The 57,417-nt window shown below is 71.6% G+C and carries 48 protein-coding genes (1 of these 48 only partly in view); 26 read left to right on the top strand and 22 right to left on the bottom strand.

From position 1 onward, the window contains the following. Both AB0B45_RS33390 and AB0B45_RS33385 read left to right on the top strand, forming a co-directional pair. Positions 1 to 3,058: the 3' portion of an AAA family ATPase gene (locus tag AB0B45_RS33390; RefSeq protein ID WP_358138706.1), read on the top strand. It extends 1,811 nt beyond the left edge of the window; the window shows 3,058 of its 4,869 coding nt (coding positions 1,812-4,869); the start codon falls outside the window, past its left edge; its stop codon occupies positions 3,056 to 3,058. A gap of 446 nt (positions 3,059 to 3,504) precedes the next feature. Then, complete coding sequence (locus AB0B45_RS33385) at positions 3,505 to 3,867, top strand: helix-turn-helix domain-containing protein (protein WP_358138705.1); 363 nt, start codon at positions 3,505 to 3,507, stop codon at positions 3,865 to 3,867. A 1-nt stretch (position 3,868) separates the two neighbouring features. Here the strand turns inward: AB0B45_RS33385 and AB0B45_RS33380 are convergent, their stop codons facing one another. The 4 genes from AB0B45_RS33380 to AB0B45_RS33365 all read right to left on the bottom strand — a co-directional run bounded on the left by AB0B45_RS33380 (position 3,869) and on the right by AB0B45_RS33365 (position 7,411). Next, complete coding sequence (locus AB0B45_RS33380) at positions 3,869 to 4,324, bottom strand: cupin domain-containing protein (protein ID WP_358138703.1); 456 nt, start codon at positions 4,322 to 4,324, stop codon at positions 3,869 to 3,871. 347 nt (positions 4,325 to 4,671) lie between these two features. Next, a complete protein-coding gene (locus AB0B45_RS33375; protein ID WP_358138701.1) occupies positions 4,672 to 5,088 on the bottom strand; it encodes a MarR family transcriptional regulator in 417 nt (138 codons plus the stop codon). An 11-nt stretch (positions 5,089 to 5,099) separates the two neighbouring features. After that, the gene (locus AB0B45_RS33370; protein WP_358138700.1) at positions 5,100 to 6,434 is read right to left on the bottom strand and encodes a DHA2 family efflux MFS transporter permease subunit; all 1,335 of its coding nucleotides are present in this window, start codon (positions 6,432 to 6,434) and stop codon (positions 5,100 to 5,102) included. A gap of 131 nt (positions 6,435 to 6,565) precedes the next feature. Further along, positions 6,566 to 7,411 carry an NAD(P)H-binding protein gene (locus AB0B45_RS33365; RefSeq protein ID WP_358138698.1) on the bottom strand — a complete coding sequence of 282 codons (846 nt, stop codon included), beginning with the start codon at positions 7,409 to 7,411 and terminating at the stop codon, positions 6,566 to 6,568. A 120-nt stretch (positions 7,412 to 7,531) separates the two neighbouring features. Here AB0B45_RS33365 and AB0B45_RS33360 point away from each other — a divergent pair, with 120 nt between their 5' ends. After that, positions 7,532 to 8,032, top strand: coding sequence for a MarR family winged helix-turn-helix transcriptional regulator (locus tag AB0B45_RS33360; RefSeq protein WP_358138696.1), 501 nt, complete (start codon positions 7,532 to 7,534; stop codon positions 8,030 to 8,032). 138 nt (positions 8,033 to 8,170) lie between these two features. Here the strand turns inward: AB0B45_RS33360 and AB0B45_RS33355 are convergent, their stop codons facing one another. Then, the gene (locus tag AB0B45_RS33355) at positions 8,171 to 8,404 is read right to left on the bottom strand and encodes a hypothetical protein (RefSeq protein ID WP_358138695.1); all 234 of its coding nucleotides are present in this window, start codon (positions 8,402 to 8,404) and stop codon (positions 8,171 to 8,173) included. A gap of 294 nt (positions 8,405 to 8,698) precedes the next feature. Beyond that, a complete protein-coding gene (locus tag AB0B45_RS33350; protein ID WP_358138693.1) occupies positions 8,699 to 9,565 on the bottom strand; it encodes a LysR family transcriptional regulator in 867 nt (288 codons plus the stop codon). 38 nt (positions 9,566 to 9,603) lie between these two features. Between AB0B45_RS33350 and AB0B45_RS33345 the strand changes: the two genes are divergently transcribed. From AB0B45_RS33345 to AB0B45_RS33335, 3 genes are read left to right on the top strand one after another with little or no spacing between them, the layout of a single operon-like run. Then, positions 9,604 to 9,738, top strand: a complete 135-nt coding sequence (locus AB0B45_RS33345; RefSeq protein WP_358138691.1) for a hypothetical protein — start codon at positions 9,604 to 9,606, stop codon at positions 9,736 to 9,738. Positions 9,739 to 9,756: 18 nt separating this feature from the next. Next, positions 9,757 to 10,128 (top strand): VOC family protein, encoded by a 372-nt coding sequence (locus AB0B45_RS33340; protein ID WP_358138689.1) that lies wholly within the window; start codon positions 9,757 to 9,759, stop codon positions 10,126 to 10,128. Beyond that, positions 10,125 to 11,420 carry an MFS transporter gene (locus tag AB0B45_RS33335; RefSeq protein WP_358138687.1) on the top strand — a complete coding sequence of 432 codons (1,296 nt, stop codon included), beginning with the start codon at positions 10,125 to 10,127 and terminating at the stop codon, positions 11,418 to 11,420. Before AB0B45_RS33340 ends, AB0B45_RS33335 begins: the two co-directional genes overlap by 4 nt. Here AB0B45_RS33335 and AB0B45_RS33330 read toward each other — a convergent pair. Beyond that, a complete protein-coding gene (locus tag AB0B45_RS33330) occupies positions 11,397 to 12,611 on the bottom strand; it encodes a hypothetical protein (RefSeq protein WP_358138685.1) in 1,215 nt (404 codons plus the stop codon). The genes AB0B45_RS33335 and AB0B45_RS33330 overlap by 24 nt on opposite strands. 53 nt (positions 12,612 to 12,664) lie before the next feature. Between AB0B45_RS33330 and AB0B45_RS33325 the strand changes: the two genes are divergently transcribed. Continuing rightward, a complete protein-coding gene (locus AB0B45_RS33325) occupies positions 12,665 to 13,861 on the top strand; it encodes a citrate/2-methylcitrate synthase (RefSeq protein WP_358138683.1) in 1,197 nt (398 codons plus the stop codon). Positions 13,862 to 14,023: 162 nt separating this feature from the next. On the opposite strand, the gene AB0B45_RS33320 is transcribed toward AB0B45_RS33325, so the two are convergent. From AB0B45_RS33320 to AB0B45_RS33305, 4 genes are all read right to left on the bottom strand, one after another. Then, the gene (locus AB0B45_RS33320) at positions 14,024 to 15,319 is read right to left on the bottom strand and encodes a threonine/serine exporter family protein (protein ID WP_358138681.1); all 1,296 of its coding nucleotides are present in this window, start codon (positions 15,317 to 15,319) and stop codon (positions 14,024 to 14,026) included. Between the two features lie 82 nt (positions 15,320 to 15,401). After that, on the bottom strand, positions 15,402 to 18,497 hold the full coding sequence (locus AB0B45_RS33315) for a chromosome partitioning protein ParA (protein WP_358138679.1): 3,096 nt from the start codon (positions 18,495 to 18,497) through the stop codon (positions 15,402 to 15,404). Next, positions 18,498 to 19,787 (bottom strand): hypothetical protein, encoded by a 1,290-nt coding sequence (locus AB0B45_RS33310; RefSeq protein WP_358138677.1) that lies wholly within the window; start codon positions 19,785 to 19,787, stop codon positions 18,498 to 18,500. Continuing rightward, on the bottom strand, positions 19,784 to 20,983 hold the full coding sequence (locus AB0B45_RS33305) for a hypothetical protein (protein WP_358138675.1): 1,200 nt from the start codon (positions 20,981 to 20,983) through the stop codon (positions 19,784 to 19,786). Before AB0B45_RS33305 ends, AB0B45_RS33310 begins: the two co-directional genes overlap by 4 nt. Positions 20,984 to 21,075: 92 nt before the next feature. Here AB0B45_RS33305 and AB0B45_RS33300 point away from each other — a divergent pair, with 92 nt between their 5' ends. Beyond that, positions 21,076 to 21,519: a transglutaminase-like domain-containing protein gene (locus AB0B45_RS33300; protein ID WP_358138673.1), complete on the top strand. Its 444-nt coding sequence runs from the start codon at positions 21,076 to 21,078 to the stop codon at positions 21,517 to 21,519. 541 nt (positions 21,520 to 22,060) lie between these two features. After that, positions 22,061 to 23,086, top strand: coding sequence for a winged helix DNA-binding domain-containing protein (locus AB0B45_RS33295; protein WP_358138671.1), 1,026 nt, complete (start codon positions 22,061 to 22,063; stop codon positions 23,084 to 23,086). Here AB0B45_RS33295 and AB0B45_RS33290 read toward each other — a convergent pair. Together AB0B45_RS33290 and AB0B45_RS33285 are read right to left on the bottom strand one after the other, a co-directional pair. After that, the gene (locus AB0B45_RS33290) at positions 23,064 to 23,882 is read right to left on the bottom strand and encodes a serine/threonine-protein kinase (protein WP_358138669.1); all 819 of its coding nucleotides are present in this window, start codon (positions 23,880 to 23,882) and stop codon (positions 23,064 to 23,066) included. The two genes, AB0B45_RS33295 and AB0B45_RS33290, sit on opposite strands and share 23 nt — an antisense overlap. A 70-nt stretch (positions 23,883 to 23,952) precedes the next feature. Further along, positions 23,953 to 24,669, bottom strand: a complete 717-nt coding sequence (locus AB0B45_RS33285; RefSeq protein WP_358138667.1) for a M50 family metallopeptidase — start codon at positions 24,667 to 24,669, stop codon at positions 23,953 to 23,955. An 80-nt stretch (positions 24,670 to 24,749) separates the two neighbouring features. Here AB0B45_RS33285 and AB0B45_RS33280 point away from each other — a divergent pair, with 80 nt between their 5' ends. The 3 genes from AB0B45_RS33280 to AB0B45_RS33270 are packed head-to-tail and all read left to right on the top strand — an operon-like array spanning position 24,750 to position 26,943. Beyond that, a complete protein-coding gene (locus AB0B45_RS33280; RefSeq protein ID WP_358138665.1) occupies positions 24,750 to 25,628 on the top strand; it encodes an amidohydrolase family protein in 879 nt (292 codons plus the stop codon). A gap of 47 nt (positions 25,629 to 25,675) precedes the next feature. Continuing rightward, positions 25,676 to 25,837, top strand: a complete 162-nt coding sequence (locus AB0B45_RS33275) for a hypothetical protein (protein WP_358138663.1) — start codon at positions 25,676 to 25,678, stop codon at positions 25,835 to 25,837. A gap of 11 nt (positions 25,838 to 25,848) precedes the next feature. Beyond that, the gene (locus AB0B45_RS33270) at positions 25,849 to 26,943 is read left to right on the top strand and encodes a magnesium and cobalt transport protein CorA (RefSeq protein WP_358138661.1); all 1,095 of its coding nucleotides are present in this window, start codon (positions 25,849 to 25,851) and stop codon (positions 26,941 to 26,943) included. A gap of 15 nt (positions 26,944 to 26,958) precedes the next feature. Here AB0B45_RS33270 and AB0B45_RS33265 read toward each other — a convergent pair whose 3' ends face one another. Continuing rightward, positions 26,959 to 29,181 carry a thiamine pyrophosphate-dependent enzyme gene (locus AB0B45_RS33265; RefSeq protein WP_358138659.1) on the bottom strand — a complete coding sequence of 741 codons (2,223 nt, stop codon included), beginning with the start codon at positions 29,179 to 29,181 and terminating at the stop codon, positions 26,959 to 26,961. Positions 29,182 to 29,476: 295 nt separating this feature from the next. Between AB0B45_RS33265 and AB0B45_RS33260 the strand changes: the two genes are divergently transcribed. After that, entirely contained in the window at positions 29,477 to 30,736 is a 1,260-nt protein-coding gene (locus AB0B45_RS33260; protein WP_358138657.1) for a hypothetical protein, read from the top strand. 83 nt (positions 30,737 to 30,819) lie between these two features. Here the strand turns inward: AB0B45_RS33260 and AB0B45_RS33255 are convergent, their stop codons facing one another. The 4 genes from AB0B45_RS33255 to AB0B45_RS33240 all read right to left on the bottom strand — a co-directional run bounded on the left by AB0B45_RS33255 (position 30,820) and on the right by AB0B45_RS33240 (position 33,793). Next, entirely contained in the window at positions 30,820 to 31,677 is an 858-nt protein-coding gene (locus tag AB0B45_RS33255; protein WP_358138655.1) for an ABC transporter permease, read from the bottom strand. Then, positions 31,674 to 32,639: an ATP-binding cassette domain-containing protein gene (locus AB0B45_RS33250; protein WP_358138654.1), complete on the bottom strand. Its 966-nt coding sequence runs from the start codon at positions 32,637 to 32,639 to the stop codon at positions 31,674 to 31,676. Before AB0B45_RS33250 ends, AB0B45_RS33255 begins: the two co-directional genes overlap by 4 nt. Further along, positions 32,636 to 33,097 (bottom strand): PadR family transcriptional regulator, encoded by a 462-nt coding sequence (locus tag AB0B45_RS33245; protein WP_358138652.1) that lies wholly within the window; start codon positions 33,095 to 33,097, stop codon positions 32,636 to 32,638. The genes AB0B45_RS33250 and AB0B45_RS33245 overlap by 4 nt, the downstream gene beginning before the upstream one ends. 126 nt (positions 33,098 to 33,223) lie before the next feature. Then, positions 33,224 to 33,793, bottom strand: a complete 570-nt coding sequence (locus AB0B45_RS33240; protein WP_358138650.1) for a TetR/AcrR family transcriptional regulator — start codon at positions 33,791 to 33,793, stop codon at positions 33,224 to 33,226. A 47-nt stretch (positions 33,794 to 33,840) separates the two neighbouring features. Between AB0B45_RS33240 and AB0B45_RS33235 the strand changes: the two genes are divergently transcribed. The 6 genes from AB0B45_RS33235 to AB0B45_RS33210 all read left to right on the top strand — a co-directional run bounded on the left by AB0B45_RS33235 (position 33,841) and on the right by AB0B45_RS33210 (position 43,052). Further along, positions 33,841 to 35,361, top strand: a complete 1,521-nt coding sequence (locus AB0B45_RS33235) for a carboxyl transferase domain-containing protein (protein WP_358138648.1) — start codon at positions 33,841 to 33,843, stop codon at positions 35,359 to 35,361. A gap of 2 nt (positions 35,362 to 35,363) precedes the next feature. After that, the gene (locus tag AB0B45_RS33230; RefSeq protein WP_358138647.1) at positions 35,364 to 37,286 is read left to right on the top strand and encodes a biotin carboxylase N-terminal domain-containing protein; all 1,923 of its coding nucleotides are present in this window, start codon (positions 35,364 to 35,366) and stop codon (positions 37,284 to 37,286) included. A gap of 5 nt (positions 37,287 to 37,291) precedes the next feature. Beyond that, entirely contained in the window at positions 37,292 to 38,197 is a 906-nt protein-coding gene (locus AB0B45_RS33225; protein ID WP_358138645.1) for a hydroxymethylglutaryl-CoA lyase, read from the top strand. Positions 38,198 to 38,202: 5 nt separating this feature from the next. Continuing rightward, on the top strand, positions 38,203 to 39,339 hold the full coding sequence (locus AB0B45_RS33220) for an acyl-CoA dehydrogenase family protein (protein ID WP_358138643.1): 1,137 nt from the start codon (positions 38,203 to 38,205) through the stop codon (positions 39,337 to 39,339). Positions 39,340 to 39,419: 80 nt separating this feature from the next. After that, on the top strand, positions 39,420 to 39,854 hold the full coding sequence (locus AB0B45_RS33215; RefSeq protein WP_358138641.1) for a GNAT family N-acetyltransferase: 435 nt from the start codon (positions 39,420 to 39,422) through the stop codon (positions 39,852 to 39,854). A 33-nt stretch (positions 39,855 to 39,887) separates the two neighbouring features. Further along, entirely contained in the window at positions 39,888 to 43,052 is a 3,165-nt protein-coding gene (locus AB0B45_RS33210) for an AAA family ATPase (RefSeq protein ID WP_358138639.1), read from the top strand. Between the two features lie 67 nt (positions 43,053 to 43,119). Here the strand turns inward: AB0B45_RS33210 and AB0B45_RS33205 are convergent, their stop codons facing one another. From AB0B45_RS33205 to AB0B45_RS33190, 4 genes are all read right to left on the bottom strand, one after another. Further along, positions 43,120 to 45,360 (bottom strand): hypothetical protein, encoded by a 2,241-nt coding sequence (locus tag AB0B45_RS33205; RefSeq protein WP_358138637.1) that lies wholly within the window; start codon positions 45,358 to 45,360, stop codon positions 43,120 to 43,122. A 69-nt stretch (positions 45,361 to 45,429) separates the two neighbouring features. After that, positions 45,430 to 46,356, bottom strand: a complete 927-nt coding sequence (locus AB0B45_RS33200) for a sugar kinase (RefSeq protein ID WP_358138635.1) — start codon at positions 46,354 to 46,356, stop codon at positions 45,430 to 45,432. Further along, positions 46,353 to 47,279: a pseudouridine-5'-phosphate glycosidase gene (locus AB0B45_RS33195; protein WP_358138633.1), complete on the bottom strand. Its 927-nt coding sequence runs from the start codon at positions 47,277 to 47,279 to the stop codon at positions 46,353 to 46,355. The genes AB0B45_RS33200 and AB0B45_RS33195 overlap by 4 nt, the downstream gene beginning before the upstream one ends. A 93-nt stretch (positions 47,280 to 47,372) precedes the next feature. Continuing rightward, a complete protein-coding gene (locus tag AB0B45_RS33190; RefSeq protein ID WP_358138631.1) occupies positions 47,373 to 48,404 on the bottom strand; it encodes a putative sulfate exporter family transporter in 1,032 nt (343 codons plus the stop codon). 70 nt (positions 48,405 to 48,474) lie between these two features. Here AB0B45_RS33190 and AB0B45_RS33185 point away from each other — a divergent pair, with 70 nt between their 5' ends. From AB0B45_RS33185 to AB0B45_RS33155, 7 genes are all read left to right on the top strand, one after another. Continuing rightward, entirely contained in the window at positions 48,475 to 49,365 is an 891-nt protein-coding gene (locus tag AB0B45_RS33185; protein WP_358138629.1) for a LysR substrate-binding domain-containing protein, read from the top strand. Positions 49,366 to 49,405: 40 nt separating this feature from the next. After that, complete coding sequence (locus AB0B45_RS33180) at positions 49,406 to 50,899, top strand: NAD(P)/FAD-dependent oxidoreductase (RefSeq protein WP_358138627.1); 1,494 nt, start codon at positions 49,406 to 49,408, stop codon at positions 50,897 to 50,899. 33 nt (positions 50,900 to 50,932) lie between these two features. Further along, positions 50,933 to 51,628, top strand: coding sequence for a response regulator transcription factor (locus AB0B45_RS33175; protein WP_358138625.1), 696 nt, complete (start codon positions 50,933 to 50,935; stop codon positions 51,626 to 51,628). Then, positions 51,625 to 52,992 carry a HAMP domain-containing sensor histidine kinase gene (locus tag AB0B45_RS33170; RefSeq protein WP_358138623.1) on the top strand — a complete coding sequence of 456 codons (1,368 nt, stop codon included), beginning with the start codon at positions 51,625 to 51,627 and terminating at the stop codon, positions 52,990 to 52,992. The genes AB0B45_RS33175 and AB0B45_RS33170 overlap by 4 nt, the downstream gene beginning before the upstream one ends. Before the next feature lie 45 nt (positions 52,993 to 53,037). After that, complete coding sequence (locus AB0B45_RS33165) at positions 53,038 to 54,210, top strand: bifunctional glycosyltransferase family 2/GtrA family protein (protein WP_358138621.1); 1,173 nt, start codon at positions 53,038 to 53,040, stop codon at positions 54,208 to 54,210. Then, positions 54,207 to 56,210 (top strand): glycosyltransferase family 39 protein, encoded by a 2,004-nt coding sequence (locus AB0B45_RS33160; RefSeq protein ID WP_358138619.1) that lies wholly within the window; start codon positions 54,207 to 54,209, stop codon positions 56,208 to 56,210. Before AB0B45_RS33165 ends, AB0B45_RS33160 begins: the two co-directional genes overlap by 4 nt. 73 nt (positions 56,211 to 56,283) lie before the next feature. Then, a complete protein-coding gene (locus AB0B45_RS33155) occupies positions 56,284 to 56,925 on the top strand; it encodes a TetR/AcrR family transcriptional regulator (protein WP_358138617.1) in 642 nt (213 codons plus the stop codon). The last annotated feature ends 492 nt before the right edge of the window (positions 56,926 to 57,417 follow it).

Raw genomic sequence — 57,417 nt, 5'->3', positions numbered from 1 at the left:
CGGGGTCGTTTCGTCGGATGCCCGTCCGCGCGAGTCCGACGTCGTCCCGGCGGATCACCCGGCACCCCTGGAAGGTCTCGGCCCCGACGCGCAAGCGGCTGAGTCGGATCACGCCGGCGACGTCTCCCACTCGTTCGCCGATGCGGCGCACGCCATCGAAGCCCTGCGGTCACTGATCGGCGCCGAGGGGGCGGCGGAAGCACCACGGTTCGGGAAGACGGCGGGACCGTCGCGGTTCGGGGAGGCGGCGTGGGCCCCGCGGGTCGAGGAGACGGTGGGGATACCTCAATTCGAGGAGGCGTCGGGACCGCCGCGGGTCGAGGAGACGGTGGGGGCACCGCAATTCGGGGAAACAGGGGGAGCGGGGCGGGTCCACCGTGGGGCGGGTGCTTGGCGGGTCGTGCGGGAGCGGGCGCGGCTGGTCGAGCGCGTCATGGGTGACCAGCTCGCCGCCCTCGAAGGGTTGCGCGCAGATGAGTCCCGGCTGACCGAGCTCGACGAGCGGCTCGCCGTACTGACCGCCGAGCTGGACACGCTCGCCGAACGTGAGGGTGCGGGCCGGGCGGCCATGGACGAACTGCCCACCGCGCTTCACGATGTGACGGCACGGCTGGCGGAGGCGCGCGCCGCCGAAGGGCGCCTGCCGTCCGCGATCGCCGCCCGTGACGCGGCGGCGTCCTGGCTCGCGGTGGCCAGCCGGCGGCACGAGCTGGAGGGCGAGGTGGAGGCCGCGCGCGCCGCCCACGGTGTGGCCGTCGAGCAGGCGCAGGACTTGCGGGACCGGCTGCAGGAGGTGCGTCAGGCCCGCATCGAGGGGATGGCGGCGGAGCTGGCGGCCGAGCTGTCCGAGGGGGAGCCGTGTGCGGTGTGCGGGTCGGCCGAACACCCCTCGCCCGCCGAGCCCGCCGAGATCGCCTACGCCGCCGATGACGAGATCGAGGCGCAGGCCGCCTACGACGCGGCACTCGCCGAACGGCAGGCGGCCGACGGTCTGCTGTCCTCGCTGACCTCGCGGCTGGACGAGCTCGCAGACGCGCCCGCACCCGACGAGGCGGCGGCCGAGCTGGCCGCCGCTGAGGACGAGGTGGCGGCGCTGACGGAGCTGGCCAAGGAGGAACCCGCGTGCGAGCGGGCCGCGCTGGCGCTGGAGTCGCAGCTGGAACAGGCCCGCGACCAGCTCCACGAGACGGAACGGCGGCTGGCTGAGGCTCGGACGGCGATCGCGGCGTCGGCGGGCGAGCGGGAGCGCATCCACGCCCGCCTGGAAGAGGCGCGCGGTGTCGACGCCAGCCTCGGCGCGCGCAGGCGGCGGCTCGGGGGCGAGCTCCTGCTGTTGGCGGAGCTGGCCAGGGCCGCCGAACGGGTGGGCGAGATCACCGCGAGGCTCGACGACGCCCTCGACACCCTCACCCGCCTCCTGACCCCGGCCCCCGCCCCCTCTGCCGTGGCCCACGATCTCGCCACCGCGGCCTCCGCCCCCTTCGGAGCCGGGCACCCCTGGGCCGATGGCTCGGGGTTTGACGGTCCTGCGGCGAAGGGCGCGGCCAGTCCGGGGTCGGAGGCATCCGGCGGCGCGGAGGGGGCGGCCAGTCCGGGGTCGGAGGCGTCCGGTGGTGTGGGGGGCGTCGGCGCGGAGGGTGCGGGCAGTCCGGGGTCGGAGGGGCCCGGTGATGTAGGGGACGACGGCGCGGAGGGCGGCGGGCTCCGACTCGACGGTTCCGGGCTCTGGCTTGAGGACATGCAGGGCACGGCGCGCGATGCCGAGCCGCGGAAGAGGGCCGCCGAGGCCACCAGGGCGTGGGCGTCCGCCGAGCTCGACGCCGCCGACCACGAGGCGGCCCGGTTGCGGGCGGCCGCCGCAGCGCACCCCCGGCTCGCGGCCCGGGCGGCCGAGCTGGCCGACGAACACGTCAGGACCACCGGGGCCTTCCGCGAGCTCGGCCTGCGGCTGGCCGCTTGCCGTACCAGGGCCGAAGAGCTCCGAGCCGAAGCCGCCCGCCTGGCGGCCCGCATCGACGACGCCAGGGGCGCGGACCCGACGCTCACCGCCAGGCTCGACCGGCTGCGAGAGGAAGCGCAGCTGCTTCGCGAGGCCCACGAGGCGACGCAGGCCGCCGAGTCCGCCGTGGCCGAGCACCGCAGGGCCGTCGAGGCGGCGGAGCAGGCGGCCCTGGCGGCCGGGTTCGTGGACGGGGCTGACGTGCTGCCCGCCGTACGGACTCAGGAGGAAAGGGAGGAGAAGGCCGAGCGGCTGCGCGAGCTGGACGCCGCGCACGCCGCGGTGACGCGCACGCTGGCCGACCCCGAGCTGGTCGCCGCCGCGGCCGAGCCCGCGCCCGACCTGGCGGCGATGGAGTTCGCGAGGCAGGAGGCGGAGCGGGCGCACACCGCGCTCGCCTCGGCCCGTGACAGGGCGGAGCGGCGAGTGCGCAGGCTCGCCGAGCTGCACGACGAGCTGGCGGCGTGCCTGGGCCACTGGCAGCCCGCCGCCGACAGGCACCGGCTGGCCGAACGGCTGGCGGCGCTGGCCAGCGGCACCTCGGGCGACAACCAGTGGAGCATGAGCCTGTCGTCGTACGTGCTGGGGGAGCGGCTCAGGCAGGTCGTCGACGCCGCCAACGAGCGCCTCGACCACATGTCGGGCGGTCGCTACCAGCTCCAGCACGACCTGCGGAAAACGGCGGGCGCGCGCGGAAGAGCGGGCGGCGGGCTCGGGCTGCGGGTGCTCGACGCGTGGACGGGCGTCGACCGCGACCCCGCGACGCTCTCGGGAGGCGAGAGCTTCATCACCTCGCTGGCGCTGGCGCTGGGCCTGGCCGACGTGGTGAGCGCGGAGGCGGGCGGCGCGGAGATCGGGATGCTGTTCGTGGACGAGGGGTTCGGCACCCTCGACGAGGACACTCTCGACGGTGTCCTCGACATCCTCGACGGGCTGCGCGACGGGGGGAGGGCGGTCGGCATCGTCAGTCACGTCGGCGAGCTGCGGACCAGGATCCCGGCCCAGCTCAAGGTCACCAAGGCGCGGGCGGGATCGACGCTGGCGGTCACGGCTCCGTGACCTGGCAGGGCCGGTTCGTCGCGGTCGGACATGGAGCGCGGACGCAGCACCGGACCCCAGCACCGGACCGTCATCGCCCTGACGCAGGCGCTCGCAGTAGGGGAAGCCGACCGTGAGCAGCTCGTCGACCCAGCCCGAGAGGGGCGCCTGCGAGATCACTGGAGGCGTCCGACCGGTCTGTGTGAGCTGCCGCGATCGGTTGTCGGGAATCGGCTGGTCGGCCGGCCTTCCTGGCCGGCCGGCCACGGCGGCTTCGTCGACGGCTCCGCTGGCAGGCCGTCTACGACCTGCTCGTCGCCGACGGCTTCCGCGTGTCGGTCGTGCAGAACCCGACCCCAGCACCTGCGGCGTGCCTGGTCGCCGTCGATCGACAACCTAGGCCGACGCGGTTAGGTTACCTCAGGTAAGAAGGTTTCGATCAGGAACCATCTGGGTGGGAGATCACCATGGACGCTCTCGGCCACACCCCTGCGGCATGCCGGGCTCGCGAGATTCTCGACCGTGTGGGCGGCAAGTGGTCGCTGTCCGTGATCTCCCACCTCGGCGCGGACACCAAGCGGTTCACCGAGCTCAACCGCGGCATCGAGGGCATCAGCCATCGCATGCTGACCGTCACCCTCCGCGATCTGGAGCGCGACGGCATCGTCTCCAGGACGGTGTATCCGGTCATGCCGCCCCGCGTCGAGTACACGCTCACCCCGGTGGGCCACACCCTGTTCGACCTCGTCAGCGGCCTGGTCACCTGGGCGGAGGGCCACCTCGACGACATCGACGCCGCCCGCGCCGCCTACGACGCCCGCGCCGAGTGAGTCAGCCCTCCACGAAGGCACGGAAGTCGATGATGGACGGCGGCGGCACCGGCTCCTCCTCGGTGCCGGGCGCCGGGCTCCGCTCCAGCAGCCGAGTGCCGACCACGGATCCCGCGAACACCGCGTGCAGCCGTACCTTCCTGCCCGACCTGTTGCGGAACCCGTGGGAGACACCCGGTGGCACCAGGATCACCGCCCCTGGCCCCACCGGCTGCCACTGTCCGTCGTAGAACGCCTCGGCCTCACCCTCGTCGATGATGAGAACCTCCTCGTTGGTGTGCACGTGCACCGGGATGATCTCGTCTGGCGCGAGATGCTCGAAGTTCAGGACCAGGTTCTTGACGTGGCGGCCGTCGGGGCGAGCGGGGTCCAGCACCAGGGAGTGGAGCGAGTTCGGCTTGTAGTTGTGCGGATCTTCGGGAAAGGGCCTGTAGTCCACGCGAGTGATGATGCTCATGGCAGCAGTCTGAGCGTGGATGCTTTCCGCAGGTAGATCGCACTTTTTCGTAACCTTCTCACACCGGTGTAACCGCCACGGTGCTCCAGTCGTCCCGCCCGTGCCCCGAGCCACCGCCGCGGAGAACACCGACAGAACGCTGTCCAGGATCGGCCTCGCCACCGGGGTGCCCTCCTGACCGCTCGGCGGGCCTACGTGCCGCCGCCCTCGTTGAGGAGCCGAGCGGTGGTCTTGTCGGCCGGATGGCGGCGCTGCGGGCGGCAGCCACTGGGATGCCGATCTCGTTGAGGAGCGCGGACAGGTGGTCCGTGCGGCAGGGCTGGACCGGCGGATGCAGGGCAACCGGGTCAACGAAGCGCCGTATTGGGTTCGAGGTTGTGGGTCATGCGCTCCAGCACATCGACGGCCGCGCGGTACTCGTCGATGGAGATGCCGGACATCGACAGTTCGCGGAACGCGTCGACGCGTTCCGCGACTAAGGCCAGGCGCTGATGGCCCTCGGGGGTGAGGGTGAGCCGGCCCGATGCGGGACGGGTCGCCCAGCCGTCGGCGAGCACCGTCTCGATGGCGGCGGACAGGGTGGGGGTGTCGGCGTTGGCGCCGAGGATCGACAGGACGTCTGCGTCTGAGATCTGAGGGGTGTCTTGGAGGACGTTGAGGACCTGCCAGGCGATCCGGGTGAGGTTGAACTCGCGCAGTGTGCCGTTCATGTGGCGGGTGATTGCCTGGTCGGTGCGGTTGAGCCAGTAGCCGATGGGCTTCATGGTGGTGCTCCTCAGTGATGTCGGGGCTGGGCTTTGCGTGGCATGAGCTGGGTGAGGCCGCAGCAGAGGAAGACGCCGGCGGCGACGGCGGCCAGGCTGAGGGCGGTTCCGCCTGCGGTGTGGAAGTAGAGGGTGGTGATGGCCGCGGCGCCGAGGCTGTTGGCCAGTTGCTGGACGGCCGACAGCGAGCCGCTGGCACTGCCGGATTCCTTCGGGTCGATGTCGCCGAGGGTGACCTGGTAGATGGAGCCGAAGCAGGTGCCCAGGCCCAGGCCGGTGACGAACACCGGCAGGACGAGTGACCAGGCGGCCATGTCGGATCCCTGGGTCTGTACCAGGGTGAAGAGGGTAAGCACGCCGGTCAGGGTGAGGACCAGGCCGATGCGGATCAGCGTCCGGCCAAGGCGGGCGATGAGCCGGTGGGCGGCGAGAGAGGCGACGATGATCCCCGCGGCGATCGGCGCGAGACCGAGGGAGGCCTGTGTCGGCGTGCGGTGCAGCACGTCCTGCAGGAACAGGGACAGGACGAACAGCAGCCCGGAGACCGCGGCGTTGAAGACCAGGCCGAGGATCAGGCCGGAGGTGAAGCCGCGGTTGTGGAGGAGTGTCGGCTCGATGAGTGGGCTGGCCGCGGCGCGCTGGCGCAGGCAGAACAGGACGAAGAGGACTGCGCCTGCCGTCAGGCAGAGGATCGGGCGGAGCGTCCAGCCGTGGCTGGAGCCGTCGATCAAGCCGTACAGGAGACCGAGCATGGTGGCGGCGAGCAGGCCCGAGCCGAGACCGTCGACAGTGACCGTACGGTCGCCGGTGTCGCGGGGCAGGATGCGGGCGGCCAGACCGAGCGCGACGCCGCCGAGAACGATGTTGATCAGGAACATGGAGCGCCAGCCGAGGCCGAACAGATCGGCGTCGATGAGGAATCCGGCCAGGATCGGGCCGCCGATGGCGGACAGGCCGAGGGCCGGGGCGAAGACGCCGAAGGCCTTGCCGATCTCGTCGCGGGGGAACACCGCGCCGAGAATGCCGAACCCCTGTGGGATCAGCAGGGCACCGAAGGCGCCCTGGATCAGCCGGAAGACGATAGCGGATGCGGGGCCGGAGGCCAGACCGCAGGCGACGGAGGCGAGGGTGAAGCCGGTGATGCCGATCAGGAACAGGCGGCGGCGTCCGAACTTGTCGCCGAGTCGGCCGCCGACTACGAGCAGGACGCCCATGGCCAGGGCGTAACTGGCGCCGAGCCACTGGACGAGGGCGTTGCCGCCGTGCAGGTCGGCGGCGATGGTCGGGGCGGCGATGTTGGTGATCGTCGCGTCGAGGAGGTCGAGGATCGCGGCGAACAGGACCACGGCGAGGACGGCCCAACGTCCGCGGTCAGGTTGGTGGCCGGTGGGTAGTGGCGGCGCTGGGGCCAGGGTGTTCGACAAGGGGATGCCTCAAGGGGGAGGGAGGGGCCTTCGTGAACGAACGCCCCTCCAGGTCAGTTCTGGGTGAAAGCGGCGGCGTTTTCGCCGGCCCACTGCTGGAAGGTGCGGGCGGGCCTGCCTCCGAGAAGGGTCTGGGTGGTGTCGGCGATGACGGCGGGCTCGGCGGACGCGGCGGCCCAGAGCGCGAGCAGTGAGCCGACCATCGGGGCCGGCATGTACTGGCCCATCTGCTCCTCGGCCTCGGCGTGGGTGATCTTCACGACCGGGATGTCACGGTCGAGGACGTCGGCGAGGACGGCGAGTTGCTCACGGAAGGTGAGCAACTGCGCGCCGGTGAGGGTGACCGCCCGGCCGGTGAGGGAGTCGCCGGTCAGGGCCTCGACGGCGATGTCGGCGACGTCGGCGGGGTGGATGGGCGCGATCTGCGCGTCCGGATAGGCGAGCTGGATCGGCATGTTCTGGCCGATGAAGTAGGCCCAGCCGAGGGCGTTGCTGGCGAAGGCGTCCGGCCGCAGGAACGTGCAGGTGAGGTCGGAGTCGGCGAGGGCGCGCTCGACCTTGAGGCTGTGGCTCGCGAGCGGGTCGTTCTCGGCGTCGGGGCCCAGGACCGAGGAGGAGGATAGCAGGACGACGTGCTCGACGCCCGCGACCTCAGCGGCCTTGATGAAGTCGTGGATGCCGCCGGGCTCGGGGTAGAGGAAAACCTGGCGGATGCCGCGGAGCGCGTCTTGGAAGGTCTCGGGCCGGTCGAGAACGAGCTCGACGACCTCGACACCGGCCGGGACGGTCAGCTCGGCGGGCTTGGCGCTGGCGGCGCGGACGGAGAGGCCGGCGGAATGGAGGCGGTTGATGACCGCCTGACCGACCTTGCCGCGGGCGCCGGTGATGAGGGTGGTCATGGTTACTCCTGTTGGTTGCTTGGAGGGGCTTGTTGCTGCTGATCTACATATGCATGCTTACATGCACATGTTTTCTTGTCAACACATGTCTTCTGGGTTTCATGGATATACGATGGGCGCATGACGATGAACGAGCCACGAACCGCCGACGAGCTGCTGGACGCCGTGGGCCCGGCGTTCTCCAAGCTGCGCCGCACCTCTCTGCTGGAGGTCGAGAACCCGATCTCGGCCAAGGAGCTGAGCCGCACCCTGGTCCTCAACCTCGTCCTCGAGGGCACTCAGGACCCCGACAAGGAGATCACCGTCGGAGCGGTGGCCGAACTCCTGGGGACGGATCCCTCGGTCGCCAGCCGCATGGTTACCGACAACATCAAGGCCGGCTACCTGATCCGCGCCGCCTCCCAGCAGGACGGCCGACGCACCGTCCTCCACCTCAGCCCCGAAGGCGCCGAGCTCATGGCCCGCTTCCGCCGCCACCAGCGCTCGGCCTTCGAATACATCACCGCAGACTGGTCAGAACACGAGCGGCTGGAGTTCGCTCGCCTGATGCTCAAGTACGTCGACTCCTTGGCCGACCTCCGCAGCCGAGGCCTGGCCACCGAGTCGCCCAGAAGCACCTAGCCGATCGCGGAACGTCCTCCATGATTCCAGGTCGTCCTTGCCCAGGGAATGTGAGAGCGAGGCAGGCGGGCAGACCCCATCTCAGCCAGATGACCAAGGCTCGGAGAACCGAGGGGATCTCCCTCTCACTTGACCGTCCTACCGGATCCAGGCGGGTGCGATCCGCTCGGCCTGCTCGGTCGGAGGGGCGTAGGCCCGGCTACCCGCCGGAGCGGTGACGATGGCGGTGAATCCGGCCTGCGGGTTGGAGCGCACCTGCAAGGCGGCAGTGTCGGCCGGGATGACGAGGGTGTCGGAGGTCAGGGTGTGGCTCTCCACGCGCCACAGGGCGGCCTGGCAGGCACCCAGGGTCGGCGAGGCGAAGGTGGTCATGACGCCATTGGGTGTCTCGGTACGGCGGGCCTCTGAGCTACGGATGACAGCCACGGGTGGTGCCTTTCGGGCGAATATCGATGGCATTTCGAACAGGCCCAAGCCTGGCCGGGGCGGGCGCCCGGAACAACGCCAGATCCCGCAACAGCCGATAACCTGGCGCTTATCGGATGAAAGGAGTCGCGCATCCGACTTCTGTCGGGGGCTCCCCTGCTCATCCGAGGCTGAGCACCACCGATCGCCGTCGGTTACAGGCACCTCCGTGCCCTGCGCCGCGCCGTACCTGACAGGGAATCAGCCCGCCGCCTCGACGAAGGCGCGCATCCGCGCGGTGACGCCCTTGGCGCGCCAGATCAGACCCCATTCCAGGGGCTCGGCGTCGTCGAACGGGACGTACACGATGTCGGGACGCGCGTAGTAGAGCCGGGCCTGTTCCCCCACGGGGAAGACGCCCTGACCCGCGCTGACGAGAGCCAGGACCTCCTGGAAGGTATCGGCCGATGGGCCGGGCTCGATGGGCCGACCGGAGGGAGTTCGCCGAGGCGTTCGATCCTCGCGCCAGGAGTCGGGGATGGAGCCCCCCGCCTGGATCATCTTGTCCAGCGCCAGGTCTTCCAGGGACACCGAGGTACGGCGGGCGAAGGGATGCCCGGCCGGTACGGCCAGCAGCCGTGGCTCGGTCATCAGCACCGGCCCCATGACGAGGTCCGGGTCGATGAGGGGAAAACCGGTGACCAGGAGGTCGACCTCGCCGATGCGTAGCCACTCGATGGCCGCGTTGATCTGGGCCTCGCGGATCTGCACCTCGCAGTCCGGATAGCGCTCGTTGAACCGGGCCGCGGCCTGGACCAGCAACTGGCCCGCGGCGACGCCGACGAAGCCGATGCGCAGCGTGCCGCTGACGCCGCGACTGCTGTCGATCGCCTTTCTCAGCCCGGCCTGGATCTGCTCGTAGGCGGGCCGGAGATCCTCCAGCAACCTCTCCCCGATCGGCGTCAGCCGTACGGCGCGGCTGGAGCGTTCGAACAGCGCGCCGCCGATCAGGCGCTCTTGCTTCCTGATCGCCTGACTGACCCGCGCCTGGGACACGCGCAGCTGCTCGGCGGTCCGCCCGAAGTGCAACTCCCCAGCCAAGGTCAGAAAAATCTCGATGTCCCGCATCTCCATACATCCCCCTATAACCACAGGATTATGGATTGTTGCAGGATCAGTTATCGATCTCCACGGCAGGGCGACAAGGCCGGTTGCGGGGCTGGGCCGAGGTCGCCGCGCTCATCGAGGAGATGGCGGCTGTCGCGGCGTTGCCGGTGGAGGAGCGGCTGCCGCGGGCGTAGGCCTGACAGGATGGGCCCATGGTGAGCATTGGACAGGTGGTGCTCGGCGTCACGGAAATGCCGAGGGCCGTGCGGTTCTGGACGCAGGCGTTGCACTACATCCCCAGGGCCGGCGCGGTGACGGACAGGTGGACGATCCTCGATCCGGTGAACGGCCTGGGCGTCCCTGTGGCGCTGGGGCTCAGCTCCTCGCCGGTGCAGCAGGTGCCGCGCATCCATCTGGACCTGTTCGCCGAGACCACGCAGGAGCAGCGGGAGGAGGTCGAGCGGTTGGTGGCGCTGGGCGCCGAGCTGGTGCAGTGGGAGCTGTATCCGGACAACGCGGATTTCGTGGTGCTGGCCGACCCCGAGGGGAACAGGTTCTGCGTGATCGACCTGAGCCACGAGTGAGCACGACGCGACCGACCAGGACCCGCATCGCCGCCGCCAGCCTCGTCGGCACCGCGATCGAGTTCTACGACTTCTACATCTACGGCACCGCCGCCGCCCTGGTGCTCAACACCGCCTTCTTCCCCAAGCTGGACGAACTGGCCGGCACCCTGGCCGCCTTCGCGACGTTCGCCGTGGCGTTCGTGGCGCGCCCGCTCGGCTCGGCGATCTTCGGGCACTGGGGCGACCGCATCGGACGCAAGTCCATGCTGGTGGTGTCGCTGCTGCTCATGGGCGCGTCGACCGTGGCGATCGGTCTGTTGCCCGGGTACCTGACCATCGGTGTGGCCGCGCCCGTGCTGCTGGTGCTGCTGCGCTTCACCCAGGGCATCGGCCTGGGCGGCGAATGGGGCGGGGCCGCGCTGCTGGCCACCGAGCACGCGCCGCCGGGCAAGCGCGGCCTGTACGCGATGTACCCGCAGCTCGGGCCGTCCGTCGGGTTCGTCGCCGCCAACGGGTTCTTCCTCGTGCTCGGCGGCGTGCTCACCGACGCGCAGTTCCTCGCGTGGGGCTGGCGGCTGCCGTTCCTGGCCAGCCTGGTGCTCGTGGTGATCGGCCTGTACGTCCGGCTGAAGATCTCCGAGACGCCGGTCTTCCAGGCGGCGATGGAGGAGCGGAGGATCGCCAGGGTGCCGTTGGCGGGCCTGATGCGCCACCAGTGGCGCAGGGTGCTGCTCGGCGCGGGCGCGATGGTCATCACCTACACCCTCTTCTACACCGCCACCACCTACTGCCTGGCGTACGGCACCGCCACGCTCAAGATCCCGCGGACCACGATGCTGTCCCTCACCATGATCGGCGTGGTGTTCATGGCCGTCGGCACGGCCGTCTCCTCGCTGGTCTCCGACCGGGTGGGCCGCCGCCGCACGCTCATCGTCGGCACCGCCGTCGCGATCGGGTGGGGCCTGGTGATGTTCCCGCTGATGCAGACCGCCGCCGTCCCGCTGGTCGGGCTCGCGCTCGCGGGGGCGCTGGCGCTGATGGGCCTGATCTTCGGCCCGATGGGCGCCTACCTGCCCGAACTGTTCCGCACCGAGTACCGCTACAGCGGGGCCTCGCTCGCCTACAGCCTGGGCGGCGTCCTCGGTGGCGCTCTCCCGCCGCTGATCGCCACCCAGATGCAGGCCAGTGGGCTGCCCGTCTTCTACGTCGGCGTGTACGTCTCCGCCATGGCCGTACTGAGCCTGCTGTGCCTGCTCGCCCTGCCGGACACCCCGAAGACCGGCGCGCTAGAGACGGCCTGGGAACAGTAGGGACAGCTCGCGGGGATAGGCCGCGATCAGCCGGAGTTCGTCGTCGGTCAGCGGCCTGCCCGTCATCGCGTTGCAGAGCTGCACCAGCTCGAACGTCAGCTCCTCCTCCTTCACCTCGGCTCCCAGCCCGTCCATGACGTGCCGGAAACCGGCCTTCCCGCCGTACTCGCCGGTCAGCACCACCCTTCCCCGGCGCGCGTGCCAGTCCTCCGGGAAGGGGCCGAGCGTGCTCTCGTCGTACAACTCGTAGTTGCCGTGGTCCTTCAGCGCGCCGTCGGCGTGGATGCCCGACTCGTGCGCGAAAGCGTTCGCGCCCACCCCCACCTGGTTGTACGGCAGCGCCTGCCCGAAGGCGTAGCTCGCCCACAGCGCGAACCTGCGCGCCCACGACAGGTCGAGCGCGTCGCCGATCTCCGCGTCCAGCCCGAAGCCGTGCCTGAACGCCAGGATCGTCGAGAGCAGGTCGGCGTTGCCCGAGCGCTCGCCGATGCCGTTGACGCAGGTGTTGATCCACGCGTCCTGTCCCGCCTCCAGGTCGCCGAGCGCGCCGGACACGGAGTTGGCCACCGCCATGCCCAGGTCGTTGTGGCAGTGCGTCTCGATCGGCATGCCGGTGGCGGCGGCCAGCTTGGCGAAGCGCTCGCGGATCCTGTCGGGGGTGTCGCCGCCGATCGTGTCGCAGTAGCGCACCCTGTCCGCGCCCGCCTCCTTGGCCGCCAGCGCGAACTCCAGCAGGAACCCGTCGTCGGTGCGCGAACCGTCCTCGGCGTTGACCCCGACCGTCTCGGCCCCTCCCGCCTTCGCCACGGCCACGGCCGCGCTCACCTCCCTGATGATCGCGGCCCGGTCGAGCCTGCCCCTGAACTTGTTCTGGATCATGTAGTCGGAGGTCGAGATGGACAGGTTGTAGTGCCTGAGGCCCAGCGGCAGCGCCTTCTCCACGTCGCCCGCCACGCCCCGGCACCAGCCCGAGAGCCGCAGGCCGCCGAACGCGCCCGCCTCGGCCAGCGCGACCTGGGCCTTCACGTACGGGACCTCGTGGAAGAGGAAGGGGAACCCGATCTCCGACTGCGCAACGCCCAGCTTGCCCAGATAGAAGTTGACCATGGTCTTGCCGAACTTGGACAGGCCGGTCCGCGCGGTCTGCACGCCGTCCCTGTTGGTGACGTCAAGGAAGTGAATACGAGGCATGCGGCCACGTTGACACCGCGTGTCTAGGTGGATCAATATTGATTTTCATCAACATGGACGAGTGGATCGACGCGGGGACGGCCGCCGAGCGGCTCGGGGTGAAGCCCGCCACCCTGTACGCCTACGTGAGCCGCGGCGTGCTGAGACGCAGGCGGGGCGACGACGGGCGGCGCAGCCTGTTCTCCCTGGCCGAGGTCGAGGAGCTCGCCAGGCGTGGGCGGCCACGCAACCAGCCGCCGGAGCTGGTCATCGAGTCGCGGGTGACGACGCTGGGCGTCGACCGGCCGTACTACCGCGGGATCGACGCGCTGGAGCTGGCCCGCACCGCGGCCTTCGAGAGCGTCGCCGAGTGGCTCTGGACGGGGGAGCCGGCTCGGGGACCGTCCCTCGGGTGGGCAGGCGACCCCGAGGGAGTGCGGGCGGCGATCGCCGCCCAGCGGGCGCTCCCGGACGGGCTGCTGCCCATCGACAGGCTCCAGGTGAGCACCACCGTGCTGGGAGCCACCGACTCGCTGCGCTACCAACTCGACCCCGCGTCGGTCGCCGCCACCGGCCGCCGACTGATCGCAGGCCTGATCGACTCCCTCCCCTTCGCCGCGGATCCGCCCATCGCGCAGGGCGAGGGCCAGGGCGGGGTCGCGGGTCGGCTGTGGGCACGGTTGTGCCCCGCGCCGCCGACCCCGGCGCAGCTCGCCGCGCTCCAGGCCGCGCTCGTCCTGCTGGCCGACCACGAGCTCGCCGCCTCCACCCTCGCCGCCAGGGTCGCCGCGTCCGCCAAGGCCGACCCCTACGCCGTCGTCCTCACCGGCCTCGGCGTCCTCGGCGGCCCGCTGCACGGCGGAGCGTCCTACGACGCCGAGCGCCTCCTGGCAGAGGTGACGGACCCGGGCCGCGCCGCCCGCGTGATCGCCGACCGGGTACGGCGCGGCGAGCGCATCCCCGGCTACGGCCACAGCGTCTACAAGAACGGCGACGCCAGGGGCGCGTTCCTCATGGACCTGGTCGAGGCCGCGGCCCCCGGGCACGAAAGGCTGGAGGCGATCAGGGCCGTCACGACCGAGGTACGCCGCCGCAGGCTGCCCGAGCCCAACATCGACTTCGCCCTCGCCGGCCTCACCGCGGTCAGCGGCACGATCCCCGGCTCAGGAGAGGCGATCTTCGCGGTGGCCAGGATCGCGGGCTGGCTGGCCCACGCCATGGAGGAGTACGCCAAGGGCACGCTCCTCCGCCTCCGCGCGACACCCCGCTGAGCCGGTCATTCCAGACCCTGTTCCGGCGCACCCACCGGTCCCCGAAGACCGCCCGGTTGGGCGCCGCCCGTGAACCCGTGGACCTGTCGACCGGTGGACCGTACGGCTGCGCGAGCCGTACGGGCAGGCTGATCACCGCCGAGAGGGGAGGGCTCCGCGGGCTCAGTAGCCGCGGGTGCGGCGGGAGGCGGGGCGGATCCTTCGGGCCAGGCCGCGCCCGCGGACCGCGCGCAGGATCTCCGAGCCCAAGATCACCCCAGCGCCGATGCCGACCGCGATCGACAGCGCCTCGACCAGGTGCAGCGCCCCAGCCGACACGTTGTCGAGGCTCAGCTCCAGCATCCCCCTGTACAGCGCGGAGCCGGGCAGCAGCGGGCCGATCGACGGGATCACGAACACCGCCGCCGGTACCCGGACCCTGCGCGCGTACGCGGTGCCGAACAGGCCGACCACCGCGGCCGCGATCGTCGTCGCGCCGAGCGCGGGCACGCCGTGGGCGGTCAACGACACGAACGTGAGCCAGATCAGCCCCCCACCCACCGCGCCCGGCAGCAGGTGGCGGGGCGGGACCAGCAGCGCCACCGCGAACGTGAGGCTCAGCGCCAGCGCGCCCAGGAGCTGGGGCGGCGCCAGCGACAGCGGCGCGGACGGCACGCTGTCCACGGTGATCGGCACGCCGAGCCTGACCGCCACCGTCAGCGTCGTGCCGATGCCCGCGATGACCGCCGCCACGATGAACACCACCTCGGTCAGCCGCGCGGTCGCCGTGACGTACTCGCCCGCGATGCCGTCCTGCACGCACGCCACCAGCGGCCTGCCCGGCAGCAGCGCGACCACCGCGCCCACCACCGCGGCTGACGCCTCGACCGGGACGCGCTGCCAGATGAGCAGCACCGCCACCACCGAGCCGAACATCGCGGCCACCGCCGTCTGGAAGAACTCCGCCACACCGCGCCGCCCGAGCCACGCGGCCGCCCTGTCGCCGAGCACCGTCGCCACGAACGCCGCCCCCGCCACCGTCGGGCCGCCGCCGATCAGCACCGCCGCCGACGCCGAGATCAGCGCCGACGACGTCACCACCGCCCAGTCGGGGTAGACGCGCACCCGCCTGGTGATCTCCCTCAGCCGCTCCTCGGTCTCGCCGAGCGACAGGTCCCGCGCGTTCACCTCGCCGACGAGATGGTGCACGGCGATCAGCCGGTCGTAGTCGGGCTGGCGCCTGCGCACCCGCCGCTCGGCCGTGGCGGGCGGTCTGCCGTCGGAAGGCACGTGCGACAGCGTGATCGCCGACAGGTTGACGTCCGCCTCGACGTGGCGCATGCCGTACGACTCCAGGATCCTGCGCATGGCGCCCGCGACGTTCTCGGTCGCCTCGCCGCTGCCCAGCAACAGCTCGCCGACCCGCAACGCCAGCGCCATGGCGCGATGCCCTTCGGCATCAGAAGCGGAATACGTCATCGCATGGCGTCATACCCGCACGTCCGGCCTTTGATCGACATCCCGCGAACCCGCGCCACCCAGAATGCGGCAGGCGGCCGGTTCAGGGCGCGGGCTCCAGGGTGTGCGGGCGGCCCACGTAGGAGGCCAGCGCGCGGACCCGATCCGCGTGCTCGTCGTGGCCCACGATCACCGGCGGCTCGTTGTAGGCCATCGCGTCGGAGCTGCGCCGCAGCTTGATGTACTGCCCGCACGCGTCGATCGCGTAGGGCTCCATGTCGTCCTGCAGCGCGCCGATCACCGTGATCCCGTACGTCTCGCCGATCCTGCGGAACAGCGCCACCGCCTCCCTGCGGTGCTCCTTGCCCAGGTTGCGGCCCAGTTCGTCGAGCACCAGGCACAGGTGCCCGCCGCCCGAGGACGCGATCGCGGCCGCGCACACCAGCTTGACCGCCTTCTCGTCCATCAGCGCGGTGTTCGCCCTGCGGTTGTACGGCACGAAGCCCTGCCCCTCGCCGCGCCGCCACTTCGGCGTGACCCGCCACTGCCAGCGCTGCTCGGGATCGGCGGGAGCGGGCGGCACAGGGAACTCCAATGTCGCGCCGTAACCGCCGTAGGAGGTGTCGAGCTTCTCGAACTCCTCTGCCACCCTGCCCAGCCGCGCCCTGATCGCCGCCGTCAGCGCCGCCCGGTGCACGGCCGTCGACTGCGCCGCCTCCTCGGCCCCCTTCTGCGCCGCCGCCAGGTCGCGTTGCCGCGTCACGATCTGCGACTCGATCTGGCGGCGCTGGTGCTTCTCGTACTCCTCCTGCCCGCGCAGGTAGGAGGCCAGCGACCCGCACACCGCCGCGAACGTCGCCTGCTCCCTGCTCGCCCGCCCCGTGCGCTCGCCCATCAGGAAGCGCAGCTCCTCCGGCACCTCTTCCTCGTCGTCGCCGGGGAAGGTGTCGCGGAAGGCCCGGTCGAGGTGGCGTTCGGCGATCCGCCACCATTCCTCCGCGGTGCGCGGCCGGTCCTCCTCCGCCGGCGCCGAGATCCACGCCCTGGCCTCGTCGAGCGGGCCGCCCCACTCCCTGCCCAGCTCGTCGAGCCGCAGCGCCTGGCGCTCGGCCGCGACCTTGGCCGCCGCGTCGCGCGCCTGACCTCGCTCCGACTCGTGCCTGCTCCTGCGGCCCTCCAGCCGCTCGATCTCCATGTCGCGCGTGCGGGCCCTGAAGTCCAGCGCGCCCGCCTGCTGCTCGGCGACCGCCACCGTCGGCGTCAGCTCCTGGAGCGCCTCGGTCAACTCGGTCAGCTTGGCCCTGCGCTCGGCCAGTCGCTGCTCGATCTCCCGCAGCCGCACGCCCGCCTTGGCGCCGTCGAGCCGCCGCTGCGCCTCCGCGACCCGCTCCTCACCCGCCTTGACGGTCTGCGCCGCCTCCTCCTGCACGTCCCTGGCCCGGTTGAGCCGCTGCTCCGCTGCCTTGATGCGGGCTTCCCTGCCGGTGGCCACACCGTCGAACGCGCCGACCACGCTGACGCCTGCCGAACTGACCAGCACCGAGCCCGGCAGGTCCTTCAGCGCCTCAGCGGCGGCGTCGAGCAGGGCGGCGTCGACGACCACCGCGTGCTCGGTCGGCCAGCCCCGCAGATCGGTGTGGTCGCGGGCCTGCTCGGCCACGTCGAGGGCGTCGAGCAGGCCGGTCGCGCCCACGCCCGCCGCCGCCAGCGCGGTGAGCTGCGCGGCGGCGGGACCGCCCTCGGCGTCGTCGAGCGCGGCCTGCGCCGAGGACACCTCGCGGTCGGCCACGCCGAGCGCCTTCAGCGCCTCGTTCAGCTGCCCACGCGCCTCGGCCAGCTCCCGCTCCGCCGTCGGCACGTCGCGGCCGTCGGCCAGCCGCCGCCGCTCCTCCAGCGCGGGCACCATGCCGCGCAGCTCGTCGGCGGAGTTCTCCGCCACCGCCCTGTCGGCGTCGAGTTTCGCGGCCCTGGCCTGCAGCGCCGCCAGCTCCTTGCGCGCCTCGACCACCCTGCGGTCGAGGGTGTCGTCCTTCAGTGTGGCGATCTCGGCCTTGACCATCGCGATCGCCTCGGCGGCGGTCTCCTGCGCCGCCTCCAGCGTCTCGAGCTGGGCGGCGAACGCCTCGTCACGGTCGGCGGCGTCGGCCAGCCTGCGCGCCTGCCGTCCCCTCCAGCACCGCAACGCCTCCGCGAGCCGCACCCTGGCCTGGTCGCGCCGGTCGAACGTGGTCAGCAGCGCGCTCGACTCCGCCTCGAACTCGGCCAGCCGTTCGCCCGCCTGCGCGGCCTTGACCCGCCTGGCGTGCTCGTCGCGGCGGGCCTCCCGCTCCTGCTCCAGCTCGGCGTCGAGACCGGTCAGCGCGGCGATCGCCTCGAAGACCCGCTCGGGGGAGATCTCGTTCAGCGGCTGGGACAGCAGGTTGGTGGCCACCTTGCTGCGCACCGACGTGGACAGGAACGACACGCAGCGCACGCGGTCGCCGTAAAGGACCTTGGTGAGGTCCCTGGCGACCACGTCGCGGCGGCCCGCGGACCTGGGCAGCGCCGACCACACCTCGTCGGCCCTTGCCACCCGCTCGGCCTCGGAGCCGGCGGCGGCCAGGTGCACACCGTCCCGCCAGCGGATCTCCAGGTGCGGCGCCTCCTGGTTGACCCGCAACCAGACGGTGATCGGGCCGCCTGCGGTGTCGGGCTCGGGGAAGAGCGCCTCCCCGCCTTCATCCGGCCCGTCCACCTCGACCTGACCGCCACCCGCGGCCCCGGTGCCGGACCCGCCGCCGTCCTGGGGGCTCGCCTCGGCCACGGCCATGGTGAGAGCGTCGAGGGCGCTTCCCCCGGTCGCGACGGCGGCGCCGTTCGTCGTGTGGGCGGAGGGTCCGAAGACGCCGACGATGTAGCCGTGGTCGGCGCTGGCCCACTGCCGTCCACCGGCGCCGCTGGCCAGCTCGGCGTTGAACAGCAGCTCGGACACGGCCTTCGCCCCCGACGCGAACCGCCACTGCTCGTCCCCGAGCAGCGCCGTGATCGACGCGATGAACGACGACTTGCCCGCGCCGTTGGAGTCCTTCGGCCCCGCGCCCGCCACGACGATCAACGTGCCCGGCACGGTCGGCACCGGATGGGTGGACAACCGTGAGATGTTGACCGCCTGGACGGCTATCAGCACCCGATCCCCGACGACGTTCTCCGCCAAAGCCACTTACTCGTCCCCCGTCTTCCGCTGTGCTCGTACGGCCGCCGCGAGAGGCGTGTGCGGCCCCGCGGCGAGGATCAGCTCTTCCTGCAGGCGCCGTCGCGCCGCCTGCGTGAGCCGGTGGAACTGCGGGCCAGGCACGTACCCTCCGGCCTCCTCACCCGCCTTGACCTGCGAGAGCAGCCCTGCGTGCCGCAAGGCGCGCAGCGCGGACTCCAGCTCGCCGATGGGCAACTGGGTGTGGCGGCGCAACTCGTCGACGGGCGTGGCGTGCGGAGACAGCCACGTGTCCTCGGGCAGCAGGCCCTCCGCGCGCGGGATCGCCACCGAGTGCACCAGCACCAGCGTCAGCACCGCGCGCTCGCTCTCGCCCAGCGTCGTGCCCGCCTTCGCCGCCACGGCGTCGTCGTAGCCCGAGATCCACCGCTCGCGCTGCTGGATCAGCGTGCGCCCGCGCCTGGCGAGCATCTCGGCGAGCGTACGGCGCAGCGCCGGGTCGCGCAGCGCGGTGAAGCGCGCCTCCTGGACGGGTTCGGCGGCGAACTCGACCGCCATGAACGCCGCCACCAGCTCGGCCCTGCGGCGCTCGTCGAAGGCGTCGAGCAGGTCGTCGAACTCGGCCCGCGCCGTCTCGACCCTGCCGCCGAGCGCCTCGGCCTCCCGCGCGGCCTCGGCCGTGGCCGTAGCACTCGGGGAGACCGCCGCTGTCTCCTCGGGCGGGACCGCCGCGGTCTCGGGGGTGACGGGCGCGGTCGGCGCGGGGGTGGCGGCGGCGATCAGGTCGGCGTCGCGGAGCACGGTCAGCGCCGACCTGTCCGCCTCGGGCAGCCGCCTGACCAACTCCTTCAGCAGCCCGTACGACTCCACGGGCCACGTCGCGCACCGCGGCCCGAGCCGTACGAACCCGTCGGCCATCACCACCCACGACGAGTCGTGCAGCCGCCGCAGCGCCCCCACCGCCCAGTTGCGCATCAGGTCGTCGCTCCGCCCGATCAACGCGCGATACGTGTCGAGCACCAGCTCGACCGGCGCGGTCACTCCGGGCCATGGGTCGGCGGACAGGTCCGTCCAGCAGCATTTCAGGCAGGCCGCCAGCACCCGCCTGGTCTCGCCCGACCGCTCGACGTTCGGCGGGGCGACCTGGTGCTCCTCCAGCAGCGAAGGTGTCACCCCGTCGGGCCAGACGGGGACGGCGAGGTCCGCCAGCCGGACCATGCCCGCCGGGGTCGCCTCACCGAAGCCGAGCCGCAGCGGACCCTCCGCCCTGGCGCGGGCGTGGGCGTGGGATGCGGTCATGAAGTGCGCTCCAGGAAGCCGTGCGACAGCCACGCGGGCTCGTGAGAGGGGTCGGCCGTCAGCTCGTCGGACCAGACGAGCCGGTAGGGCAGCTCGGGACGCAGGTCGACGCTGGTCAGGTCGGCCAGCAGGCGCCGGGCGGAGGCCCAGTCGGAGCCCAGCAGACCGGCCAGCGCCACCCTGTCGGCCCCGCCGAGCACCGACTCGGCCACCTCGGCCAGCCGTTCGACGGCCGCGCCCGGCGACCGGTCGAGGGAGTCGGCGGGCCCAGGGTCGGGCAGGTCGGAGCGCGGGGGAGTGGGCTGGGCGGGGGCGGGCCTCGGGCTCTCGTCGACCGCGCGCACGATCGCCGCTGGATCGTGCCAGGGGGCGGGCGCGTCGAAGACGAACCCGTCGAGGACGGCCGCGAGCCGTTCCTTCGAGGCCGTCTGCGAGAAGGTGCGCCAGGTCTCGGACGGCAGCAGCGTCAGGTTGCGGGTGGTGCCCGCCGAGTCGGCCAGGCGGCCCGCCGCGCGGCGGGAGGCGTCGCTGTAGGCGTAGATGGCCGCGCGCAGATCCGTGCAGAGCCTGTCGAGCTCGGGCCAGCGGGTCAGGATGGTGCCGTGCAGGTTCTGCGCGCGGCGGGCGATCTCCTCGGTGCCCCACAGCTTGGGCGCCTGCTCGCGCAGCTCCTCGATCGTGCCGGTGGTGAGCGTGATCAGCTCGAGCGCCCACAGACGGAAGGCCCTCTCCAGGTTGGCCGCGCTCTGCCCGGCCTGCTCCATCGTGGTGCGTGGGTCGGCGACGTTGAGGTCCTCGAGGGCGAGCAGGCGGTGCATCTCCGACTGGCCGCCGTCGTCCATCATCCGCCTGATGAACATCAGCCCGACCACGCTGGTGAAGGAGGCCCGGTAACGCAGCTGGTTGGGCTTGGGGAACACCTCGCGGATCGCGCCGAGCCCCTTGAGCACGCGCAGCCTGTTGTCGAACTGGTCGGAGGGATAGGCGCGGCAGGCGAAGCGCATCTGCTCGTGCGTCAACCACTCCTCGCCCGCCTCCGCGAACGCGGCGAAGAGCGTCTCCGCGACGTCGACCATGGCGGGATCGTCGACCACCGCGCCGCTGTCGCGGGCCAGGGCCGCGAACATCCGGCGGTAGGTGGACAGCACCGCCTCCTCCGAGAGGGCGGCGTCGAGGGTCAGGGGCTGTTCGGACACGCGCTCTAAGGTAGAGGTTCCCACCGACAGTTCGCTCGGCCGACGACGCGGGGGCCCGTGCGTGGCGGCCCTGCCACGAAACGTCTCGACCAGTGCGGATCACGACATCTCAGGAACCCGCACCAAGACAGACGGCGCAGGAGGCGACCAAGGGGGCGGACACGCCGATCAGGCAGGCCTACCGATTGCAGAACTTCCTGCGGACCACCGCCAAGTACGACATCACGGCGCCGCCAGGGCACTCGCTCAAGGCGCTGGAGTTCTTCATGGACACGACCTACCGGGGCACCTCCGAGCAGTTCGCCTCCTCCTTCGCGCTGCTGGCCAGGACGCTGGGACTGCCCGCCAGGGTCGTCGTGGGGTTCAGGCCTGGGAAGGCGGAGAACGGCGTCTACCACGTGCGCTCGGGACATGTCCTGGCATGGGGCGGAGATCAAGTTCGAGAAGCTCGGATGGCGGTCGTTCTATCCCACGCCCGGCAAGAGCGGGGCCAAGGACGACCACGACGTGGTGTCGGCGGAGGTCCAGGAGAGTGAGCAGCTGGAGGGCGAGTTCGGCCGGGGCGGCACCTCGAAGGCCAAGCAGCCCTCCGCGAAGAAGACCCCCGTCGAGCCGGTGGCCTCCGGCGGGCCCGCCTGGTGGTGGGCCGTCGCCGCGCTCGCGCCGCTGTATCCGGCCGTGGCGGCGGTGCTGCCGTGGTGGCGGCGCCGTTCCCGCCGTCGCGACGGGGTGGCCGCTCACCGGGTGATGGGGGCGTGGCATCAGGCCTGCGACGACCTCGGGCTGCGGGGGGAGCGGACGCTGACGGCGGCCGAGGTGGTGGCCAGGCACCCCGGCGCGCACGAGCTGCGGCCGCTGGCCGACCTGGCCAACCATGTCAGGTACGCGCCGGACACGGTCGGCGCCGAGGCGGCGGACGCGGCTTGGCGATGCAGCGACGCGGTGCGCGCCCATGCCCGCCGTACGACGCCGGTCCATGTCCGCCTGCTCCACCGCTTCGACCCCCGCACCCTCGCCCGCCACTGACCCCGCCGATCCGGGCGGAGTTCTGTCGGTGCCTGCCCGTAGGCTCACCCTGTGCCGAACGACCCGCGCAGAGTCCGCCTGTCAGCCCAGCTGCTGCACCGCCCGCCCGGCCTCGGTGTCGACGACGTGGTCCGCCACCTGCTCGCCGTCCAGGCACAGGACGTCCCGTCAGCGCTGCTCGCCTTCCGCGCCAGGTCCGCCACGATCGCCGTCAAGGAGATCGAGGCCGCCTGGCAGGCCCGCGAGATCGTCAGGGCGTGGGGCCCGCGCGGCACCCTTCACTTCGTCCACCGTGACGACCTGCCGTGGCTGCTCGCCCTGACCCGCAACGACGCCGGCACCCTGCGCAGGCTCGCCCAGGAGGGCGTGACGGGCGACGACCTGCTCGCCCTGATCGACGGCGCGCTCGCCGGGCAGGGCCCGCTCACCAAGGCTCAGCTCGAAGCCAGACTGGCCGGCCGCGCCAAGGGGCAGGGGGTCGTCCACCTGGTCGGCCTCGCCGCCTTCCACGGTCTGGCCGTCCTCGGCCCGCTCGATCGCGGCAGACCCACCTACGTGCACACGGCCGACTGGCTCGGCGCGCCCGTCACCTTCGAGCCTGATCGTGACAGGGCGCTGGCCGAGCTGGCCCTGCGCTACCTGCGCGCGCACGCCCCCGCCACCCCCGGCGACCTCGCCGCCTGGTCGGGCCTCCCCCTCGGCACGGCCCGCACCGCCTTCGACCTGATCGCGACCTCCCTCGAAGCCGCGCCCCACGGCGGCTCCCGCCTCCGGACCGCCCCCGAGTCCGCGCTCCCTGATCCCGGCGCGGACGTACGGCTGGCGCCCGCCTTCGACGAGTACCTCCTCGGCTGGGCCGACCGCGCCCTCATCCTGGACGAGCGGCACCGGCGCGCGGTGTTCCCAGGCGGCGGGATCCTGCGCCCCGTCATGCTGGCCGACGGCGTCATCGAGGGCACGTGGTCGCGCAAGGGCGAAGAGGTGGCGCTCGCCCCGTTCGAGCCGGAGGAACCGAGCCGGTGGGAGGCGGAGGTGGCCGACGTCCGCGCCTTCCTCAGCGGGTCACCGCGCCCCTGATGCAGTAGGGCTTCGACCACGCGACCGTGCTCTTCTGGCTGATCTCCAACGCCGCGCCGACCAGGAAGCAGTAGCCGCTGTCGGGGTCCAGGCCCACGACCCTGACCATGGTGTCGCCCGCCTTGAGCGACGCGAGCTGCTGCCCGTCGGCGGGCTCGCGCTGCAGGATCAACGGGTAGCGGCGGGCGTGCGCGGGGAGCGTCCACCTGAGCGTGACGACCGCGCCCCTGTCGGCCACCAACCGCAGCCGGCGGGGAGCGAGGGCGTCGCGGGCCGCCTTGTCGATCTCGGCCGGCTTGGACTGCGGCTCCTTGGCGACAGGCACCCTGGCCACGCCGAAGTCGGCGATCGCGGGCTCGCCGTACCGGGAGATGAGGATGTTCTGCGGCTTGATGTCGCCGTGCAGCACCCCCGCCTCATGCACCGCGGCCAGCGCGGCGGCGAGCTTGACGCCGGTGCGCAGGACGTCGGCGACCGGCAGCGGTCCCTGCGCGCGCACCCTGTCGCGCAGCGAGCCGTTCTCGAAGAACTCCATCGCGATGTACGGCTTGCCGGAACGGGTCGTGCCGGTGTCGAACACGGTGACGACGTTCGGGTGTCCGGTCAGCCGCCCGGTGAGCTGCAGTTCGCGCTGGAACCTGCGCATGGTGCGCGCGTCGACCCTGTCCACGGTCAGGACCTTGAGCGCCACGACGCGGTCGAGGCGTTCCTGGTAGGCCTTGTAGACGACGCCGAAGCCGCCCTGACCCGCGGTGCCGAGCACCCGGTAGCCCGGCGCGTCCTCCCCTGACAGCACGTCCCCTCCCCTGTCCCGGGCGAGTTTAGTGTGGTTTCGGGTGACTCGCGGGGCGTAGGGGCATTTCAGCTCACCGCCAGGGGAAGTCGGCGGCCGGGATCATGAGCCAGGCCCCGCCGGCCACCGAGACACCCGCCACCAGCAGGAAGAACAGCACGTAGAAGCCGCCCGGCAGGAACGTCAGCCTGGCCAGCTGGTCGGCGTCGGAGTCGGGCGCGTGGCCCCTGCGCCGCTTGTGCTGCAGCTCGAGGATCGGCCTGACCCCGCCGAACAGCAGGAACCACACCGCGACGTGCGCCACGATCATCTGGATGTCGCCGGGCGCGTACATCGACAGGGCGAACACCGCACCGCCGGTGACCAGCAGGATCAGCGCGCCGTACAGGTTGCGGATCAGCAGCAGCATGCAGACCAGGAACCCCAGCACGCTCCACACCAGCAGCGTGACCCGCCCTTGGGCGGTCAGCCAGGCGCCGACCAGACCCAGCAGCGAGGGGGCGAGGTAGCCCGCGAGCGCGGTGAAGATCATGCCGGGGCCGGTGGGCCTGCCCCTGGTGAGGGTCACGCCCGAGGTGTCGGAGTGCAGGCGGATGCCCTGCAGTCGGCGGCGGCTGAGCAGTGCCACCAGCGCGTGGCCGCCCTCGTGGGCGATCGTGACGAGGCCTCGCGAAAGGTGCCACGCGGGGCGGTAGGCGACGATCGCGAAGGCGGCCAGTGCCGAGAGCGCCACGACCCACAGCGCGGGCGGCGTCTGAGCCTCGACCAGGTGGGCCCATAGCTTGTCCATCAAGGTCGACCCTATCCGGTTGCTCCCGCTCCTGTTGAGCGGATGATGATGGTCCGGAGGGTTGTGGGTAAGGTCGCCATGTGGCGATAGAACATGATTCTGCCGTTCGTGCCTGGTGGCAGGCGCTCGGCCTGCCCGGGATCATCGACCTGCACGTCCACTTCCTGCCCGAGCGCATGGAACGCCGGGTCTGGCACCACTTCGACCACGGTGGCCCGCTCATGGGCGGCGGCTGGCAGATCCGCTACCGGCTACCCGTCGAGGAGCGCGTCGCCCTGCTGGCCGCCATGGGCGTGCGTGCCTTCCCCGCCCTCACCTACGCGCACAAGCCCGGCATGGCCGCCGACCTCAACTCCTGGGCGCTCGACTTCGCCCGCAAGGTGCCCGAGTGCCTGCCGTCCGCCACCTTCTTCCCCGAGCCAGGAGTCCTCGGCTATGTACGGCAGGCACTGGACGACGGCGTCAAGATCTTCAAGATCCACCTGCAGGTCGGCGCCTTCGACCCCCGGCTGCCCGAGCTCGACCCCGTCTGGGGCCTGCTCGCCGAGGCCGGGACCCCGGTCGTCGTGCACGCCAGCTCCGTCCCCGTCCCCGGCGGCTGCGTCGGCGTCGAGCCCGTCGCCGAGGTGATGCGCCGCCATCCACACCTGCGCATGGTGGTCGCCCACCTCGGCATGCCCGAGTACGAGGACTTCTTCGCGCTCGCCGAACGTCACGAGCGCGTCGCCCTCGACACCACCATGGCGTTCACCGACTTCGCCGCCCTGCTCATGCCGTTCCCCGCCGAACTCAGGCCCAGGCTGCGTGAACTGGGGCTTGCGGGGAAGGTGCTGCTGGGCAGCGATTTCCCCACCATTCCGTACGCCTACGCCCACCAGCTGGACGGCCTGGACAGACTCGACCTGGGCGATGATTGGCTGCGCGCGGTCTGCTGGGAGAATGCGATACGCATGATCTGATGAGAGGGGGACGTCATGGACCACCGGCACATGGCCCTCTTCCAGGAGTGCTGTCCAGGGGAGGCGGCATCGAGGTGACCTGTCGCGACATCGTCGCCCCCTCCTACGCGGGTGGCGCCCACTGGACCGCTGGCTATACCTTCACCATGTTCGTCAAGACCATCCGCGATCGCGCCTGCCAGGCTCTCGACGAGTTTCAGCTGTCCTAGGAGGTCCGGGTATGGCACGAATGAAAGGCTTTCTGCGCAGCGGCGTGCGCGAACCCGCACCCGAGCACTCGATGGATCCGCGCGCCGACGAGGATTCGCCCTACCGGCCCACCGTCATCGACAACGCCCTCTACCTCGACGGCCACCGCATCGGCACGCCCGCTTCGCTCGCCGACGCCTTCGACAGCCTCAAGAAGACCCCTGGCAGCATGGCGTGGATCGGTCTCTACCGGCCGAAGGACTGGGAGCTGGCCAAGCTCGCGGAGGAGTTCGGCCTGCACGAGCTGGCTCTCGAGGACGCCATCGTCGGTCACCAGCGGCCCAAGGCCGACCGCTACGGCGAGATGCTGTTCGTGGTGCTGCGCGCCGCCAACTACCTCGACGACGTCGAGGAGGTCGCGTTCGGGGAGGTGCACGTCTTCGTCGGCACCAATTTCGTGATCACCGTACGGCACGCCGAATCGCCCGACCTGAGCGCCGTGCGCCGCCGCATGGAGTCCGACCCCGACCTGCTGCGCCAGGGACCCCAGGCCGTGCTCTACGCCATCCTCGACGCGGTGGTCGACGGCTACGCCCCCGTCGTGGCCGGGCTGCAGAAGGACATCGAGGAGATCGAGGTACAGGTCTTCGGCGGCGACCCCTCGGTCTCGCGCCGCGTCTACGAGCTGTCCGGCGAGGTCATCGAGTTCCAGCGGGCGACCAGGCCGCTGCTGCCGATGATCGACGGGTTCATCGCGGGGGCGTCGAAGTACGGGGTCAACCAGGAGCTGCAGAGCTACCTGCGCGACGTGGCCGACCACGCGATCACCGTCTCCGAGCGGGTGGCCGGGTTCCGCCAGCTCCTGCAGAACATCCTGGTGATCAACTCGACGATGGTGGCTCAGGAGCAGACCAGGGCGAGCTACGCGCAGAGCGAGGAGGTCAAGAAGATCTCCGCATGGGCGGCCATCCTGTTCGCGCCGACGCTGGTCGGCACGATCTACGGCATGAACTTCGACCACATGCCGGAGACGCACTGGGTGGCCGGGTACCCGTTCGCGCTGGTGCTGATGGCGGCGGTGTGTCTGGTCCTCTATCTGGTCTTCAAACGCCGCGACTGGCTCTGAGCCGGGGAACGACGGTCAGCTGAGCAGCTTCCTGGCCGCCTGCTCGATCTCCGCCTCCGACAGCAGCACGTGGTTGGCCGCCTCGCCGAGCGGGATGAAGCTGTCGGCCGACGTCACCCGGGCGATCTGCCCCGAGAACCCCGCGTCCAGCATCTCCGTCATGACCCCCTCGGAGACCCCGCCGGTCCGCCTGCTCTCGTCGGCGATCAGCACCTTGCCGGTCAGCTCCGCCGCCCGCATCAGGTCCTCCATCGGCAGCGGCGCCAGCCACCGCAGGTCGAGCACCCTGCAGCTCACCCCGTCCTGGGTGAGCCTGACCGCCGCCCGCAGGCTCATCCGCACGCCGTTGCCGTAGGTCACGATCGTCAGGTCGCGCCCGTCGCCGTAGCCGCGCGCCCGTCCGATCGGCACGTGCGTCTCCGCCCACCTGGACGGCGGCGCGTACGGCGCGAGCCACCCATTGTCCCCGTCGTCGAACAGGTCCTTGGTGTTGTAGAGGGCGATTGGTTCGAGGAACACGCACACCGATCCCTCGGTGCGCGCCGCCGCCAGGCAGGTGCGCAGCATCGCGGAGGCGTCGTCCGGCCTGGACGGCGAGGCGATGACCACGCCGGGGATGTCGCGCAGCGCCGCGACGGAGTTGTCGTTGTGGAAGTGCCCGCCGAACCCCTTCTGGTAGGCGTATCCGGCCACCCGCACCACCATCGGGTTGCGGTAGGCGCCGCGGGAGAAGAACGACATCGTCGCCGCCTCGCCGCGGATCTGGTCGAGCGCGTTGTGCAGGTAGGCGAGGTACTGGATCTCGGGGACCGGCAGCATCCGCGACACGCCCGAGCCGAGCGCGAGTCCGAGGACGGCCTGCTCGTCGAGGAGCGTGTCGAAGACCCTGCCCGCGCCGAACCGCTTCTGCAGGCCGCGGGTCACGCCGTAGACGCCGCCCTTCTTGGCGACGTCCTCGCCGAAGACCATCATCTCGGGGTAGACGGCCAGCGCGTCGGCCAGCGTGCGGTTGATCGCCTGCGACAGCGTGAGCGGTCTGTCCTCCCTCTCGGGGAGCTGGCCGGCGAAGGCCTTCTCCCTGGCGGAGGGCTCGGCGGCGACCGGGCTGATCTTCGCGATCAGGTCCGCCCTGCGCGGCGCGAGCGGTTCGGCGATCTCGCGGGCGGAGGTCAGCTTGGGGGTGCGGGTGGCCTCCATAGCCATCCGCAGCAGGTGCTCGCGCTCGGACTCGTAGCGCCTGAGCACCTCCTCGGGGGTGATGAGCCCCGCCTCGATGAGGAGGGCGGCGGTGCGCACCAGCGGGTCGCGGTCGTAGTCGGCGCGGATCTCTCGCTGGGTGCGGTAGGAGGACTCCACGTCCGAGCCCGCGTGCCCCATCAGCCGCACGGTGTCGAGGTGGAGGAAGGCGGGTGCGCGCCTCGAGCGGACGTGGTCGGCGGCACGGGTGGCGGCGTCGTAGGCGTCGGCCAGGTCGCAGCCGTCGGCGTGGAAGTACTCGATGCCGGGGCGGCGGGAGGCCGTCTCCACCCATCCCTTGGGCGTGCGGACCGAGATGCCGAGGCCGTTGTCCTCGCACACGAACAGGATGGGCAGCGGCTGGCCCTGGTAGGTGGCGTAGGAGGCGGTGTTGAACCCCGACAGCGCGCTGGCGTGGTTGGTCGAGGCGTCGCCGAAACTGCACACCGTGATCGCGTCGTCGGGCCACGGCGTCGGCACGCCGATCGCCTTGGCCCGCTCGATGGCCAGCGCGACGCCGACCGAGCGCGGCAGGTGACTGGCGATCGTGGAGGTCTGCGGGATGACCGCGAGATCGGGATGGCCGAAGACCTTGTGCCTGCCGCCCGCGATCGGCTCGTCGGCCGAGGCGGTCAGCCCCAGCAGCACGTCGCGCAGCCCCTGCTCGGGCAGGCGGCCGGCCATGGCCGAGCGGGTCAGGTAGAAGGCGCCGGAGCGGTAGTGGAGCAGGGCGGGGTCGGTGGTCCTGACGGCGGCCGCCACGGCGGCGTTGCCCTCGTGGCCCGCGGAGCCGATGGTGTAGAAGCCCTGGTTCTGCTCGCGCAGCCATCTGGCGGCGACGTCGAGCAGCCTGCTGCCCAGCTGGCGGTCGAACAGCTCGCGGCATTGTTGCCCGGTGAGCGTGGTGCCGTCTCTGACGGGCCTCCCCGGGTCTCTGGGGGCTCCCGCCCTGAACGTCGCAACCGATTCGGTGAAGTGAGTCTCAACAGTGTCGCGCGCCACAAGCCCGATTATGTCCCGCGCATGGCGCCTCCGTCTGCCCGAACGTGAGGACGACGTTTTTGTCTGACCGATCTGAATGACAGTTTGTCAGCTTTTCCAACTCTTTGCCTGTCCCAAACGTCTACTTTAAGTACGACGTGGCACCCTCATGCCGCGTTTCAACCACCGGGGAAAGGAACGGAGTACCCGAATGTTGCAACGCTTCCGAGCGACAGCTGTTGCACTCGCGGTTGGAGCAGGGGCCCTCGCCCTGACGCCTTCCGCGATGGCGGCGGCGGCACCGAGCATCTCGAAGGTGGATGTCTCACCATCACCGATCGTCGTGACCGGCGACCAGCAGGTCACCGCGACGTTCTCGTTCTCGACCAAGGGCGCGGGCAAGGCCGAGCTACAGCTCAAGCCCCCTGGCGACGTGAGCGTCGGCTCGCCGATCGACCTCACCGCCTCTTCGCACGGTCAGTGGACCAGGTGGACGGGCAAGAAGACCTTCGACGCCAAGAGCGAAGGCAGGTGGAGCTTCCTGGCGATCGCCCATGACGGTCAGGGCGGGGAGAAGTCCACCGACGGCACGTTCGCCGTGGATGTCAAGAAGACCGCGGCCGACAGCAGGATCGTCGATTTCGGCGCGCATCCCGACCTGGTCTCCAAGGGTGACCGCATCTCCGTGTCAGGCCGGCTCCAGGTGGAGCGCTCCGGCTGGCAGGGGTACGGCGGGCAGCGCGTCACCATCACCTTCCGCGAGCAGGGCACCGACGCCTACCGGCACATCACCACGGTCGACACCAGCCGCAGCGGCTGGTTCGCCACCAGGGTGACGGCCGAGGCCACCGGCTGGTGGCGGGCCGAGTTCGGCGGCAACGCCGACGCCAAGAGCTCGGTCAGCGACACCGACAGGGTCGACGTCAAGGCCAGGTCCCGCGACAGCAGGATCGTCGGCTTCGACGCCTACCCCGAGCCGGTCGACAAGGGCGACAGGCTCGCCTTCAGGGGAACCCTGCAGGCCGAGGGCTCCCACGGCTGGGAGGGCCTGTCGGGCGAGCGGGTGGCCATCCTGTTCAGGGCCGACGGTTCCAGCCGCTGGGAGCGGGTGACCGGTGACAGGACCGGCCGCGACGGCCGCTTCTGGGCCGGCGCCACCGCGCAGACCTCCGGCTGGTGGCGTGCGGTGTTCGAGGGCACCAGGGGCGTCGAGGGCTCCAGCAGCGACAGCGACAGGGTGAGGGTCGTCAAGCCGACCCCGCCGCCGTCGAAGGACAAGAGCAGGCTGGTCTCGTTCAACGCCTACCCCGAGCCCGTCAAGTACGGCAAGTACCTGCGGTTCAGGGGCGCTCTCCTGGTCGACGGCGGTGGCTACGAGGCCAAGGTCGCGCTGTACTTCCTGCCCAAGGGCTCGAGCAAGTGGAAGTACGTCAAGACGACCAACTCCACCGGCAGCGGCAAGCTGTACACCAAGGTGAAGGCCTACAAGTCGGGCTACTGGAAGTTCGTCTTCAGCGGTGACGAGGACACCTACGGCTCCCAGAGCGGTAGGGACTACGTCCGCGTCAAGAGGTAAGTGATCGAAGGAAAGGGGCCTGATCGACGATCAGGCCCCTTTTCACGGCCGCGCCCCTTCGTCGTCCTGCGGACGAGGGACCGCTATTCGGCCTTTCTGAACTGGGCTATCGCGATCCCGAGCAGGGCCAGCCCGAGCAGCGCCACCAGGGCGAGCTCCATGGACGGGGGCACCTGCCAGCCGAACCACTGCACGCCCGGGTTGAGCAGCGCGTTCACCTGCGGGGGCAGGTCCAGGTGGGAGAAGACCGCCTGCCGCATGGGGTCGACCGCGTAGGTCAGCGGGTTGACGGTGGTCAGTACGTGCAGCCACGAGGGCAGGTTCGCCAGGGGGAACATCGCGCCCGAAAGGAACATCATGGGCATGATCGCCATCTGCATCAGCCCGAAGAAGGTCTGCATGTTGCGCATGCGGGCCGCCAGCGTCACGCCGAAGGCGGTGATGGTGAACGCGGCGAGGAACATCTCCGCCAGGAGCGTCACCATCAGCCCCGGCGAGTACGGCACGCCCACCAGCCCGGCCATCGCCAGGATGATGACGCCCTGCCCGACGGCCACGACCGCGCCGCCCAGGCACTTGCCCACGACGATCGACCCGCGCGAGACCGGCGCGACGAGCATCTCCCTCAGGAAGCCGAACTCCCTGTCCCACACGATCGACCCCGCGGAGAACATCGCGGTCATGATGACCGTCATCGAGATCATGCCGGGGTACATGAACGTGCGGAAGTCGACGCCGGGGATCGAGCCGCGCACCAGCGTGCCGAGGCCGGTGCCCATCACGAACAGCCACAGGACCGGCTGGATGAGCATCGACAGCATGCGCGTGCGGTCGTTGACGAAGCGCAGCATCTCGCGGTGCAGCACCACCTTGACGGCGCGCAGGTCGTGCGCCATGCCGCGCGCGGGCATCCGCACGCTCACCACATCGGTCGCCATCATCGCCTCACCATCGCCTTCATCCACTCGTTGCCTGTGCCGGACTCGGCGTCCCTGATCGTCGAGCCCGTGTAGGACATGAACACGTCGTCGAGCGAGGGCCGCGACACGCTCACCGACCTGATGGGCAGCCCGAGCTCGGCGAACAGCCGCGGCACGAACTCCTCGCCCGAGGCCACCGCGAACGTCACCGCGCCCTCGTGGACGGCCGCCTCGAGGCCGAACCTGTCGCGCAGCGCCGTGATGGCCCTGGTGTCGTCACCGGTGTGGATCTGGACCCTGTCCTTGCCGACGCTCGCCTTCAGCGCCTCGGGGGAGTCGATGACGACGATCTCGCCGTGGTCGATGATCGCGATCCTGTCGCAGTACTCGGCCTCGTCCATGTAGTGCGTCGTCATGAAGATCGTGATGTCCTCCCTGTGACGCAGCTTGTTGATGTAGCCCCAGATGGCCGAGCGGGTCTGCGGGTCGAGGCCCACGGTGGGCTCGTCGAGGAAGAGCACGCGCGGCGAGTGCAGCAGGCCGCGTGCGATCTCCAGCCTGCGCTTCATGCCGCCGGAGAACGTCAGGACCTTGGCGTCCTTGCGGTCCCACAGCGCGACCATCTCCATGACCTGCTGGATGCGGTCGGAGACCACGTGCTTGGGCACGCCGTACAGCTCGGCGTGGAAGCGGAGGTTCTGCTCGGCGGTCAGGTAGCCGTCCAGCGTCGGGTCCTGGAAGACCAGGCCGATGTTCTGACGGACCTGGTCGCGTTCCCTGACCACGTCGTGGCCCGCCACGCTGGCGGTGCCGCCCGTGGGATTGACCAGCGTGCACAGCATGCTGATCGTGGTGGTCTTGCCGGCGCCGTTGGGACCGAGGAAACCGAACACCTCGCCCGCCCGCACCTCGAAGTCGACGCCCTTGACGGCCTCGACCTTGCCGTAGGTCTTGGTCAGGCCTTTCACCGTGACCGCGCTCATTCGCCCTCCGCCAGAATCTTGAAGATGGACCTGCGGGTGTGCTGGAGCAGTTTCTTGGCCGCGGCGACCTGGCGGTCGTCCGCGGTGCGCGCCAGATGCCCGAACGCCTCGCTGACCTGTCCCCACAGCAGCCGCAGTTCGTGCCTGTCCTCGGGCACCGAACCGGCCACTTCCTCCCATGGTGTCAGCGTTTCCACCCGCTCGCTGAGGAGTTTCCGTCCCTGCTCGGTGAGCCGATAGGTACGGCTGCCGCCTGCCTCCTCGCCGGCGAGCAGCCCCTCGTCCTCGAGCTGCTGGAGTGCGGGGTAGACCGAGCCGGGGCTGGGCCGCCACACCCCCCTGCTGCGCTCCTCGATGTCCTGGATCATCTGGTAGCCGTTCTTGGGCTCCTCGCCCAGCAGGCTGAGCAGCGCAGCCCGCACATCACCCTTGCGCACCCGAGGTGCGAAATCCGGCATGTCGCACTCCAACTATCGAGATAGCTGAAAGATATATCTAGATAGTTGGCACAACAAGCCGTTTTTCGGACATGACGGTGAGGGGGATGGCGGCCGGGGCGAGCAGCCGTCAACCGTTAATGTTCGTTAACCAAGGGTGGCGAAGGCTGCCATCGCCATCCCGCGCAGCAGGTCGCGCATCGCCTCGGCGGGCAGCTCTCCCGCGCTGTGCGGCGTGGAGTTGAGCAGCCCGAACACCGCGTGGGTGGCCGCCCGCAGGCGCGGCGGAGGGCAGGAGGGGTGCAGCTCGGCCAGCACGGTCACCCACTCCTCGACGTAGAGCCGCTGCAACCGCCTGATCTGCCGCCGGTGCGGCTCGGGCACGTTGCCCAGCTCCCTGTCGTGCACCGTGATCAGCGCGGCCTGCTCGAGCGCGAAGGTGATCTGCGCGTCGAGCAGCGCCTCCAGCGCGGACGCGGGGTCGTGGGCGGTGGTGACGACGGCGACCGCGGCCTCGCGCAGGCGGGTGCTGATGTCGGTGAGCATCTCCACCAGCAGCGCCTCCTTGCCGCTGAAGTGGCGATACAGCGCGGGTCCTGACACTCCGACCGCGCCGCCGAGGTCCTCGATGGAAACACCGTGGTAGCCGCGGGCGGCGAACAGCGTCGCGGCGGCCTCCAGGATCTCGCCCCGGCGATTGCGGGTAGGAGTGCTCACGTCCCACATTCTAGACACAGACGTTAATGATGATTAACCTTCAGGGCATGTTCAAGCGCAACGCCGAGGTCAACGAGCGGCTGGCGGCCGAGCTGCGCGAGCGCCTGGCCGAGGCCGCGAAGGGCGGCCCCGAGCGGTCCAGGCAACGCCATGTCGAGCGCGGCAAGCTGCTACCGCGCGACAGGGTGGACGGGCTGCTCGACCCCGGGTCCCGATTCCTGGAGCTGTCGCCGCTGGCGGCCAACGGCCTCTACGACGACCAGGCGCCCGCCGCGGGCATCATCACGGGAGTGGGCAGGGTGTCGGGCCGCGAGTGCGTGGTCGTCGCCAACGACGCGACGGTCAAGGGCGGCACGTACTACCCGCTGACCGTCAAGAAGCACCTGCGCGCGCAGGAGGTGGCGCTGCAGAACCACCTGCCCTGCCTCTACCTGGTCGACTCGGGCGGCGCGTTCCTTCCCAAGCAGGACGAGGTCTTCCCCGACCGCGAGCACTTCGGCCGCATCTTCTACAACCAGGCCACGATGTCGGCGCGCGGCATTCCGCAGATCGCCGCCGTCCTCGGCTCGTGCACGGCGGGCGGCGCCTACGTCCCCGCGATGAGCGACGAGGCCGTCATCGTGCGCAACCAGGGCACGATCTTCCTCGGCGGTCCCCCTCTGGTGAAGGCCGCGACAGGCGAGGAGGTCACCGCGGAGGAGCTCGGCGGGGGAGACCTGCACGCCCGCGTCAGCGGCGTCACCGACCACCTGGCCGAGGACGACGCCCACGCGCTGGCGATCGTCCGCGACATCGTCTCCACGCTCGCGCCCAGGTCGGCCCCGCCGTGGGAGCGCCAGGCCGCTCAGGAGCCCGACCTCGACCCGCAGGAGCTGTACGGCATCGTGCCGCCCGACACCCGCACGCCGTACGACGTGCGCGAGGTGGTGCGCAGGATCGTCGACGGCTCCCGCTTCCTCGAGTTCAAGGCCGAGTACGGCACGACGCTGGTCACCGGGTTCGCCCACATCCACGGCCACCCCGTCGGGATCATCGCCAACAACGGCATCCTGTTCGCCGAGTCGGCGCTGAAGGGCGCGCACTTCATCGAGCTGTGCGACCGGCGGCGCGTCCCCCTGGTCTTCCTGCAGAACATCAGCGGCTTCATGGTCGGCAAGGCCTACGAGGCGGGCGGCATCGCCAAGCACGGCGCGAAGATGGTGACCGCGGTGGCGTGCGCGCGCGTGCCCAAGTTCACCGTCGTCATCGGCGGCTCCTTCGGGGCGGGCAACTACGCGATGGCGGGCAGGGCCTACTCCCCGCGCTTCCTGTGGATGTGGCCGAACGCCCGCATCTCGGTCATGGGCGGCGAGCAGGCCGCCAACGTGCTCACCACCGTCGGCACCGCGGACGCCGACGCGATCAGGGCCCAGTACGAGGACCAGGGCAACCCCTACTACTCCACGGCCCGGCTGTGGGACGACGGCGTGATCGACCCGATCGACACCCGCACCGTCCTGGGGCTCGGCCTGTCCGCGGCGGCCAACGCGCCGCTCGAACCCGTCGGCTACGGCGTCTTCCGGATGTGATGATGTTCAGCACCGTACTGATCGCCAACCGGGGCGAGATCGCCGTCCGGATCATCAGGACGCTCCGCGCCATGGGGATCACCTCTGTCGCGGTCTATACCGAATCCGACGCTTCGGCGCTGCACGTGCGCCTGGCCGACCAAGCCCTCCAAGTCCCGAAATATCTGGACATAGAGGCATTGATCGCGACCGCCAGGGCGTCGGGCGCGCAGGCCGTCCACCCCGGCTACGGGTTCCTCGCCGAGAACGCCGCGTTCGCCCGCAGATGTGCGGCCGAGGGGCTGGTCTTCATCGGGCCGCCCGCCGAGGCGATCGAGGCCATGGGCGACAAGATCCGCGCCAAGCGGACCGTCGAGGGGGCGGGCGTGCCCGTCGTGCCCGGCGGGATCGGCGCCGACCTGGAGACGTGGACCGACTTCCCCGCGCTGATCAAGCCCTCGGCGGGCGGCGGCGGCAAAGGCATGGTGCTGGTGCGCGCGGCGGCCGAGCTGCCCGAGGCGCTCGCCTCGGCCCGCCGTACGGCGGAGGCGGCCTTCGGCGACGGCACCCTGCTCATCGAGCGCTACATCGAGAACCCCAGGCACATCGAGATCCAGGTGCTCGCCGACACCCACGGCACCGTCGTCCACCTCGGCGAGCGCGAGTGCAGCCTGCAGCGCAGGCACCAGAAGATCATCGAGGAGGCGCCCTCGCCCTTCGTCACCGACGCGATGCGCGAGGGCATGGGCGCCGCGGCCGTCGAGGCGGCCCGCTCGGTCGGCTACACGGGCGCGGGAACCGTCGAGTTCATCGTCGACGGAGTCTCCGGCGACTACCACTTCATGGAGATGAACACCCGCCTGCAGGTCGAGCACCCCGTCACCGAGCTGGTCACCGGGCTCGACCTCGTGGAGCTCCAGCTGCGGGTGGCCGCGGGCGAACCGCTCCCGTTCGGCCAGGACACGGTTCGGCTGCGCGGCCACGCCGTCGAGGCGCGCGTCTACGCCGAGGATCCCGCCCGCGGCTTCCTGCCCACCGGCGGCAGGGTGCTCGCCCTGCGCGAGCCCACGGCCGTCAGGGTCGACTCCTCGCTGGCCGAAGGCGTGGTCGTCGGCAGCGACTTCGACCCGATGCTGTCGAAGGTGGTCGCCTGGGGCGAGGACCGCGCCACGGCGCTGCGAGCACTGGACAGGGCGCTGGCCCAGACGGCGGTGCTGGGGGTGACGACGAACATCCCGTTCCTGCGGGCACTGGCCGCGCACCCCGACGTCGTCGCGGGCAGGCTCGACACCGGCCTGGTCGAGAGGGTCCTGCCGTCGCTCGAACCGACCGTCTCCGTCCCCGACGACGTGCTGGCCGCCGCGGCGCTGCTGTTCCACACCACGCCGCCCGCCACGGACCCGTGGGAGGTCGCCGACGGCTGGCGGGTGGGCGGGCGGGTGTGGACCACCTGGCGGCTGGAGTCCAGGGACGGCGTCCACGAGGTCGCGGTGCGCGGCCTGCCCGCCTCGGGCGCCGAGGTCCGCACGGAGACCGGGGCCACGCCCGCGAGAGCGGTCGTCGAGGGCGGCGAGCTCGCCGTCACCCTCGGCGGTCGCGTCCTGCGGTTCGTCATGTTCCGCGACGGCGACACGCTGTGGCTCGGGCGCGAAGGCATGGCGTGGACGCTCACCAGGCACCGCATCGGCGACCCGGGCGACAGGCCAGGAGGCACGGTCGGAGCCGACGGGATCGTGCGCAGTCCCATGCCCGGCACCGTGCTGCTGGTCAAGGTCGCGCCCGGCGACCAGGTGAGTGAAGGGCAGCCGCTGGTGGTCGTCGAGGCGATGAAGATGGAGCACACCGTCACCGCCCCCGTCCAGGGAACGGTCACCGAGCTGCCTGTCAGGGCGGGACAGCCCGTCGACATGGACGCGGTGCTCGCCGTCGTCTCTTCGGAGGATTGAGCCGCATGCCGTATCGGATGGATGGACTTCCCGAGAGGGTCACGGTCTACGAGGTGGGGCCGCGCGACGGCCTGCAGAACGAGAAGGCCGTCGTCCCCGTCGAGGTCAAGGCCGCCTTCATCGACAGGCTCGCCGACGCCGGGCACACCGTGATCGAGGCGACCAGCTTCGTCCACCCGAAGTGGGTGCCGCAGCTGGCCGACTCGGGCGAGCTGCTGGCCATGCTGGAGCGCCGCCCCGGCATCCGCTACCCGGTGCTGGTCCCCAACGAGCGCGGCCTGGACAGGGCGCTGGAGAGCGGCGCCGACGAGGTCGCCGTCTTCGCCAGCGCGACCGAGACCTTCGCCAACAAGAACCTCAACCGCGGCCTGGACAGCCAGTTCGAGATGTTCGAGCCGGTCATCGGCCGCGCCCTGGCCGCAGGGGTCAAGGTGCGCGCCTACGTGTCGATGGTCTTCGGCGACCCCTGGGAGGGGCCGACGCCGATCGAGCAGGTCGTGCGGGTCGGCACCAGGCTGCTCGACCTCGGCTGCCACGAGCTGTCGCTCGGCGACACGATCGGCGTGGGCACTCCCGGCCACGCCACCGCGCTCATCGAGGCCTTCGATTCGCCCGACCGGCTCGCGGTCCACTTCCACGACACCTACGGCCAGGCGCTGGCCAACACGCTTGCCGCGCTCAGGGCAGGCGTCACCGTCGTCGACGCCTCCACCGGCGGCATCGGCGGCTGCCCCTACGCCGAGTCCGCGACAGGCAACCTCGCCACCGAGGACCTGGTGTGGATGCTGCAAGGACTCGGCGTCGACACGGGACTCGACCTCGGCAAGCTCGTCGCCACCAGCGTCTGGCTCGCCGAACGGCTCGGCCGTCCCAGCCCGTCCCGGGTCGTCCAGGCCCTCTCGAAAGGCTGAAAACCATGCTCAACGACGAGTACGAAGAGCTGCGCAAGACCGTCGAGGGCTTCGCCCGCGACGTGGTCGCCCCCGTGATCGGCGACTTCTACGAGCGCGAGGAGTTCCCCTACGACATCGTCCGCCAGATGGGCGCCATGGGCCTGTTCGGCCTGCCCATCCCCGAGGAGTACGGCGGCATGGGCGGCGACTACTTCGCGCTCTGCCTCGCGCTGGAGGAGCTCGCGCGGGTCGACTCCAGCGTGTCGATCACCCTTGAGGCGGCCGTCTCCCTCGGTGCCATGCCGATCTACCGGTTCGGCACGGCCGAGCAGAAGGCCCAGTGGCTGCCCGAGCTGACCTCGGGACGGATGCTCGGCGCCTTCGGGCTGACCGAGCCTGGCGGCGGCAGCGACGTGCCTGGCGGCATGCGCACCACCGCCGTGCTCGACGGGGACGAGTGGGTGATCAACGGCACGAAGGCGTTCATCACCAACTCGGGCACCGACATCACCGGCGTGGTCGCCGTGGCCGCGCTGACCGGCGAGCGGGAGATCTCCACGATCCTGGTGCCCGCGGGCACGCCCGGCTTCACCGTGTCGAAGAAGTACTCCAAGGTCGGATGGAACGCCTCCGACACCCGCGAGCTGTCCTTCGCCGACTGCCGCGTGCCGTCCGCCAACCTGCTGGGACAGCGGGGCAGGGGCTACGCGCAGTTCCTGCAGACGCTCGACGAGGGGCGCATCGCGATCGCCGCGCTGAGTGTCGGCCTGGCGCAGGGCTGCGTGGACGAGTCGCTGCGCTACGTCCGCGACAGGCGCGCATTCGGCCACCCCATCGGCCACTACCAGGCCATCCAGTTCAAGGTCGCCGACATGGAGGCCCGCGCCCACACCGCCAGGCTGGCCTACTACCACGCCGCCTCGCTGATGATGGCCGGCAGGCCCTTCAAGAAGGAGGCGGCCATCGCCAAGCTGGTCTCGTCCAACGCGGCCATGGACAACGCCCGCGACGCGACGCAGATCTTCGGCGGCTACGGGTTCATGAACGAGTTCCCCGTCGGCCGCTTCTACCGCGACGCGAAGATCCTGGAGATCGGCGAGGGCACCAGCGAGGTGCAGCGGATGCTGATCGCCAGGCAGCTCGGCATGGCCGACCTCTGAGGCCCCGATAGAGGACATATGCTCCTGAGTCTGGAGTTCCGGATTGGACGACCCAGTGGGAACGATTTATGGTCCACCTCATGACCTCAGACGATCTGCACATTCGGAGGGCGGAGCCGAGCGACGCTGATGAGATCTTCGCGCTTGCGCGGGAGTTCGGGCTGACCTTCAGGCCCGAGCGTGCGGCCTTCGACCTGGCCTTCCCGCAACTGCTGCAGAACAAGGACGCGCTGGTGCTCACCGCGGTGGCCGAGGGCCGCGTCCACGGCTACCTGCTCGGCTACGTGCACCTGACGCTGTTCGCCAACGGGCCGGTCGCCTGGGTGGAGGAGGCCATGGTGCAGACCGGGTTCCGCAGGCAGGGCATAGGCCGCGGCCTGCTGGAGGAGTTCGAGGTCTGGGCGCGGGAGAAGCAGGCGGGCTACGTCGCCCTCGCCACCCGCCGCGCACCCGAGTTCTACCGGGCGCTGGGCTACGAGCAGTCGGCGAACTTCTACCGCAAGGTCCTGCGCTGAGTTCCGTCGGTGTCTGATGGCATCCTGTTGGGCGTGAGCATCAATATGGTGAGCCCGCAGTTCGTCGGCCGCGCCGACGAACTGGCCGCTCTTGAGTCGGCGCTGCGCCGTGCCCGCGAGGGGGCGTCCTCCACCGTCCTGGTCGGCGGGGAGGCCGGGGTCGGCAAGACCAGGCTGATCCACGAGTTCACCGAGCGCGTCACCGATGCCAGGGTGCTCATCGGCGGCTGCCTCGAGCTCGGCACCGACGGCCTGCCGTTCGCCCCCTTCACCGCGGTGCTCCGCAGGCTCGTGCGAGACCTCGGCCGCGACGAGATCGCCGCGCTGGTGCCAGGCGGCTCCACCAGGGGCCTCGGCCGGCTGCTCCCCGAGTTCGGCGAGCCCGAGGGTGACGGGCCCGAGGCGCGCGCCAGGCTGTTCGAGCAGGTTCTCGGCCTGCTGGAGGGGCTGGCCGAGCGGGAGCCCACCGTGCTCATCGTGGAGGACACCCACTGGGCCGACCGCTCCACCCGCGACCTGCTGTCCTTCCTCGTGCGCTACCAGCGCTCCGACCTGCCCCTGCTGATCATCGCCACCTACCGCGCCGACGACCTGCACCGCACCCACCCCCTTCGGCCGCTGCTGGCCGAGCTCGGGCGGGTCGCCTGGGTCAGGCGCTTCGAGCTGCGCAGGCTGAGCCGCCGCGAGGTCGTCGAGCAGGCCGTCGCCATCCTGGGCGGGCTGCCCGGCAGGCTCGACGTCGACGACATCTACTCCCGCAGCGAGGGCAACCCGCTGTTCGTCGAGGCGCTGCTGGCGGGCGACGGGCACGACAGCGTCCCCGAGTCGCTGCGCGACCTGCTGCTGGTCAGCGTCGAGCGGCTGCCCGACGACACCCAGGAGCTGCTGAGGGTGGCCAGCGCGGGCGGCGCGCGCATCGACCACGCGCTGCTGACCGCCGTCGCGGGGCTCGACGACGGCGCGCTGTCCAGGGCGCTGCGCCCGGCCGTGGCGGGAAACGTGCTGGTCGTCGATGGCGAGGGCTACTCCTTCAGGCACGCGCTGATCCGCGAGGCCGTCCATGACGACCTGCTGCCGGGCGAGCGCACCCGCCTCCACACCCGCTTCGCCAGGACGCTGGAGGACAATCCGCTGCTGCTCCCCGCCACCAGGGCCGCGATCGAGCTGGCCCACCACTGGCACGCCGCCCACGACGTCAGGCCCGCGCTCGTCAGCGCGTGGCGCGCGGCGGCCGCGGCACGCAAGGCCACCGCCTACGACGAGCAGCTCACCATGCTCACCAGGGTTCTGGAGCTGTGGGAGCAGGTGCCCGACGCCGCCGAGCTCATCGAGACCTCCTACATCGACGTGCTGCGCGCCAAGATCATGGTCTCCCACCTGGCGGGGGAGTTCGAACGGGCCATCTCGCTGTCCCGGGCGGCTCTGCGCCTGGTCGACGCCGACAGCGACCCGATCACCACCGCCAAGCTCCTCCGCCTCAGGGGCCTGGCCAGCTACGACCTCGGCCGCAAGGGATACGTCGACGACCTGCGCACGGCGGCGGGCCTGGTGCCAGCCGCGCCGCCGACGCCGCTGCGCGCCAAGATCCTCGAAGCCCTGGCCCGCATGCTCAACACGCCGGACGTCTGGGCGGAGAAGGAGGCGCACGCCGAGGAGGCGCTGCGCCTGGCCCGCCAGATCGGCGACCCCACCACGGAGGCGCACGCGCTCATCACGCTGACCTGGACCCACAGCCACAACGCCGAGGCCGACCAGCGGCAGCTCGGCGACTACACCGAGGCCAGGCGGGTCGCCGTCGCGGCGGGCGCCTACAACGCGTTGATGCGGGCGGCCATCTCAGAATCCGACACGCTGGAGGGATGGGGGCTCCACGAGGCGGCCACCGTCGTCGCCAGGCGAGGCATCGCCCAGGCCGAGGAGTACGGCCTGGCGCGCACCTCGGGCGCGTTCCTGGCGATCAACCTGGCGGAGCCGCTGGTCTCGCTCGGCCGGTGGGACGAAGCGCTGGAGGTCGTCGAGCACGCGCTCGACCTGTCGCCGCCGCCGCCGTACCGGGCCAGCCTGCTGGGGTTCAGCGCCGATATCGCGCTCGCGCGCGGCGACGCCGACCGGGCGGAGACGATGTTCAATGAGGCCGCGGGGCTGCTGTCCATAGGCTTCTACCGTGACCAGACCATCCTCCCCAACCTGGGCAGGGAGCTGGAGATCCAGCTGGCCAGAGGGCGGCAGGAGGACGCGCTCGAGGTGATCGCGCGGGCGCTGCGCACCCAGGACCTGCCGGCCAACCCGCGTTACGCCTGGCCGTTCATGGTGGCCGCGATCCACGCCCTCACCGCCGCCCCGCCGCGGGGCCTGGCCGGCTGCGCGGGCTCGAGCGCCGCGCCGCTTCCTGACGGTCGGTACGGCCTCGCCGACCCCGTCGAGCCGGTGCCGTCCGCCGACGAACTGGTGGCGGCGCTGCGCGCCGTGGCCGCCAAGGTCGACGTCAAGGGTGACCTGCAGCGGGCGCTGAGCCTCACCTTCGCGGCGTCCCTCGCGGGCGACATGGCGGCGTGGGACCAGGCGGCGGGGGCGTGGCAGGCATTGGACCAGCCGTACGAGCGGGCCATGGCGCTGCTCAGCGCGGCCCACGCCGCCGTCTCCGACCCTTCGGCCCTCACGGGCGGCACCTCGGGGCCCGGCGCCCCGGGCGGCTCTTCAGGCTTGGGCAGCTCTTCGGCCTCGGGTGGGTCCTCGGCCTCGGGTGGCTCTTCGGGCTCGGGGTCTTCCGGCTCGGGTGGCTCTTCGGGCTCGGGTGGGTCTTCGGGCTCGGGTGGGTCCTTGGGCTCGGGCGGCGCGGCGAGTGGCAGGGAGGCGGCGGCCGAGCGGTTGTCCGTGGCGCGGGCGCTGGCCGAGCGCCTGCTCGCCGCACCGCTGCTGGCGGAGATCGACTCGCTGGCCCGGCGGGCGCGCATCTCGCTGACGGGGGAGGCGCCGGTCGAGGACAGCAGGCTGGGGCTGACCGCGAGGGAGTTCGAGGTGCTCAAGCTGGTCACGGGCGGGCTGAGCAACAAGGAGATCGCGGGCGAGCTGTTCATCTCGGTGAAGACGGTCAGCGTCCACGTCTCCAACATCCTGGGCAAGCTGGGCGCCGCGTCCCGTGGCGAGGCGGCGGCCACCGCCCACCGCCTCCACCTGTTCGACATCCCCGCTCCCTGAACCTCCGCCCCTCGTGCGCGCGGGGGGAGGGGAGAGGGCTCTTGAGGAGTCGAGGGCCCCGGAGGGGTCAGCTGGTGAGCTGGGCGTCGAGGCGGTAGCCGTCGACGGTGACGTAGACCTGGTCGCCCGGCCTGGCGTTCAGGCGCATCAGGACCGGCTGCAACGAGTCGAAGACCGGCTGCTGGTCGCGCCATACGAGGACGACCGCGTTGTCGCCTGGGCCGGTCACCGACAGCAGGGTGCCCGGCCGCATGCCGAGCTGGGCCGCGTACCCCTCGGGGACGGCCACGGGGCCGCCGCGCAGGTGTTCGGGGGTCACGTCGATGCGCTGCCAGCGGCGCGGGTCGGAGGAGGGGCTCGGCGGCGGAGGCGGCGGTGAGGATGGGGCGCCCGCCAGCAGCGGGGGCGGCGCGGAACCTCCGGCCAGCAGCGGCGAGCGCCCGCCCGACAGCGCCGACAGCGTCGCCAGGGCGGCGCTTGGGTCGATCTGCCCCTGGGGCGTGGGCGGGACGGGCTGCCCGCCTCTGCGCTGGTGGCCGTTGGCCCCCGGCGTACGGCGCGGCAGCGGCTGCTGGACGTCGGGCTGGGCGGAGGCCATCTCCATGGGCGTCTCGGTGGGCAGGGCGTCGAGCCACGCCTTGGCGGAGTGCCGTCTGATACCGAGCTCGCCGAGCAGCTCCTCCACGTCGGCGTCGGCCGGATGGGCGGCGAGCAGCTGCCTGGTACGCGCCTGCAACCCGGTCAGGTCGCCGACGACGAGCCAGCCGTCCTGCAGTCGGCGGTCGGGCATGAGCGTGACCAGCACGCGCCACAGCGGGCTGCGCAGGGTGGGCACGATGACGGGGTGCGCGGGGTCGGCGCCGATCAGCTGTTCCTCGGTGGCCGCGGTGCCGAGCCACTCGGTGAGGCGGAACATGTGCCCGGTGACGGGCGCGGACTCCGAGGAGCGCAGCCAGTGCAGCACGCGTTCCTCGGCGTTGCGCTGGGCCTGGGACAGCACGTCCCTGTCGACCAGGAGTTTGTGGGCGAGGGTGCGCAGGGTGTCGGGCTCGGCCGCGAACAGGCGGTTGACCGCGACCGCCAGCTCCAGGCGATCGAAGGAGCGGAACAGGCCGTCGACCACGCGGACCATCGGGTAGTCGTCGTCGGGCGCGCCCGCGGGAGCCGACGCGGCCGGTGCGGCGAGGGGCTGGCTCGGGTAGGAGCCGCCCTGCGCCTGCGCGGCGAACGGCGACGTCTGGCTCGGCGGGGGAGTGGCCGCCCCTGGCCGGCCTGGCAGGGGAGCACCCGCGCCCTGCCCTGGCGCGCCCGGCTGACCGGGAGCTCCACCGTGCTGGCCTGGCGCGTCGGCAGGCTGGCCCGGCACGCCTGGCTGGCCTGGCGCGCCGGAGGGCCCGGAAACGGGCTGCCCTGGGGCGCTGGAGGGTTGACCGGGCGCGCCGCCGGGCTGACCAGGCTGGCCGCCCCCGGGCTGGGCGGGGAAGGAGCCCGTGGAGGTCCTGCCTGGCACGGCGGGGAAGGAGCCGGTCGAGGGCCCGCCGCCAGGCTGGGCGGGGGAGGAGCCGGTGGAGGTCCTGCCTGGCACGGCGGGGAAGGAGCCGGTCGAGGGCCCGCCCGGCACGGCGGGGAAGGAGCCGGTAGAGGGGCCGCCAGGGGCCGGCGATCCGGGGGCGCCTGGGCGCGCGGCGGTGGGGTCCTGCGCGCCGGGTCGCTGGGGAAGCCCTGGAGCCTGGGCGCCCGGCCGCTGGGGCTGACCGGCGGGCTGCTGGCCCTGCTGAGGGGCGAAGAACCCGCCCTCAGGCGGCTGCGAGGGAGTCTGCGGGCGCTCCGCCGGTCGCTGAGGGAGCGCTCCCGCGGGACGTACGGCTGAAGCGTCCGACGTCGCGGGGATCCGCCCCAGAACTTCTCTGAACACCGATTCCACCACGACCTCGGTCGAGGCCGACGTGGTGGGCGAGCCCAGATCTCCGGTGCTCAACCGGCGCAGCACCCGCCAGCCGCCGAGGTCGGCGATCACCGTCCTGGCGGGTTCGGGCCAGCCGGGCAGTGAGGGATCGACGTGATGCACGTGCAGCGCGGGCAGCACGTCGGCCAGCGGCAGATGGTCCCACCGGGAGGCGGCGAGCCGCGCGAGCCGCTCGCACATCCACTCCACGCCGGTGGTGCCGAGCGCCCGCGACAGTGAGAGCGAGCCCCACCAGCCGGCGGGGAGGCGAGGGTCGGCCAGGGCTTCGGCGACCTGCTGAGGACGACTCCAGCGCAGCGCTGGGACCAGGTCGCTCAGGCAGATCGATGACTCGACGTCCATCGGCGGACCGCATCCTCCCCAGAAAGTTGTGACGCGTGTGGCTAATGGTGCAGCCTACGTCGCAAGCTATCAATCGGTGTGAATAGGGTAAAGACGGTTGGAACCCAAACCGTACCGTGGGCGGCCTCCGACGATGGCCACAGCGTCGGCCCCCGCGTCGCACCCTGCCTCGAGAGATGCCAGGTCATCGGCACCGGCGAGCATCGCCGTGAGAAAACCCGCGGCGAACGCGTCTCCCGCTCCTGTGGAGTCGACCACGGCGCGTTCCCTGCCCTTGGTCGTGGCGGTCACACGTCCGTCCCTGGCCAGGATCGCGCCGTTCGCGCCGAGCTTGACCACCGCGGTGCCGTACCGGCCGCTGAGACGCTCGGCGGCGGCCTCGGGGGAGTCGGCGCCGCTCAGCAGGAGCGCCTCATCCCTGTTGGGGATGACCAGTCCCGCATGCGCGGTCTCGGTGAGGAAGCGCTCGACGCCGAACTCGCGGAGAGGGCCGGTCGAGGCGGGGTCCACGCTGATCGAGAGGTCCAGCGCCGCCGCCGACCTCATGGCCAGCCTGGCGAGCTGGAGCCCTGGCTCGGCGAACAGCGTGTAGCCGGAGATGTGCAGGTGGCGCACGCCGTCCAGCAGGTCGGGCGACCAGTCGTCGGCGGAGATGTGGCCGCCGGCGCCGCGGTTGGTGAGCATGGAGCGCTCGCCCGTGACGTCGACCATCGCGATGACCACGGCGGTCGGGTGGTCGGGATCCACGCGCACGTGCGGGCGCACGCCCACCTTGGTCAGCTCGGCGGTGTGCCACTCGCCGGTGTCGAAGCCCACCCTGGTCAGCAGGCGCGAGTCGGCGCCCAGGTGGGCGGCCCACGAGGCGGTGTTCGCGCCCGAGCCGCCAGGCCGCAGCACGATGTCGGCCGCGGTGTCGGTGCCCGTGCTGACCGGGGCGCCGTGGATGGCGACGACGTCGGTGACGACGTCGCCGATCACCAGGAGTCCGGTGTTCATCCCCGTGCCCACGCGACCGCGATGTCGCTGGCGACGCGGACGTTGCCGCGGACGGCGGCGAGGTTGGCCTCCAGGGAGGCGCCGTCGGTGCCGCGCACCAGGTAGGACAGCAGGAACGGGGTGATGGCCTGGCCGGTCACGCCCTCACGCTCGGCGGCGGCCAGCGCCTCGGCCAGCACGCGGTCGTGCAGCGCGGGGTCGAGCTGCTCGGCCACCGGCACGGGGTTGGCGACGATCAGCGCGGTCTCGGGCCCGCCGAAGGCGTCCTGGCCGCGCATGATGGCGGCGGCCTGCTCCGGCGACTCGATCCGCCAGTCGATCGGCTCGCCGGAGCTGTGGAGGTAGAAGCCGGGGAAGGTGTCGGTGCGCAGGCCGGCGATGGTGACGCCGCGCGTCTCCAGCCGCTGCAGCGTGGCGGGCACGTCGAGGATCGACTTCACGCCCGCGCAGACGATGGTGATGCGGGTGCGGGCGAGGGTGTCGAGGTCGGCCGACTCGTCCTGCTCCTGCGTCCAGCCGCGGTGCACGCCGCCGAGACCGCCGGTGGCGAAGATCCGGACGCCGGCGCGGGCGGCGAGGAACGAGGTCGCCGACACGGTGGTCGCGCCGCTGGCCCCGAGGGCGGCGGCGACGGGGAGGTCACGCTGACCCAGCTTGCGCAGGCCCGGCTCGGTGGCGATGCGCACCAGCTCGTCCTCGTCCAGACCGATCTTCGCCACTCCGTCCAGCACGGCGATCGTCGCGGGCACCGCGCCCGCCTTGCGGACGATGTCCTCCAGCTCCCTGGCGACCTCCAGGTTCCGGGGCTGGGGCAGGCCGTGGGAGATGATCGTGGACTCCAGGGCCACCACGGGCGCTCCGGAGGCGAGCGCCTCCGCGACCTCGGCGGACGGGCGGAGGATGGGGTCAGTCGTGCTGGGCATGAGGTGGTTCGTGCTCCTTGGACGCGTGGTGCTGGTTCTTCTGGAACGGGCCAATCGCCGGGAAATGTTCCAAAAGGAGCAGGTTACCCCTGGTCAGACCAGCAGCGCCACGCCGCCCAGCGAGAGCGTGACGATCATGGCGGTCGCGATGCCGCCGAGCAGCAGCGCCCTGCCGCCCTTGGCGAGTTTGCGCACGTCGATGCCGGTGCCGAGACCGAACAGCGCGGCGGCCAGCAGCAGGCCGCTGACCTGGGGCGCGACGTCGGTGATCGGCTGCGGGACCAGTCCCGTGGCACGTACCGCGACCATGAGCAGGAAGCCGAGCACGAACAGCGGGACGAGCGGCGTGGACCGCCTCCCGGAGACGCCCACGCCCTGGCCGCGCAGGCGCAGCGAGGTCAGCGCCACCAGCGGCGCGAGCAGCACCACCCTGGCCAGCTTCACCGTGACCGCCACGGTGAGCACGGCGGCGCCGCCCGCCGCGCCGATCGCGGCGACCTGGGCGACCTCGTGCACCGACGCGCCCGCCCACACGCCCAGCTGGTGCGCGGTCAGGCCGAGCCACGAGCCCATGAGGGGCAGCAGCGCGATCAGCGCCGTGCCGTACAGGACGACCACGCTCAGCGCGCTGGCCACGTCGTCGTCGTCGCTGACGCCGCCCTCGCCGCCCGTGGCCTCGTGCATGCCCGCCACCGCGGCGGCGCCGCAGATGGAGACGCCGGTGGCGACCAGCAGGGAGGTGCCCTGCGACAGGCCGAGCCGCCGGCCGATCAGGGGGGTGAGGGTGAAGGTGACGCCGGTGGCGAGCGCGATGACCGCCAGGGGCTGCCAGCCCAGCGCCAGCACGTCCGGCACCGCGATCTGCACGCCGAGGACGACGATCGCGACGCGCAGGACCGTCCGGGCGGCGAACCTGACGCCCGGCGCGAGCGCGGATCCCACGCCGACGGTGTTGGCCAGCGCCGCACCCGTGATCACCGCCACGATGGCCGGGCTGACCACCGGCACCAGCCTGTTCACCACCAGTGCCACGACGACCGCGGCGGCGGTCAGGCCCAGCCCGGGCAGCAGCGCGCGCACGGTGCCCGAGGCGGGGGCGGTCGGCGCGTTGGCGGTGAGAGTCATGCTCCCAGTCTTCGGGGCGGCGGGGCCCGCCAGTAGACCGATCTTGACTGGGAGGTCATAGCCTAAGGCTATGAGTGAATTGCCCGACTTGGAGTCACTGCGGCTCCTGGTCGACGTCGGCGAGCTGGGCAGCCTCGGGCAGGCGGCCAGGGCCGCGGGCGTCGCGCAGCCCTCGGCCAGCAAGCGCATCGCCAGGCTCGAACGCCGCCTCGGCGTGCCGCTGCTCGAACGCACGCCCCGCGGCTCGGCGCTGACCGCCGAGGGTCGCATGGTCGCGGGCTGGGCGGCGCAGGTGCTGGACGCGGCGCACGAGTTGATGCGCGCGGTCGAGGCGGTACGGCAGGGCGAGGCCGCGCAGCTCCACGTCGCCGCCAGCATGACGGTGGCGGAGTACCTCGTGCCACGCTGGCTGGGCGAGTTGCAGAGCCGCGAGCCCGACATCCAGGTGGGGCTCGACGTGATGAACTCCGCCGACGTGGCGGCACGGGTGCTCGGCGAGAAGGTCGAGCTGGGCTTCGTGGAAGGGCCCGCGGTGCCGGACGGGCTGGCCAGCAGGGTGGTGGCCACCGATCGGCTGGTGGTCGTGGTCGCGCCGGGGCATCCGTGGGCGCGCCGCCGTACGGCGCTGCGGGTGGCGGAGCTGGCGGGCACCCCGCTGGTGGTGCGCGAGCCCGGCTCGGGCACCAGGGAGACGCTGGACCGCGCCTTCGCGGGCCAGCGCGTCGCCAGCCCCCGCCTCGAGCTCGGCTCGAACGCGGCCGTGAAGGGCGCGGCCCAGGCGGGGGCGGCGCCCGCGGTGCTGAGCGGGCACGCGGTGGAGGCCGAGGTGGCCACGGGACGGCTGATCGAGGTGCCGCTGGCGGGGCTCAACCTGGTGCGCAACCTGCGGGCGGTGTGGCGGCGCGGCAGGTCGCTGACCGGACCCGCCGCCACTCTGCTGGCGATCGCCTCCCGCCCGTGACACCTTGACGATATGGTCAATTTCAGGACAAATAGGTCGCATGTCATATGACGTCGTGATCGCAGGCGCCGGGCACAACGGCCTGGTCGCCGCCGCCTATCTGGCCAGGGCAGGGCGCAGCGTCCTCGTCCTCGAACGGCAGGACCACGTGGGCGGCCTGGCCATCTCCACCAAGGCCTTCCCCGGCGTGGACGCCCGGCTGTCGCGTTATTCCTATCTCGTCAGCCTGCTCCCCACGAAGATCGTCAAGGATCTGGGACTCCGCCTCGAACTGCGCAGACGGCGCTACGCGTCCTACACGCCCGTCGGGGACGGCGGGCTCCTCGTCGACAACGCCGACGAGGAACGCACGGCCGCCTCGTTCAGGCGCGTCACCGGCGGCGAGTCCGACTACCGGGCATGGCAGGAGTTCTACGCCATGACGGCGCGCGTCGCCGAGCGGGTCGCGCCCACCCTCCTCGAGCCGCTGCGCTCCGCGGACGAGCTGCGCGAGGTGGTCGGGGACGAGGTGGCCTGGCGCGACCTGTTCGAGCGGCCGATCGGGCAGGTCGTCGACGAGCGGTTCGCCGACGACACCGTGCGGGGGGTGGTGCTGACCGACTCGCTCATCGGCACGTTCGCCGACCCGGCGGAGGATCTGCTGGCCAACAGGTGCTTCCTCTATCACGTGATCGGCGACGGCACGGGCGAGTGGAACGTGCCGGTCGGCGGGATGGGCGCGGTCACCGGGGCGCTGGAGGAGTCCGCGAGGCAGGCGGGCGCCACCATCAGGACGGGCGCGGAGATCGTGGGGATCGACCCCTCGGGCGAGGTCACCTTCCGCGACGCGGAGGGGGAGCACGCGGTCAACGGCGAGAGGGTGCTGGTCAACCTGCCGCCCGCCGTACTCGACCGGCTGATGGGACGCTCGCCGGTGACCCCCGAAGGCGCGCAGCTCAAGGTCAACATGGTGCTGAGCAGGCTGCCCAGGCTCAAGGACCAGGACGTCGACCCGCGCGCGGCCTTCAGCGGCACCTTCCACATCAACGAGAGCCGCGAGCAGCTCGCGCGCGCCTACGCGCAGGCCGCGGGCGGTGCGGTGCCCGACCTGCCGCCGGCGGAGGTCTACTGCCACTCGCTCACCGACCCCTCCATCCTGGGGCCGGGGCTGAAGGCGGAGACGATGACGCTGTTCGGCCTGCACATGCCCGCCAGGCTGTTCCCGAAGCATCGGGACGAGGCGGTGGCCGCGACGCTGCGGTCGATCAACTCCGTCCTCGCCGAGCCGCTGGAGGACTGCCTGCTCACAGGACCCGACGGCGAGCCGTGCATCGAGGCCAAGACCCCGCACGACCTGGAGACCGAGGCGGGGCTGCCCGGCGGGCACATCTTCCACCGGGACCTCACCTGGCCGTACGGTGAGGCCGGTACCTGGGGCGTCGAGACCGAGCACCCGCGCATCCTGCTCTGCGGCGCGGGCGCCAGGCGCGGCGGCGGCGTCAGCGGCATTCCAGGACACAACGCCGCGATGGCGCTTCTGACCGGTCCTTCATGACGTTCTCATGAAGGCGGTCTACCGTTGGTGACCATGAGTGATGGCGCGCGGTTGCTGGTGGTGGACGACGAGCCCGCCCTGCGGGAGGCGCTGCAGTCCAGCCTGGAGTTCGAGGGGTACCAGGTCTTCGCCGTCTCCGACGGCCAGGCCGCGCTCGACGAGCTGGCCCGCGAGAGCTACGACGCCGTGCTGCTCGACGTGATGATGCCACGCCTGGACGGCCTGACCGCGTGCCGCAGGCTGCGCGCGGGCGGCGACCACGTGCCCGTGCTCATGCTCACCGCCCGCGACGCCGTCGGCGACCGCGTCTCGGGTCTCGACGCGGGGGCCGACGACTACCTCGTCAAGCCCTTCGAGCTGGACGAGCTGCTGGCCAGGGTCCGGGCGCTGCTGCGCCGCAGCTCGCTCGGCGGGCAGGCCGCGGACGACGCGCTGACCTTCGGCGACCTGCGCATGGACGGCTCCACGCGCGAGGTCACCAGGGGCGGGCGCCGTCTCGACCTGACCAGGACCGAGTACCTGCTGCTCGAACTGCTGCTCACCCACCCGCGCCAGGTGCTGACCAGGGAGCAGATCCTGACCGAGGTGTGGGGCTTCGACTTCGAGCCGACCTCGAACTCGTTGGACGTCTACGTGATGTACCTGCGGCGCAAGCTGGAGGCCGAGGGCGAGCCCCGGCTGATCCACACCGTTCGAGGAGTGGGGTACGTGCTGCGGGCCACCACGTGAGACGACGCAGCCTGCGCTCGCGACTGACACTGCTGGTGACACTGGCGGTGGCGGCCGCGATCGCCGTTTCGGCGATCGGCTGCTACCTGATCGTCCAGCACGAGCTGTACGTGCAGCTCGACCGCACCTTCGACGAGCAGAGCAGGAAACGACCCGAGGCGAAGCTGCACGACGTCGACTGGCTGCTCGAAGAGTGCCAGTCGTTCCCCCAGGACACAGGGCACTACGGCCGTCCGCAGGCGGCGACCCAGGTGGTCTACGCCGACGGGCGGCCGAACTGCTACTACGGCGCCGCGCTCACCATCACCCCCGAGGTGCGTCAGGTCGCCGCCCACGGGGGCTCGGCCCTCTTCAACGGCACCACCGTTGCGGGCAAGCCGGTACGCGTCTTCGTCGAGAGCCCCGTGCGGGGGATGGCCATCATGGACACCAGGCCGCTCGGTGAGCTCCTGGGCACCCTGCGCACGCTGACGGTCCTGCTGACCACTGTCGCCGCCATCGGCGTGCTCGGGGCGGCCTCCGCGGGCCTGCTCATCTCCCGTACGGCCCTGCGCCCCGTCGGCCGCCTCACCAAGGCCGTCGAGCACATCGCCAAGACCGAGGACCTCAACACCACCATCCCCGTCGACGGCACCGACGAGATCGCCAGGCTCAGCCGCTCCTTCAACGCCATGACCGCCGCCCTCGCCGGGTCCCGCGAGCGCCAGCAGCAGCTGGTCGCCGACGCGGGACACGAGCTGCGCACCCCGCTCACCAGCCTGCGCACCAACATCGACCTGCTGCTGCGCAGCGAGCACACCGGCAGGCCCATCGAGCCCAAGGCCAAGGAGCGCCTGCTCGTCAACCTCAAGGCGCAGTTCGAGGAGCTGTCCACGCTGGTCGGCGACCTGCTGCAGCTCTCGCGCGGCGAGTCCGACCACGAGCCGCACGTCAAGCTGGCCTTCCACGACGTCGTCGACGCCGCCGTCGCCCGCGCCAGGCTGCGCGGTGCCGACGTGACCACCGACCTCGATCCCTGGTACGTCGAGGGCCACCCCTCCTCGCTCGAACGCGCCGTCATGAACCTGCTCGACAACGCCGCCAAGTTCAGCCCAGGCGGCAAGGTCGAGGTGGAGCTGCGCCGAGGCGATCTGACGGTCCGCGACCACGGTCCCGGCATCCCCGCCGAGGAGCTGCCGCACGTCTTCGAGCGGTTCTGGCGCTCGCCCTCGGCCCGCAGCCTGCCCGGCTCGGGGCTCGGGCTCGCCATCGTGGCGCAGGCCGTACAGGAGGCCGCGGGAGAGGTACGGCTGGACAACGCCCCCGGTGGCGGCGCGGTCGCGCGGATCAGCCTGCCCGGATCGCCCGTTCTCACCCAGTCTTAAGAGCGACCTCAGTCATGTCCAAGGCGAGATCGCGACCTTGTACGCATGAAGACAGCAATCAGGACGCGCCTGGTCGAGGTGGTCGTCCCGGTCCACAATGAGCAGCGGGCGTTGCCGGTGTGCGTGGCCAGACTGCACGAGCACCTCACGACGTCCTTCCCCTACGGCTTCCGCATCACGATCGCCGACAACGCCAGCTCGGACGCCACCTGGCCGATCGCGCAGGAGCTGGCCGCGCACTACCCCGGGGTGCGGGCCGTCCACCTCGAGGAGAAGGGGCGCGGCAGGGCGCTGCGCAGCGTGTGGGCGGGCAGCGACGCCGACGTCGTGAGCTACATGGACGTCGACCTGTCGACCGACTTGGGCGCCTTCCTGCCGCTGGTCGCGCCGCTGCTGTCGGGCCACAGCGACCTGGCGATCGGCACCAGGCTGGCCAGGACGGCCAACGTGGTGCGCGGGCCCAAGCGCGAGTTCGTCTCCAGGGTCTACAACCTGCTGCTGCGCGGCGTCATGGGCGCCGGGTTCTCCGACGCGCAGTGCGGCTTCAAGGCCGCGCGCACCGAGATCGCGCAGGCGCTGCTGCCCGCTGTCGAGGACCAGGAGTGGTTCTTCGACACCGAGCTGCTGCTCCTGGCCGAGCGGCACGGACTGCGCATCCACGAGGTGCCCGTCGACTGGGTGGACGACCCCGACAGCAGGGTCGACATCGTGAAGACGGCCATGGACGATCTGAGGGGCATGGCGCGGGTCGCCCGCAAGGCGCTGTCGGGGGCGGCCAGCATCCCGGTCCCGCCGCGCGTCCAGCAGGCTGAGCTGCCCAAGGGCATGGCGCGCCAACTGTCCAGCTTCGCCGTCATCGGCGTGGTCAGCACGGTCAGCTACCTGTCGCTCTACTCGCTGCTGCGCCTGCTCGTGCCCGCCCTCGTCGCCAACGCCGTCGCACTGTTCACGACGGCCGTGGCCAACACCGCCGCCAACCGCCGCTTCACCTTCGGCGTGAAGGGAAGCACGGGCGCGCTGCGCCACCAGGTCGAGGGGCTGGTCGCGTTCTTCGTCGGGCTCGCGCTGACCACGGGCGGACTGGCCATGGTGCCCGAGGGCGCCCCGCACTGGGCGGAGCTGATGGCCGTCATCGTCGCCAACGCTCTCGCCACGCTGGTGCGCTTCCTGCTGCTGCGGGTGTGGGTCTTCAACCCGAAGCGGAGGAACGGCCGATGACCGTCACCACGCCACCCGCCCGCGGGGCCGAGGCCAGGAGGGGACGGCCCGCGCGCGCCTTCCTCGGCTCCGGCGACGATCCGCGCTGGTCGCGGCCGGCGCTGTGGGGCGTGCTCGCGGTCGCCTTCGTCCTGTACGCGTGGGCGTCGAGCGGCATGGCCAACGAGTACTACTCCGCCGCGATCCTGTCGGGCACCAAGGGCTGGAAGGCCTTCTTCTTCGGCGCCCTCGACCCGGGCTCGTTCATCACTGTCGACAAGCCGCCGCTCGCGCTCTGGGTGATGGGCCTGTCGGCGCGGATCTTCGGGTTCGGCACGTGGAGCATGCTGCTGCCCCAGGCCGTGGCGGGCGTGGCCGCGGTCGCCGTCGTCTTCTCCGCGGTACGGCGCAGCGCGGGCCACGCCGCGGCGCTGGTCGCGGCGGTCGTCATGACGCTGACGCCGATCACGGTGGCCATCAACCGCGACAACAACCCCGACACCGTCCTCGTGCTGCTCCTGGTGAGCGCCGCGTGGTTCGCCCTGGAGGCGATCAGGAGGGGACGGCTACGCCTGCTGCTGTGCGCGCTGCTGGTGGGCCTGGCGTTCAACGCCAAGATGCTGCAGGCCTACCTGGTGGTGCCCGCCTTCGTCGTGGCGTACGCGGTGTGCGCGCCGGCGCCGTTCCTTCGGCGGATCCGGCACCTGCTGGCGGCGGGGGTCGTGCTGGCGGTCTCCAGCGCGTGGTGGATGGTGGTCGTCGACCTGTGGCCCGCCGCGTCACGGCCGTACGTGGGCGGATCGACGGACAACTCGGTGTGGGACCTGGTCATCGGCTACAACGGGCTTGGCCGGATCTTCGGTCAGGGCGGCGGGCGGGGCGGCCCCTCCTTCGGCGGCGAGTCGGGGGCGGGGCGGCTGTTCAACGACGTCATGGCGGGGCAGATCTCGTGGCTGCTGCCGTTCTGCGCCGTGGCGCTGGTGTTCGCGGCCCTCAACCGGCGGACGCTGCGGGAGCACGGCGCGGCCTGGCTCGTATGGGGCGGCTGGCTGCTGGTCCACTACGCGGTGTTCAGCTTCTCCAGCGGGACCTTCCACCCGTACTACGCCACCGCGCTGGCTCCGGCCGTGGCCGCGGTGACGGGGATGGGCGGCGTGCTGATGTGGCGGGGCTACAGGGAGTCGAGGGCGTGGGCGTGGGTGCTGCCGGCGGCGGTGGCGCTGACCGGGGCGTGGGCGTTCGTGGTGCTGCGCCGTACGAACGAGTTCGTGCCGTGGCTGGCGTGGGCGGTGGCCGTCGCGGCGGCGCTCGCGGTCGCCGGGCTGGTGGTCGCGAGGCTGAGGGCCGGTCGGCTGCGCGCCGGCGGAGCGGGGCGGCGGACGGCGTGGTGGCCGGCCGCGGGGGCGGTGGTCGTGGCGCTGTTCGCCGGGCTGGCGGGGCCCGCGGCGTACGCGGTGACGACGCTGGGCTCGCCGGTCAACGGGACCAACCCGACCGCGGGGCCTTCGAGCGGCATGGGTCGCTTCGGCCAGGGCAGCCCCGGCGGGTTCCCCGGCCGGCCCCCGGGGCAGCAGGGCCAGGACGGCCCGCCTCTCACGGGCCAGCCCAGCCCGCCTCTCACGGGCCAGCCCGGCCAGGACGGCCAGGACGGCCAGCCCGGCCAGGACGGCGACCGGATGCGGGGTGGCGGTGGTCCAGGGCGGGAGGTCGACGCCGAGCTGACCGCCTACCTGGAGCAGCACCAGGAGGGCGCCACCTGGCTCGTCGCGGTCGGGAGCGCGGGACAGGCCTCCTCGCTCATCCTCGAGACCGGAAAGCCCGTGATCGCGATGGGCGGCTTCACCGGCTCCGACCCGGCGATGAGCGTCGACCGGCTTCGGGAGCTCGTCGCCTCGGGACGGCTGAAGTACGTCCTGAGCGGCGGCGGGCAGGACAGGGGCAGCGCCGAGGTCACCGCGTGGGTGCGGGAGAACTGCGCGCCGGTGGACGGCCACGAGGGCCTGTACCGCTGCGCCTCGTGACGCCACGTGAGCGCCCATGACCCATGGCGGCCTCGGGCGCCGACCGTTCCTGGCCATCGGCTACTCTTGGCCGGTGCGACGTGCGGACGGTGCCCGAGGCAGCAGGGCGGACCAGGCTGACCAGCGCAGGGCCGAGCTGCTGGAGGCCACCCGCAAGGTCGTGCTCGAACGCGGCCTGGCCAACACGCGAGTCGCTGACATCGCCAAGGCGGTCAACGTCAGCGGCGGGCTCATCCACTACCATTTCGCCACCAAGGACGAGCTGATCACCGCCATGCTGCGGGCCACGCTCGACATCGAGAGCGCCCGGCTCGACCAGCTCGTCACCGGCGAGGGCGGCGCCGTCGAACGCCTCGACAGGGTGCTGCGCTTCTACATCCCGCAGTCGCGGTCCGACCAGAGCTGGCTGCTGTGGATCGACGCGTGGAACGCCGCGCTCAGGGAGCCCGCGGTCCGCACGATCGTGCTGGAGCTGGAGACGACGTGGCTGCGCGCCCTGGAGCAGGTGATCTCCGAAGGGGCCGACACGGGTGAGTTCACCTGCGAGGACCCCGCGGGGGCGGCCGAGCGCATCGACGCGATGCTGGACGGGCTCATCATCCGCTACACGCTGCACCCGAACGTGCTGTCGCGGCCCCGGCTGCTCGAACACGCGCACATGGCCGCCGCCCGAGAGGTCGGCATCTCCCCAGGCGCCTTCGCCTCCCGGCCCTGACTCCTCCCGGCCCTGACGCCCCTCCCGGCCCTGACTCCTCCCGGCCCTGACGCCTCCAGCCGTGATCCCGCCGACTGCGATCCCACCGGCCGTGAACAGGACCGCCCCGGAACGCGCGGGCCTGGCCTGCGCGGTGCTCGGGGCCCTGCCGTCGGTCGGCGGGTAGGACGCCAGGTCGGCCTCCCCGCTCCTGACGGCCGGCGTCCGCGCCTGCCCGTCGGGCACGAACCGCACCTCGACCCCTGCCAGCCACACCTCGCCTCCCCAGTAGCCGGGATCCATGGCCAGGACCAGCCTCCGGGAGTCGAGGGCTCTTCACCTCGAACGGCCCGGTGACCCTCGAAGGGCGGCCCTGGAGGGAGGTGGGGCAGAGCTGCCTGTTGAGCGCGGTGAGAATGGGCTCTGGCTCACTTTTGATGATCAGTGACGCAGGGTGAGTCAGGCGGAGGATCCGGGGCAGCGTACGGTGCGTCGCGATCTTGTAACTAGGTC

The sequence above is a fragment of the Nonomuraea sp. NPDC049152 genome, from assembly GCF_040648355.1.
Lineage (GTDB): Bacteria > Actinomycetota > Actinomycetes > Streptosporangiales > Streptosporangiaceae > Nonomuraea.
This window is presented reverse-complemented; position numbering and strand designations above follow the sequence as displayed.

Bases quoted from the DNA above. Each gene is read 5' to 3' on its own strand.
- AB0B45_RS33385 (WP_358138705.1), top strand. From the start codon at position 3,505: ATGGACGCTCTCGGCCACACCCCTGCGGCATGCCGGGCTCGCGAGATT.
- AB0B45_RS33380 (WP_358138703.1), bottom strand. From the start codon at position 4,324: ATGAGCATCATCACTCGCGTGGACTACAGGCCCTTTCCCGAAGATCCG.
- AB0B45_RS33375 (WP_358138701.1), bottom strand. From the start codon at position 5,088: ATGAAGCCCATCGGCTACTGGCTCAACCGCACCGACCAGGCAATCACC.
- AB0B45_RS33365 (WP_358138698.1), bottom strand. From the start codon at position 7,411: ATGACCACCCTCATCACCGGCGCCCGCGGCAAGGTCGGTCAGGCGGTC.
- AB0B45_RS33360 (WP_358138696.1), top strand. From the start codon at position 7,532: ATGACGATGAACGAGCCACGAACCGCCGACGAGCTGCTGGACGCCGTG.
- AB0B45_RS33355 (WP_358138695.1), bottom strand. From the start codon at position 8,404: ATGACCACCTTCGCCTCGCCGACCCTGGGTGCCTGCCAGGCCGCCCTG.
- AB0B45_RS33350 (WP_358138693.1), bottom strand. From the start codon at position 9,565: ATGCGGGACATCGAGATTTTTCTGACCTTGGCTGGGGAGTTGCACTTC.
- AB0B45_RS33340 (WP_358138689.1), top strand. From the start codon at position 9,757: ATGGTGAGCATTGGACAGGTGGTGCTCGGCGTCACGGAAATGCCGAGG.
- AB0B45_RS33330 (WP_358138685.1), bottom strand. From the start codon at position 12,611: ATGCCTCGTATTCACTTCCTTGACGTCACCAACAGGGACGGCGTGCAG.
- AB0B45_RS33325 (WP_358138683.1), top strand. From the start codon at position 12,665: ATGGACGAGTGGATCGACGCGGGGACGGCCGCCGAGCGGCTCGGGGTG.
- AB0B45_RS33320 (WP_358138681.1), bottom strand. From the start codon at position 15,319: ATGACGTATTCCGCTTCTGATGCCGAAGGGCATCGCGCCATGGCGCTG.
- AB0B45_RS33310 (WP_358138677.1), bottom strand. From the start codon at position 19,787: ATGACCGCATCCCACGCCCACGCCCGCGCCAGGGCGGAGGGTCCGCTG.
- AB0B45_RS33285 (WP_358138667.1), bottom strand. From the start codon at position 24,669: ATGGACAAGCTATGGGCCCACCTGGTCGAGGCTCAGACGCCGCCCGCG.
- AB0B45_RS33270 (WP_358138661.1), top strand. From the start codon at position 25,849: ATGGCACGAATGAAAGGCTTTCTGCGCAGCGGCGTGCGCGAACCCGCA.
- AB0B45_RS33255 (WP_358138655.1), bottom strand. From the start codon at position 31,677: ATGATGGCGACCGATGTGGTGAGCGTGCGGATGCCCGCGCGCGGCATG.
- AB0B45_RS33250 (WP_358138654.1), bottom strand. From the start codon at position 32,639: ATGAGCGCGGTCACGGTGAAAGGCCTGACCAAGACCTACGGCAAGGTC.
- AB0B45_RS33245 (WP_358138652.1), bottom strand. From the start codon at position 33,097: ATGCCGGATTTCGCACCTCGGGTGCGCAAGGGTGATGTGCGGGCTGCG.
- AB0B45_RS33235 (WP_358138648.1), top strand. From the start codon at position 33,841: ATGTTCAAGCGCAACGCCGAGGTCAACGAGCGGCTGGCGGCCGAGCTG.
- AB0B45_RS33230 (WP_358138647.1), top strand. From the start codon at position 35,364: ATGTTCAGCACCGTACTGATCGCCAACCGGGGCGAGATCGCCGTCCGG.
- AB0B45_RS33225 (WP_358138645.1), top strand. From the start codon at position 37,292: ATGCCGTATCGGATGGATGGACTTCCCGAGAGGGTCACGGTCTACGAG.
- AB0B45_RS33220 (WP_358138643.1), top strand. From the start codon at position 38,203: ATGCTCAACGACGAGTACGAAGAGCTGCGCAAGACCGTCGAGGGCTTC.
- AB0B45_RS33215 (WP_358138641.1), top strand. From the start codon at position 39,420: ATGACCTCAGACGATCTGCACATTCGGAGGGCGGAGCCGAGCGACGCT.
- AB0B45_RS33205 (WP_358138637.1), bottom strand. From the start codon at position 45,360: ATGGACGTCGAGTCATCGATCTGCCTGAGCGACCTGGTCCCAGCGCTG.
- AB0B45_RS33200 (WP_358138635.1), bottom strand. From the start codon at position 46,356: ATGAACACCGGACTCCTGGTGATCGGCGACGTCGTCACCGACGTCGTC.
- AB0B45_RS33195 (WP_358138633.1), bottom strand. From the start codon at position 47,279: ATGCCCAGCACGACTGACCCCATCCTCCGCCCGTCCGCCGAGGTCGCG.
- AB0B45_RS33190 (WP_358138631.1), bottom strand. From the start codon at position 48,404: ATGACTCTCACCGCCAACGCGCCGACCGCCCCCGCCTCGGGCACCGTG.
- AB0B45_RS33185 (WP_358138629.1), top strand. From the start codon at position 48,475: ATGAGTGAATTGCCCGACTTGGAGTCACTGCGGCTCCTGGTCGACGTC.
- AB0B45_RS33180 (WP_358138627.1), top strand. From the start codon at position 49,406: ATGTCATATGACGTCGTGATCGCAGGCGCCGGGCACAACGGCCTGGTC.
- AB0B45_RS33175 (WP_358138625.1), top strand. From the start codon at position 50,933: ATGAGTGATGGCGCGCGGTTGCTGGTGGTGGACGACGAGCCCGCCCTG.
- AB0B45_RS33165 (WP_358138621.1), top strand. From the start codon at position 53,038: ATGAAGACAGCAATCAGGACGCGCCTGGTCGAGGTGGTCGTCCCGGTC.
- AB0B45_RS33160 (WP_358138619.1), top strand. From the start codon at position 54,207: ATGACCGTCACCACGCCACCCGCCCGCGGGGCCGAGGCCAGGAGGGGA.